Origin of the sequence: Aquincola agrisoli, assembly GCF_036621135.1 — a bacterium.
Taxonomy (GTDB): Bacteria; Pseudomonadota; Gammaproteobacteria; order Burkholderiales; family Burkholderiaceae_C; genus Aquincola; species Aquincola agrisoli.
Window position 1 is genome coordinate 55,977 of sequence record NZ_JAZIBG010000056.1, and the last position, 56,532, is coordinate 112,508.

Sequence of the window (56,532 nt, forward strand, 5' to 3'; positions counted from 1 at the left end):
CGGGCAGCACCGCAGCCAGGCCGAGCACGATGTCCTCGATCTTGCCGAAGCGGGTCGAGTTCTGGCCCGCGCCGCGGCACGCCGCCCAGCCGCCCACGGTCGACATGTACAGCGATTGCGGCAGGTGGCCGCAGGTGTAGCCGCGGTCGTTGAGCCAGGCCTCGAACTGCCCGCCGTTCATGCCGGCCTGCACCGTCACGCTGGCGTCGGTCTCGTTGAGCTCGATCACGCGGTTCAGGCGCTTCAGGTCGACCATCAGCTCATGGTCCAGCGGCACCGTGCCGCCGAGCACGCCCGAGCCTGCGCCGAAGGGGATCAGCGGCACGCCCTGCGCGCGCGCCAGCCGCACCACGGCCTGCAGCTCCTCGATGCCGCCCGGGCAGGCCACCGCGGTGGGCAGGGTGCCGGGCAGGTCGCCATCACGCACGTGGAAGGTGGCGTAGGGCAGGCGGTCGCGGGCGTAGGCCCACAGGTCGGCGGCGGAGGTCAACAGATGGCCCTCGCCGAGCAGGCCGGCCAGCGGCTCCAGCCAGGCCGGCGCCCGCTGCGCGCGCAGCCCTTGGGCCAGCGGCTGGCTCATGCCGCACTCCGTTCCGCGCGGACCGGTGGTGACGTCAAACAAGGCATCTGGACTCCTTGATAAAGCGATGCCCGAGTTGAGCAATCGATTTTCCAATCATCGGATCGCGCCCCCGTGCCGTCAACGGGAACCTCCTCGGGACTTCTAGCTAGGGGCGACTACCTAGCGGGGCGGCACAGGATTGCCGTGCGACGAGCCGCTCGATCGGCAGCGTGCACTCGACCTGCCCGATGCGGCCCTCGAGCAGGTCGATCAATCCGTGGGTCGCCACCGAGCCCATCTCCCGCAGGGGCAGCCGCACGGTGGTCAACGGGGGATGCAGCATGTCGGCGATCGCGGCGTCATGGATGCCCACGATCGACATCTGCGACGGCAGTTGCAACCCGGTGGCATGGAGCACCTTCATCGCGCCGGCCGCCGTCAGCACCGTGGCCGCGACGATGCCGGTGAAGCCGGCGCCACGGCCGAGCAGCTCGCGGATCGCGGCTTCGCCGCCCTCCACGGTGTAGCCGGCGGCCACCACGAGCGACGGATCGAACACGAGGCCGGCGGCTTCCAGCGCCGCCCGGTAGCCGGCCAGCCGGCGCGTGCCGTTGTAGCCCTCGGTGCGGCCGGCGAGGTGCGCGATGCGGCGGTGGCCCAGCGACAGCAGGTGCTCGGTGGCCACGCGCGCGGCGGCGAAGCTGTCGAACACCACATGGTTGGCGATGCCCTCCAGCTTGCGGTTGATCACCACGAAGGGCACGGTGCTGCGTGCCAGGGCCGATGCCAGCACGGCCTCGTCCTCCAGCGTGGCCACCAGCAGGCCGTCGACGCGGCTGACCGCGGCGAGCGCCTCGTACAGGCGGGCATCGCCGTCGGCCTCGCCGGAATGCGAGATCAGCAGCGAATAGCCGCGCTCGCGCGCCGCGGTCTCGGCGCCGAGGATGATCTCGGGGAACACGGGGTTTTCCAACTGCGGCACCGCGATGCCCAGCATGTGCGAGCGCGCGGTGCGCAAGCCGCGCGCCAGCGCATTGGGGCGGTAGCCCAGGGCCTTGGCGGCCGCCAGGATGCGCGCCCGCGTGTCCGGCCCCACCCGCACCGCCGCATCGCCGTTGAGCACCTTCGATGCGGTGGACGCATTGACGCCCGCAGCGGCCGCCACATGGGCCAGGGTGACCACCCGTGCAGTTGGCATCGATCCCGTGCTCCGTATCCCCGATCCTGCAAGATTGTGATCGAGTCGGCCGCGGCGCCTGCAGGGTCGTGGCTACACGCGCACGCTCGCGCTGCCCATGCCGTCAAACACCACCTCCACGAGGTCGCCCGGCCGGGCGAACGGCAGCCCGCACCAGGTGCCCGTCGTGACGACGGTGCCGGCCTTCACCACCGCGCCGTCCCGCGTCGCATGGCGCAGCCAGGCCGGCAGCAGGAAAGCCGGATCGCCGAGCGAATGGGTGCCGGTGAAGCGCTGCTCGGCGCCGGGGCCGATCGTCACACGGCAAACCTGGCGGGCCCAGTCCCTGGCCTCGAAGGGCCGCCACGCGCCGAGCACCAGGGCGCCGTGGGACTGCAGGTCCGCGAGCTTGCACGGCGCCGGGGCCTCGATGCCTTCGGCCCAGCGCGATTCGACGATCTCGATCGACACGCACATCGCATCGACCCAGGCCCGCGCCGACTCGACGTCCAGCCCGGCCGCCTGCCGCGCATCGACATCGCGGCCGAGCCGCAGCGCCACCTCGGCCTCGATGCCCCGCAGCCGCAAGGGCCAGGCGCTGCCCGACGCCGGGCTGGCCCACGCGCCCGGGGGCGGCAGCGGCGCATGCGTCAGCACCGCCTCGCGCGAGGGGCCGCCGCTCTTCCAGTGGCTCGGGGGTGCCGAGGCGAACCAGCCGAGTTCACGCGCGACGCCGGCCTGCACGGCATACGCCGCATCGTCGTCGGCCAGCGGATGCTGGGCGGCGGAGACGGCACCGCCACTGCGGCGGGCCTGGACGAGTGCCTGGACGGCGCTGGAGATGGGATCCATGGGGAGGTATCAGGTGGCGGGTGTCACAGTGTGGGCCATCGGTGGGCCCAGGGCGCACGCTGCTCGTAGGCGGCCGCGAGGTCGAAGAGCATGTCGTCCTGCCCATAGGGACCGATCAGCTGGATGCCGATCGGCAGCCCTTCGCGCGAAGGCGATGCCGGCAGCGCCAGCCCCGGCAGGCCGGCCGCGTTGACCCAGCCGGTGTAGGCCGCGTGCCCGCGCGGGCCGACGGGCTGGCCGTCGATCACCGGCGGATAGGCCTGGTCGGCAGGCCAGGGCAGCGCGGCCGCCGCCGGCATCACGATGACGTCGCAGCGTTCGAACATCGCGGCGCTCTCGCGCCGAAGCGCCCTCACCCGCTCCATGATCTGCCACACGCGCGCACCACCCACACGGCGCCCGGCCTCGGCCGCCTCGCGGTACTTGGCGCTCGCCTGGGCCTCCCAGTCGGGATGGTCGTCGAACATCGCCGCCAGGCCCACCTGGCCGATCTGCTGCCACGCCTGCATCACGAAGCCCACGTCCAGCGGGAGCGCGCCACGCTCCACGCGGTGGCCCAGCGCCGCCAGGTGCGCCACCGCTTCGGCGCAGCTGGCGGCGATCTCGCGGTCGAGCGGGTTGGCATCGAGGTGCTCGACGTAGAGGATGCGCAGCGGCCCGCCGCGGCGGGGCTGCGCCGCCGCCCAGGCCGCCGCCATCGACGAACGGTCGGCCGCCGCCGGCCCGCGCAGCACCTCGAACAGCAGGCGTGCATCGGCCACCGTGCGGGCAACCGGCCCGATGCAGTCGAAATCGAGCAGCAGGCCCGGCAGGGCGTGCTCGCGCGGCCAGGCGCTCAACGACGGCTTGAGGCCGACGAGCCCGGTGTGCGACGACGGCCGGCGGATCGAGCCGCCCCCGTCCTGCGCGATGGCCACCGGCCCGATGCCGGCGGCGACCGCGGCGACCGCGCCGCCGCTGGAGCCGCCCGGCGTGAGCGCGGGCGCCCAGGGGTTGCCGGTCACGCCGTACACCGGGTTGGCCGTGTAACCCTCGTTGGCGAACTCCGGCACGTTGGTCTTGCCGAGCAGCAGGCCGCCCGCCTGCCGCGCGCGTGCCGCCGCCAGCTCGTCGTGGCCGATGCAGTGGTCCCGCAGCGCGGGCGTGCCGCAGGTGGTGGGCATGTCGGCGCTGTAGAGGCTGTCCTTCAGCGTGAGCGGCACGCCGTCGAGCGGCGACAGCGCCTGCCCCTGGGCATGGCGCTGCGTCGAGGCCTCCGCCTCGGCGAGCACCGCCTCGTCGCGCCGTGCCACCACGGCGTTGATGCGCGGGTTCACGGCGTCCAGCCGGTCGAGCACCGCACGCACCACCGCGGTGGGCGTCAGGCTGCGCTCGCGGTAGCGGCGCTGCAGTTCGGTGGCGCCGAGGCGCCAGAGCTCGGCCTCGCTCACTTGATGCCCACCACCGGGCCGAGCACCTGCTTCCAGGTGGCCGAGCACTTGTCGTAACTCTTGTCGCACAGCTCGCTCCAGGTGGGCAGCGAGACGGTGGTGAGCGCATCGCGCACGAGCTGGATGTCGGCCGGCGTCACGGGCACTTCCTTCAGCGCGTACTTCTTCACCGTCTTGCAGGGGTCCTTGCCGACGTTGCAGCGTACCGCGTCTTCGTACAGCTCGCGGGAATAGGACCAGAGCTCGCCCTCGAACTTGCGGAAGGCCTCGGCCAGCTTGCTGCGCTGGTCGGGCGTCATCGCGTTCCACTTGCTCAGGTTGATCGCGTAGGCGTTCAGCGCGATCTGGAAGCCGATGGGCATGAAATGCGTGGTCACCTCCGTCCAGCCCGCGGAGTTGGCGGAGCTGGGACCGGTGATGGCGCAGTCGGTCACGCCGCGCTCGAGCGCCTGCTGCGTCTCGCCGAACGGGATGGTCACCGGGATGCCGCCGAGCTTCTCGATGAACTTGGCGAGCGACTGGTCGTACACCCTCACCTTCTTGCCCTTCAGGTCCGCGAGGCCGCCGACCGGCACCTTGCAGAACAGCACCTGCGGACCGAAGGGGTAGATGCCCAGCAGTTTGCCGCCGTGGCGCTCCTGCAGGCGCTTGTCGAACGCCTCGCGGTAGGCGTCGACCACCTTGCGCGCAGTGTCGTAGTCGGTCGACAGCCCGACCACGTCGGGCCCCAGGAAGAACGGCTCGTCGCGAGAGACCTGCGCGAGCCGCAGCGTCACGATGTCGAACAGCCCCGACTTCAGCACCCGCAGGCCGTCGGCGTCCTTGACGCCGAGCACGTCCATCGGCTTGTAGTCGATGTCGATCGGCAGGCCGGTGTTCTTCGCGAACTGCTCGAAGAAGGGCTGCTCCTTGGTCTGCTGGATGAGGCCGGTGGCCACCAGGTTGCCGGCGGCGCGCAGCTTGAGGTTGTCGGCCTGCGCCGGCAGGGCGAGCGCGAGCGCCGCCGCGACGAATGTGAAGTGGGCTTTCATGAGGGTTCCTCTGTCTTGAACGGTTGACGGATCACTTCAGGCCGATCACCGGCCCCAGCGCCTGCTTCCAGGTGGCCGAGCACTTGTCGAACGACTTGTCGCAGATCTCGGCCCACAGCGGCAGCGACACCGAGGTGAGCGCGTCCCGCACCACCTTCCGGTCCGCGGCGGTGGCGGGCACCTCCTTCAGCGCGTAGCGCTTGCCGTTGCAGGGCTGCTGGCCGACGTTGCAGCGCGAGGCGTCGTTCCACAGCTCGCGCGAGTAGGCCCAGGTATCGGCCTCGTACCGCTTGAAGGCCGCGGCCAGCTTGGCCTGCTGGTCGGCCGGCAGCGCCTGCCACTTCTTCAGGTTCATCGCGTAGGCGACCAGGTGGATCTGGAAGCCGATCGGCATCACGTGCGTGGTCACCTCGGGCCAGCCCGCGGAATTGGCGGAGCTCGGGCCGGTGATGGCGCAGTCGGCCACGCCGCGCTCCAGCGCCTGCTGGGTCTCGCCGAAGGCCAGGGTCACCGGGATGCCGCCGAGCTTCTCGATGAACTTGGCCAGCGACAGGTCGCTCACGCGCACCTTCTTGCCCTTCAGATCGGCCAGCCCGGTGACGGCGCCCTTGCAGAACAGCACCTGCGGCCCGAACGGGTAGGTGCCGAGCAACTTGGCGCCGTGGCGCTCCTGCAGGCGCTTGTCGAAGGCCTCGCTGTAGGCGTCGACCACCTTGCGCGCGGTGTCGTAGTCGGTCGACAGCCCGACGAGGTCGGGGCCGAGGAAAAAGGGCTCGTCGCGCGAGACCTGCGCGAGCCGCAGCGCGACGATGTCGAAGAGGCCCGACTTGATGATGCGCAGGCCGTCGGCGTCCTTCACGCCGAGCACGTCCACGGGCTTGTATTCGGCATCCAGCGGGAGCCCGGTGTTCTTCGCGAAGTTCTCGAAGAAGGGCTGCTCCTTGTGCTGCTGGATCATGCCGCCCGAGACCAGGCTGCCGGCCACGCGCAGCTTCGGGTTGTCGGCATGGGCGTGGGCGGCCGCGAGCGCGAGCGTGGCGGCGGCGAAGGCGAGCTTGAGTTTCATGGGTCAGCGTCCGAACATCAGGTTGGGGAGGTAGGTGGCGATCGCCGGGTAGTGGATGAGGATGGCCGTCATCAGCACCATCGCGGCGAAGAACGGCAAGGTGCCCTGGAACACCTCGTTGATCGAACCCTCGCGCCGCACGCCCTGGATCACGTAGAGCGTCATGCCGATGGGCGGGCTGATCAGCGAGATCTCGCACATCAACACCATGAAGACGCCGAAGAACACCGGGTCGATGCCGGCCGCCTGCACGATCGGAAAGACGACCGGCAGCGTGCCGACGAGCATCGGCATGGTCTCCAGCGCAATGCCGAGCACCAGGTACATGACGGCCAGCATCCACAGCAGCATGATGGGCGACACGTCGACCGACTTGATCAGGCTCGCGAGCGCCTGGGGCACGCCCAGCATCGACAGCACGAAGTTCAGGTACAGCGCCGCCACCAGAATCAGCGCGGTCATCGCGGTGAGCCGCATCGTCGAGCGGAAGCATTCGTGCAGCATCGTGATGCTGAGCTTGCGGTAGCCCGCGGCGATCGGCAGGCTGACGAGCACGCCGAGCGCGGCGCTCTCGGTCACGGTGGCCCAGCCGGTGTAGATGCCGCCCATCACCACGCCGAACACCGCCAGCGGCCCCAGCAGGTGCACCGAGTTGCGCAGCTTCTCGCTCCACGGCACGCCCGCCTCGCGGGCCCCGGCCATCGACGGCCGCCACACGCAGATCGCGAGGATCGTCAGCAGGAACAGCACCGTCATGATGGCGCCGGGCACGATGCCCGCCATGTACAGCCGCGCCGCCGACGTGTTGGTCATCGAGCCGTAGATGATGAAGGCCACGCCCGGCGGGATCAGGTTGCCCAGGCTCGCCCCGGCGGCGATGGTGCCGAGCACCATGCGCTGGTCGTAGCGCCGGTTCTTGAAGGCCGGCAGGGCGACGGTGGAGATGGTGGCGGCGGTGGCGACCGACGAGCCGGACACCGCCGAGAACAGCGCGGACGCGCCGATGTTGGTGTGCAGCAGGCCACCCGGCAGCCGGTTGAGCCAGTCGGCGAGCGAGCGGTACATCTTGTCGGTGGCCCCGCCGCGCATCAGGATCTCGCCGAGCAGGATGTACAGCGGGATCGACAGCAGCAGGTAGTCCTCCCCCGCCGCCCAGAGCTGCTCGCCCACCGCGTTGATGGCCGGCATGCCGAAGTGCAGCGTGGCGCCCACCAGGGCCACGACCAGCATGGTGGTGGCGACATGGAAGCCGATGAACATCAGGCCGAGCATCAGCGCCAGGCCGATCAGGATTTCGAGCGAAGAGATCACGATGCGGCTCCCACGGCGGAGGACGGGGCGGCGGCGGAAACGGACGGGCCCGCGGGCCGGGCGAGCTGGATCTCGGTCTCGGCCTCGATCTCCTCCTCCAGCGTCTGCGGTCCGAAGCGGGCGTTGAGCTCATCGGTCCTGCCGCGCACGAAAAGGCGTGCCGCATCGAACGCGGCCCAGGCGGACACCAGCGCGAACATCAGGTAGCCGCCGAGCCAGATGAGCTGGGGGATCCACATCGGCGTGGCCAGCGGCGTGGCCGCGGTGGCGCCGAGGTCGACGCTCTCCATCACCACGTGCCAGCCGCGCCACAGGCACAGCAGCGCGAGGGCGGCCAGGCTCAGCATCGCGAGCAGGTTGAGCAGCGAGCGCACGCGCAGCGGGAAGCGCGAGAGCAGGAAGTCCACCCGCGTGTGGCTTCGGGTGATCAGCGCATAGGCGAAGCCGAAGGCGCCGACGATGCCGTAGGTGTAGGAGCCGATCTCGTCGACCCCCTGCAGGCTGAAGCCGAGCAGCTTGCGCCCGACCATCTCGATGCAGGTCAGGCCGCTGAGCGCGATGAGCCACCAGCCGCAGGCGATGACCGTGAAGTCGGCCACGCGGGCGAGATGCCGGCTGGTGGCGCCGGGTGGAAGGATGGTTTTCAACGCGCTTGCTCCTGGAGGCTCGGGAAGTTGGAGGGGATGCTGCGGGGTCGCGGCCGCTGGGATGCCGCCGCGTCAACCGTCGATGCTGACCTTGGCGTCGCGGGCCACCTGGGCCCACTTGGCGATCTCGGCCTGCGTGAACTTCGCGTACTGCTCGGGCGTGCCGCCGCCGTCCTCGACGCCGAAGCCCTCGAACCGCTCCTGCACGTCGGCCATCGCAAGCACGGTGTTGACGTCCTGGTTGATCCGGCGCACGAGCGCTGGCGGCAGCTTGGCCGGCCCGGAGATGCCGTACCAGTTCATGGTCTCGAACGCCGGGAAGCCCTGCTCCTGCATCGTCGGCACCTGGGGGTAGGCCTTGGAGCGCTGGGCACGTGTCTGCGCGAGCGCCACCACGCGGCCGTTCTTCAGGTGCGGCGTGGCGGCCGTCATCGTCTCGAACGTGAACTGGATCTGCCCGCCGATCAGGTCGGTGAGCAGCGGACCGCTGCCCTTGTAGGGCACGTGCAGCGCATCGACGCCGGCCTGCAGCTTGAACTTCTCGATCGCGAAGTGCTGGATCGTGCCGGGCCCGGCCGAGCCGAAGCTCACGGTGCCGGGCTTGGCCTTGCACAGGGCCACCACGTCCTTCACCGAGCGGGCGCCCTGCGACGGGCTGGCGATCAGCAGGTTGGGCGTGACGCCCAGCAGCACGATGGGGGTGAAGTCGCGCGCGGCGTCATAGCGCAGCTTGCGCTGCACGGCCGGCGCGAGCGCATGGCTGTTGATCGTGCTCAGGAACAGGGTGCTGCCGTCGGCCGGCTGCTGGGCCGCGTACTCCGCGCCGATGACGCTCGAGGCGCCGGCCTTGTTGTCGACGATGACCTGCTGGCCCCAGACATCGCCGAGCTTCTGCGCGACCACGCGCGCGAGGGCATCGGCGCCTCCGCCGGGCGGAAAGCCGACGATCAGCCGGATGGGACCGCCGGGCAGGCTGGCGGATGCGGCTTGGGCGTGCACGGCGGGCGCGCCGATCGAGGCCAGCGAGAAGGCGCCGGCGGCCTGGAGGAAACGACGTCGTTGCATGGGGATGTCTCCGCTATCGGTGGGATGTGTCGCCGCGGTGGTCAGGCGTTGCGGCCCGCGAGCAGGGCCTCGATGGATGCAGGCAGGCCCCGGTGGGGCTTGAGGGGGGGCGGGGCGAAGCTGCCGCGCCGCGCCGCGCCGGGGTCGAGCGCGACGAGGGTCTCGGCGTGGCGCACCGCGCTCGAGACGCCGTCGACCACCGGCACCGGCAGCTGCCCCTTCAAGGTGCGCGCCAGGCCCGCCAACGGTGCGCCGGCCAGCACGATGACCTCGGCACCGTCTTCGTCGACGGCCCGTTCGGCGAGCGCCTTCAGCGCCTGCGCATGCTCGTCCTGCACCGCGCCGATGCCGGACAGCGGCCGGTCGAGCGCGCGGATGCTGGCCAGCCGCCCGCCGAAGCCGCAGGCCTCGACCACCTCGCGGTACCAGGCCTGGATGCGCTGCGAGATCGCGATGATCGAGATGCGGTGGCCGAGCAGGTGCGCGCTGGCGAGCGCCGCCTCGGTGAGCCCCGTCACCGGGATGTCCATCGCCTCGCGCAGGCCGCCCAGGCCCGGGTCGCCGAAGGCCGCGACGACGATCGCATCGAAGCGCTGGTGATGCTCCGCGGCCAGCTGGGCAGCGGCATAGGCCCCGATCAGCGCCTCGAAGCGCGTCTCGATGTAGGCCACGCCGAAGGGCGCGGTCAGCACCTCGACCTGCGTGCCGGCGCTCGCGCTGCGCTCGGCTTCGGCGCGGATCAGCGCCGAGACGCTGTCGGAGATGTTGGGGTTGATCAGCAGCAGCTTCATGCGCGGCTCCGCGGCAGCAGCGACGGCGTGCCGCATTCGAGGAAGCGTCCTCGCCCGGTGCGGCCGAGGAAGGCCTGGCCGTCCCACACCACCTCGCCCCGCGAAAGCGTGAGGCCGGGCCAGGCCTTCAGGCGCATGCCCTCGTAGGGCGTGTGGTCCACCGCGTGGTGCAGCCGCTCGTTGCGCACGGTGCACTCGCGCTCGTCCCAGATCACGAGGTCGGCGTCGGAGCCGATCGCGATCGCGCCCTTGCGCGGGTGCAGGCCGTAGACCTTGGCCGGGTTGGTCGCGGTGAGTTCGACGAACTTCTCGAGCGTGATGCGCCCCTCGAGCACGCCCTCGGAGTACAGCAGCGCCATGCGGGTCTCGATGCCCGCCAGGCCGTTGGGGATGTGCCGGAAGGGCACCTCTTCGCCGCCGGGCTTCTTGCCCTCGGTGCCGTCGTAGCTGAACGGGGCATGGTCCGACGAGAACACGGTGAACAGGCCGTCGTTCAGGCCGTCCCAGATCACCTCCTGGTTGGCCTTGTCGCGCGGCGGCGGGCTGCAGATGCAGCGCGCGCCCTGGTAGCTGTCGTCGACGCCGAGGTCCTCGGCGGTGAGGAAGAGGTACTGCGGACAGGTCTCGGCCAGCACGCGCAGGCCCTGCCCCCGTGCCCACCGGATCTGCTCGACCGCCTCGCGGCCGGAGACGTGCACGATGAGGATGGGCACGTCGACGAGCTGCGACAGCGAGATCGCCCGGTGCGTCGCCTCGCGCTCGACGAGCATCGGCCGTGCATGCGCGTGGAAGCGCGGCGCGGTGCGGCCAGCCGCCTCGAGCCGCTTGGTGAGCCACTCGATGCAGTCGGCGTTCTCCGCATGCACCATTGCCATCGCACCATGGCGGCGCGCGATCTCCAGCACGTCCAGGATCTGGCCGTCGTCGAGCTTCATGTCGTCGTAAGTCATGTAGATCTTGAACGAGGTGTAGCCCTCGGCGATCAGGGCCGGCAGTTCCTCGTTCAGCACCTGGGGCGTCGGGTCGCTCACGATCAGGTGGAAGGCGTAGTCGATGTGCGCCCGGCCCTCGGCACGCCGGTGGTAATCGAAGACGGCCTCACGCAGCGACTGGCCCTTCTCCTGCGCGGCGAACGGGATCACCGTCGTCGTGCCGCCGCAGGCCGCGGCACGCGTGCCGGTGTCGAAGTCGTCGGCCATGCGCAGGGGCGGCGCCATCGGCTGGTCGAGGTGGCAGTGCGCATCGACACCGCCGGGCGTGACGACACGGCCCGCGGCGTCGATCTCGCGCGCGCCGGACGGCAGCTCGTGGCCGAGCTGCGCAATGCGGCCGCCGCGGATGCCGATGTCCGCCATGAAGACGTCGCTGGCGGTGGCAATCCGCGCACGGCGGACCACGAGATCGAAGGGTGCCGCTGGGGCGGGCGACTCTGACGACATATGTGTTGACAATGTGAGGGTGTGATCCGTGATGGTGCACACCTGCTGGCGGCCACCATCCATCGCAAGTCGCATGCCAGTTTGTCGACTGGTTGCCCAACTCACTTGTCAACATAATCGTTGACAGAAAGTTTGTTTGTACTAGTGTTAGCACCACTGTCGACAATGATGCGCTCGATCGCGAGCCCACCACAGGAGCCCTGATGAACCGGCCTTTCCGTCTCGGCGTGCTGACGCCTTCGTCCAACACCGCGCTGGAGCCGCTGACGAGCGCACTCGTGGCCACCGTGCCCGGCGGCAGTGCGCACTTCTCGCGCTTCACGGTCACCGAGATCTCGCTGTCGGCCCAGGCCCTCGGCCAGTTCGACGACAGCAAGATCCTCGCGGCAGCGGAGTTGCTGGCCGACGCCCGCGTCGACGCCATCGGCTGGAGCGGCACCTCGTCGGGCTGGCTCGGATTCGATGCCGACCGGCGCCTGTGTGATCGCATCACCCAGCGCACGGGCATCCGCGCGACGACGGCCGTGCTGTCGCTCAACGAGTTGATGGCACTGCGCGGCATCAAGCGGCTGGGGCTCGTGACGCCTTACACCGCGGATGTGCAGCAGCGGATCGTCGAGAACTACCGCACGATCGGCATCGAGGTCGTGGCCGAACGCCACCTCGGCATCCAGGTGAACCACGATTTCGCCCTCGTCGAGCCACCACGCCTGCAAGCCTTGATGCGCGAGGTGGCGCAGGAGGCATCGCCCGAGGCGCTGACCACCTTCTGCACGAACCTGCGTGCCGCGCCGCTGGCCGACGCGGTGGAGGCCGAGCTGGGCATCCCCCTGCTCGACACCGTGAGCACGACGGTGTGGGGCCTGCTGCGCACGGTGGACGTGGACCCGTCCGTGGTGAAGGGCTGGGGACAGCTCTTCGGCTGGAAATGAGCCCCCCGCAACCGCTCGACACGGGGTGCGCTCCGGCAGAAGTGTCGGCAGGCGTGCCTACAATCGGCCCGCCGCATGCCGGCTGCGGGCACGACCACCGGCCCGGGCCGGCCCCGGACCCGCTCGCCCAGCTGAACCCGTCCGACATGCCGACCAAACGCACGCGCTCCTCCGCCACCGGCGCCCGACTGGAGCGCGAGAACACCAATGACGACGTCTACGAGAAGATCTACGTCGCGATCCTGGAACACCGGCTGCATCCGGGCACCAAGCTGGTCGAGGAACGGCTGGCCGACATCTTCGGCGTGAGCCGCGCGCGGGTCCGGGAGGTGCTGGCCCGCATGGCGCACGAGCAGATCGTCGAGCTGTATCCGCAGCGCGGCGCCTATGTCGCCAAGCCCTCGGCCGAGCAGGCGCTCGACGTGTTCGAGGCGCGCCGCCTGATCGAGCCCGCGCTGCTGCGCCGGCTGATCGACACGCTGACGCCCGACAAGGTGGCGCGCCTGCGCAGCCACCAGCAGCTCGAGGTCGATGCACGCCGCCGCGAGGACAAGCGCGCGATCGTGCGGCTCTCCGGCGAGTTCCACACGCTGCTCGCGGAGCTGGCCGGCAACTCGGCGCTGTCGCGCAGCATGCGCGAGCTGTCGTCGCTGACCTGCCTGATCATCTTCCTCTACGACTCGCCGACCGCGACCAGCTGCCGCGCAGACGAGCATTCGCAGATCGTCGAGGCCATCGCCAAGCGCGATCTCGCCCGCGCGGAGAAGCTCATGCTGCAGCACCTGGACCACATCGAGAGCAGCCTCAAGCTCGACGCCGCCGCCGACGAGGTGGACCTGGAGGCGATCTTCAGGGAATGAGGCCACTCGCGTGCCAGGGCACCGCACGCCGGCGCACGCGCAAAAGGAAACGGGTCAGCTCCTTGTGAGAACTGACCCGTTGATTTCAATGGTCGGGGCGGCGGGATTCGAACTCGCGACCCCTTGCACCCCATGCAAGTGCGCTACCAGGCTGCGCTACGCCCCGACTGAGCCAAAGAGTATAGCCTGATTTCTTCTCAAATCACCAGCAAGCCGCGAATCGACAGCAGTTCACGACGAAGCTGGTCGAGGGACCACTCCTGGACATCGGGCAACGGCAACGCGGCATCGCTGGGCGGCGAGCCGTCACCGCGGGGGGCTTCGAGCACGTCGGCCGTGTGCTGCAACAACGACGCGTCGCTGCGGCCCATGCCCTGCAGTTCGGACAGCCGGTTGCGTGCCCCGCTGATGGTGAAGCCCTGGTCGTACAGCAGCTCGCGGATGCGCCGGATGAGCAGCACCTCGTGGTGCTGGTAGTAGCGCCGGTTGCCCCGGCGCTTCATTGGCTTGAGCTGGGTGAACTCCTGCTCCCAGTAGCGCAGCACGTAAGGCTTGACGCCGCAGAGGTCGCTGACTTCACCGATGGTGAAGTAGCGTTTGGCTGGGATGGCTGGGAGCGCTTTTTCCATGAAAATCAACGCTCCTCGGCGCTAACGCTCAAACTTTACTCGAACTCGTCAGGGCTCGGTATGTCGCCCTGCACCAAGCCTTTGAGTTTGTGGCTCGCGTGGAAGGTCACGACGTTGCGCGCGGCGATCGGGATCGCCTCGCCGGTACGGGGGTTCCTCCCCGGCCGAGGCGCCTTGCGGCGGATGTTGAAGTTGCCGAAGCCCGACAGCTTGACGTCGTCACCCTTCACCAGGGCGGCGTGGATGATGTCGAAGAACGCCTCGACCATGTCCTTCGACTCGCGCTTGTTCAGCCCGAGGCGCTCGAAGAGCAGATCAGCCAGTTCCGCCTTGGTCAGCGTGGGCGTTTCCAGCGTCGGCAGGATCACGCGGTCCATAACAGCCTCCCCTCCTCGTTCAACCCCGCAGCCGCGCTTGCAGGCGGCCACGCAGGCGTTCGACGATGCCGGCCACGGCCGCATCGATGCGGTCGTCGGTCAAGGTCGCCGTGTCGTCGAGCAGTTCGATGCGAACCGCCATGCTGCGCTCCTCGGCGCCGATCTCCGCGGTCGGCGCCTTGGGCTTGTAGATGTCGAAGAGCTGCGCCGAGCGCACGAGGCCCGACGCGTCATCCTCGATCGTCGCGATCAGTGTGTCGTGGGCCACGCCGTCGTGCACCACGAGTGCCAGGTCGCGCCAGACCGACTGCTGTCGTGCGATCGGCCGGAAGACCGGCACCGTCTGCACCTTCAACGCCTCGACGTCCAGTTCGAACAGCACCGGCGGCTGAGGCAGGTCGTAACCCTGGCGCCATTTGGGATGCAGTTCGCCGATCCAGCCGATGGCCTGGCCATCGACCTCGACCCGCGCGCTGCGGCCGGGATGCAGCGCCGGGTGCTCGGCCGCAACGAAGGCGGCGCGGCGCGGCGCGAGCAGCGCCTCGACGTCGCCCTTCACATCGAAGAAGTCCACGGCGCGCTCCGGCACACCCCACTGCGCGGGCTGGGCCGGGCCGTAGGCCAGCCCGGCGATGCGCAGAGGCTGCGCGATGCCTGCCACCGTGGTGTCGGTGTCCACGACGGCATCGTCGCGCATGAAGACACGCCCCAGCTCGAACAGCCGCACGCGCTGCGCCTTGCGGGCCAGGTTGTACTGCAGCACCGAGACCAGGCTGCCGATCAGGCTGGAACGCATCACCGCCAGCGGCGCGGCGATGGGGTTCAGCACGCCGACGGGATCGGGATTGCCCGCCAGCTCGTGCTCCCAGCGCGCCTCGACGAAGCTGAAGTTGATGGTCTCCTGGTAGCCCAGCGCCGCGACCGACCTGCGCAGTGCATGGCTGCCGCGCTGCGCCTCGGGCCGCACGCGCGCCGTCACGGGCGCGAGCGGCGGCGTGTCGGGCAGCTGCTGGTAGCCGATGACGCGGATCACCTCCTCGATCAGGTCCTCCTCGATCTGCAGATCGAAGCGGAAGCTCGGGGGCGTGACGGTGAGCACGCCGTCGGCTTCGGTGAAGGGCAGGCCGAGGCGGCGGAACACGTCGGCGCATTGCGCCTGCGTCACCGGCATGCCGATGACCTTGGCAGCGCGTGCGACGCGCAGCGCCACCGGTGCGCGCTGCGGCAGGGACGGCTGCTGGTCGTCGATCGGGCCGGCTTCGCCGCCGCAGATGTCGATGATGAGCTGGGTTATGCGCTCGATGTGCTCGACCGTCAGCGCCGGATCCACGCCGCGCTCGAAGCGGTGGCCGGCGTCGGTGGAGAAGTTGAACCGGCGCGACCGGCCCGCCACGGCCTTGGGCCACCAGAAGGCGGCCTCCACGTAGACGTTGCGGGTGTCGTCGGACACCGCGGTGGCGTCGCCGCCCATGATGCCGGCCAGCGACTCGACGGCCTGCGCATCGGCGATCACGCCGACCTGTTCGTCGAGCTCGATGGTGTTGCCGTTCAGCAGCTTGAGCGTCTCACCCCGGCGGCCCCAGCGCACCACGAGGCCCTGGTGGATCTTGTCGAGATCGAAGATGTGCGAGGGACGGCCGTACTCGAACATCACGTAGTTCGAGATGTCGACCAACGCCGTGACCGACCGCTGGCCGCAGCGCGCCAGGCGCTCGACCATCCACGCCGGCGTGGGGGCGCGCGTGTCGACGTTGCGCACGATGCGGCCGGAGAAGCGGCCGCACAGGTCGGCCGCCTCCACGCGGACGGGCAGCTTGTCGTCATGCGCGGGCTTCACCGGCGCGATGGCGGGCGTGAGCAACGGCGCGCCGGTCAGGGCCGACACCTCGCGGGCGATGCCGTACACGCTCAGGCAATGCGCCAGGTTCGGCGTGAGCTTGAGCGTGAAGAGCGTGTCGTCGAGCTGCAGCACCTCGCGCACGTCGGCACCCACCGGCGCGTCGGCGGCCAGCTCCAGCAGGCCGCCATGATCCTCGGACAGCTTCAGCTCACGCGCCGAGCACAGCATGCCGAAGCTCTCGACGCCGCGCAGCTTGCCGACCTTGATCTCGAACGGCTTGCCGTCCTCGCCCGGAGGCAGTTGCGCGCCGACCAGCGCCAGCGGCACGCGGATGCCGGCCCGTGCATTGGGCGCGCCGCAGACGATCTGCAGCGGGCCGTCCTTCGAGTGTTCGCCGGCGTCGACGGTGCACACGCGCAGCCGGTCGGCGTTGGGATGCTGGGCCGCTTCGAGGATGTGCCCGACGACGATGCGCGAGAACGGCGGCGCCACCGGGCGCATCTCCTCGACCTCCAGGCCGGCCATCGTCAGCGTGTCGGCCAGTTGCTCGGTGGTGATCGGCGGATTGCAGAACGAGCGCAACCAGGATTCAGGGAATTGCATGACTCTCTCTTACTGGAACTGGCTCAGGAAGCGCAGGTCGCCGTCGAAGAACAGGCGCAGGTCGTTGACGCCGTAGCGCAGCATCGTCAGCCGGTCGGGGCCCATGCCGAAGGCAAAGCCGATGTAGCGCTCCGGATCGAGCCCGAAGTTGCGCACGACGTTCGGATGCACCTGCCCGGAGCCGGCCACCTCGAGCCAGCGCCCCTTCAGCGGGCCCGACGCGAACGCGATGTCGACCTCGGCCGACGGTTCGGTGAACGGGAAGAAGCTCGGGCGGAAACGGATCGTCAGGTCGTCCGTCTCGAAGAAGGTCCGGAAGAAGTCGGCGAACACCGCCTTCAGGTCCTTGAAGCTGACGTTCTCGCCGATCCACAGGCCTTCGCACTGGTGGAACATCGGCGAGTGCGTCGCATCGCTGTCGACGCGGTAGGTGCGGCCCGGCGCGATCACGCGGATCTCGGGCATCGACGCCTTGCCGGCGTGCTGCTTGACATGCTGCACCGCATAGCGCACCTGCATCGGGCTGGTGTGCGTGCGCAGGACATAGCCGCCGCTCGGGCCCTTGGCATCGACATAAAAGGTGTCGTGCATCGAGCGCGCGGGGTGGTCCGCGGGCGTGTTGAGCGCGGTGAAGTTGAACCAGTCGTTCTCGATCTCGGGGCCGTCGGCGACGTCGAAGCCCATCGAACCGAAGATGGCCTCGATGCGCTCCAGCGTCCTGGACACCGGGTGCAGCCCGCCCTGCCCGCGACTGCGGCCGGGCAGCGTCACGTCGAGCGCCTCGGCACGCAGCTGCGCCTGCAGTTCCGCGTCGGCCAGCGCCTGGCGGCGATCGTTGAGCGCGGCCTCGATGCGCTGCTTGGTGGCGTTGATCTCCGCGCCACGAGCCTTCTTCTCGTCGGCCGCCAGCGTGGCCAGCGATTTCAGCAGCTCCGTCACCCGGCCCGCCTTGCCCAGGAACCGGGCCTTGGCGTTCTCCAGGTCGGCTGGCGTCGCGGCCTGGGCAAACTGCTCTTGCGCCGCGAGCACCAGGGAATCGAGATCGTTCATCGTGAGTCGAAAATGAAAAAGGCCGCCACCAAGGTGACGGCCTTGAAGCTTGCGGACACGCCGGGCGAACGGCGCGCCGGGATCAAGCGAGCTGGGCCTTCACCTTGTCGACGATGCTGCCGAAGGCAGCGGGGTCGTTGACGGCGAGGTCGGCCAGGACCTTGCGGTCGATGCCGATGTTCGCCTTCTTCAGGCCGGCCATGAACTTGCTGTACGTCACGCCCAGCTCACGGCTGGCGGCGTTGATACGGGCAATCCAGAGCTTGCGGAAAACGCGCTTGCGGGTACGACGGTCGCGGTAGGCATATTGCCCGGCCTTCATCACCGCCTGCTTGGCGATGCGGAAGACATTCTTGCGACGGCCGCGGAAACCCTTGGCCAGGGCCAGGATCTTCTTGTGACGAGCGCGTGCGGTGACACCACGTTTGACGCGAGGCATGGTCTTTCTCCTTTACCTTGAAATCACAGACCCGCGAACGGCAACATCTGAGCCATGTGGCCCATGTTGGTCTCGTGCACGTTGACGGCACCACGCAGGTGGCGCTTGTTCTTGGTCGACTTCTTGGTGAGGATGTGGCGCTTGAATGCCTGACCGCGCTTGACGGTGCCACCCGGGCGAACGCGGAAACGCTTGGCCGCGCTCTTCTTGGTCTTCATCTTGGGCATGACTGCTCCTTCTTTGTGACCCCTGCAGGCGACCGCAAATAGCTTGCGATGCTTGTTGGCCTGACAGCGGCTTCTCATCGAGCCCCGCGGCGACCAGACCGCAGGGCCGAATCCCTTTGACTTGCTTACTTCCTCTTCGGGGCCAGGACCATGATCATCTGGCGCCCTTCGAGCTTGGGCATGTTCTCGACGACGGCCACGTCGGCCAGTTCGTCGCGGATGCGCTCCAAGAGGCGCATGCCGATGTCCTGGTGGGTGATCTCGCGGCCGCGATAGCGCAGCGTGACCTTGCCCTTGTCGCCGTCTTCCGCGATGAAGCGGCGTAGGTTGCGCATCTTGATCGCGTAGTCGCCTTCATCGGTACCGGGACGGAACTTGACTTCCTTGATCTCGATGACCTTCTGCTTGCTCTTGGCCTCGGCAGCTTTTTTCTGTTCCTGGTACTTGAACTTGCCATAGTCCATCAGCCGGCACACCGGGGGATCGGCCGTGGCGGCGATCTCGACCAGATCGACGTCCAGCTCGCCCGACATTCGCAAAGCCTCCTGGATGCTGACGATGCCGAGCGGCTCGTTGTTCACGCCATTCAGGCGCACTTCGGGCGCCATGATCTCGCGGTTCAGCCGGTGCTTGCGCTCCGCGTTCGGAGTGCGGCGGTCAAGGAAAGTAGCGATGGTTCAGACCTTCAAACGAGCCCAAGGCAAGCAACGGCTCGACAGTGATGACGGGTGTGCGACGAGGATCCCTCAGACCTTGCCGTCGATGTCCGCCACGAGCTTCTGGATGAAGTCTTCGAGCGGCACCGCGCCAAGATCCTGGTTGCCACGTGCGCGCACGGCAACGGCCCCGCTTGCCTTTTCCTTGTCGCCGACGACGAGGATGAACGGAACCTTTTGCATGGAATGCTCGCGGATTTTATAGTTAATCTTCTCGTTGCGCAAATCGACTGCAACCCTAACTCCTTGTTTTTGCAGCGTTTTCGCAATATCGGCGGCGTAGTCGGCCTGCGCGCCGGTGATATTCGTAACAAGAACCTGCACCGGCGCCAGCCAGACGGGCATCGCGCCGGCATGCTGCTCGATCAGGATGCCGATGAAGCGCTCGAGGCTGCCGACGATCGCGCGGTGCAGCATCACCGGCGTCTTGCGCTCGCCCGACTCGGCCACGTACTCGGCGCCGAGCCGCTCGGCCATCGAGAAATCGACCTGCATCGTGCCGCATTGCCACTGGCGGCCGAGGGCGTCCTTGAGCGTGTATTCGATCTTCGGGCCGTAGAACGCACCGTCGCCGGGCGCGATCTTGAACTCCACACCCGAGCGGCGCAGGCTCTCCATCAGCGCGAACTCGGCCTTGTCCCAGATCTCGTCGGAGCCGATGCGTGCGTCGGGGCGCGTCGCCACCTTGTAGATGATGTCGGTGAAGCCGAAGTCCCGGTAGACCTTCTGCAGCAGCGTCGTGTAGGCCACGCATTCGTCGAGGATCATGTCCTCGGTGCAGAAGATGTGGCCGTCGTCCTGGGTGAAGCCGCGCACGCGCATGATGCCGTGCAGCCCGCCCGTCGGCTCGTTGCGGTGGCACTGGCCGAACTCGCCGTAGCGCAGCGGCAGGTCGCGGTAGCTCTTGATGCCCTGCTTGAAGATCAGGATGTGGCCGGGGCAGTTCATCGGCTTGAGCGCGTAGTCCCGCTTCTCGCTCTCCGTGGTGAACATGTTGTCGCGGTACTTGTCCCAGTGCCCCGTCTTCTCCCAGAGCGTCTTGTCGAGGATCTGCGGGCCCTTGACCTCCTGGTAGCCGTTGTCGCGGTACACCGCGCGCATGTACTGCTCGACCTGCTGCCACACCGTCCAGCCCTTGGGATGCCAGAACACCAGGCCCGGCGCGTGCTCGTCGAGGTGGAACAGGTCGAGCTCGCGGCCCAACTTGCGGTGGTCGCGCTTCTCGGCCTCCTCGATGCGCTTGATGTAGTCGTCGAGCTGCTTCTTGTCCGCCCAGGCCGTGCCGTAGATGCGCTGCAACTGTTCGTTCTTGGCATCGCCGCGCCAATAGGCGCCCGACAGCCGCGTGAGCTTGAAGCTCTTGAGGAAGCGCGTGTTCGGCACGTGCGGCCCGCGGCACATGTCGACGTACTCCTCGTGGTAGTACAGGCCCATGGCCGTCTCGTTCGGCATGTCATCGATCAGGCGCAGCTTGTAGTCTTCGCCGCGCGACTTGAACACTTCGATCACTTCGGCGCGCGGCGTCATGCGCTTGATGACGTCGTAGTCCTTCGCGATCAGCTCGCGCATGCGCGTCTCGATGGCCGCCATGTCCTCGGGCGTGAACGGGCGCTCGTAGGAGATGTCGTAGTAGAAGCCCTCCTCGATCACCGGGCCGATCACCATCTTGGCCGTCGGGTACAGCTGCTTGACCGCATGCCCCACCAGGTGGGCGCAGGAGTGGCGGATGATCTCCAGCCCCTCGTCGTCCTTGGGCGTGATGATCTGCAGCTTGGCGTCATGGTCGATGCGGTCGCTGGCATCCACCAGCCTGCCGTCCACCTTGCCGGCGACGGTGTTCTTCGCCAGGCCGGGGCCGATGGACGCCGCCACCTCGGCCACCGACACCGGGCCGGGAAACTCCCGCTTCGAGCCGTCGGGCAGTTGAATCGAGACCATGAATGAAACTCCGAAATGAAAAAAGCGCGGGTTCGAGCCGCGCTTTTGTTCGTGCACCAGCGGTGCAGGCAGGGAATGGACGTGACGACGCGGCAGCGGCTAGCCAGGAGGGGCCCAGCGACGAGTTCGCGGTGTCATAACCGTCATGCCTTTCTCGCCCTTGTTGGTAGTGAACTGGATGGGAAGCCTGCGATTCTAGTCCACCTGCCCGCGGGAGCGCACGCGGCGGCGGCCTGCGCGGATGGCGTGTGCCGTTCAGGGTTCCTACGCATATCGTTTGTTGCACCGCGTCATTGTTGGATACGCTATGCCTACACGCCCAACCGCGTTTTCGGGCGACAGTCGCGTTATCCATGGACGACCCTTCGCACGCCCTTGCAGACCACGCCCACGCCCGCCATCGCATCACGGGCCTGCACGGCCTTTTCCCCACTGCCGCCGCCTCGCGCGGGCGATCTCCCACTTCAGGCATCCGTCTAGACGTTGCATATTTGCAACAGATTTTGGCTGTTTTGCCAATCGACGCGGCCGCCGTGCCCGACACGGGCCGGGGCCTGTCATCCAAAACCTCGGCCGCAACATTCGCATCCGGGTGCAACAACGTGACCTCCGCGCCGCGAGCCGGAACGTTGCAGCTCCCACGGCCATTGACGGTGCGGTCCTACAGGCGGTCCGACGGCCTGCCGCCAGACTCGCTGCGCACCCCCCGCTTTCATTGAAAGACTCACACATCACCACCATGGCTGATTCCGATCTACCCCAGCGCGCCTCCACCGCGCCCCCGCTGCGCCGCGGCTCGATGTCGCCGCGCCCCTGGTTCGGCGTGCTGCGCGGCCTGGCCTGGGCGCTGTGGCCGGGCGTGCAGCGCTTCCCGGCCGATCGCAGCAGCCCGTGGCGCGCTGCGGCCGACCGCCGCCGCACGGTGTTCCTGTGGTCCGTGCTGAGCGTCAGCGGGCTCGCCACCTGGCTGCTGCCGTCGAGCGACGCGCCGCTCGACGCCTTGCACGTCGTGCAGACGGGCCTCTTCGCGCTGCTGTTCGCGTGGCTGTCCGCCGGCTTCATCACGGCGCTGATGGGCTTCAAGGTCACCTTGTTCGGCGACAAGCACGCGCTGTCGCTGCCCGATCCGCGCATGCCGCTGGACCGCAGCGCCCGCACCGCGCTGATCATGCCGATCTGCAACGAGGACATCGACACGGTGTTCAGCGGGCTGCGCAAGACCTGCGAGTCGCTCGCGCGCACCGGCGCGCTCGACCTGTTCGACGTCTACGTGCTGTCCGACAGCTCCGACCCCGCGATCCGCGATGCCGAGGTGCAGGCCTGGCGCGAGCTGCGCCGCACGCTGGGCGACGACGGCGAGCCGCTGGCGGGCGAAGGGCGCATCTTCTACCGCTGGCGCAAGCGCCGCACCAAGCGCAAGGCCGGCAACGTCGCCGACTTCTGCCGCCGCTGGGGCCGCAACTACCGGTACATGGTCGTCCTCGACGCCGACAGCACGATGACCGGCGAGACGCTGGTGCAGATGGTGCGCATGATGGAGGCGCATCCCAAGACCGGCATCCTGCAGACGCTGCCGCGCACCGAAGGCCACAGCACGCTGCACGCCCGCACCCAGCAATTCGCGTCCGCGGTCACCGGCCGCCTGTTCGCCCTCGGCCTGGCCTACTGGCAGCTCGGCGAGTCCCACTACTGGGGCCACAACGCGATCCTGCGCATCGAACCCTTCATGAAGCACTGCGCGCTGGCACCCATCCAGGGCAGTGGCGGCCTGTCGGGCGAGATCCTCTCGCACGACTTCGTCGAGGCCGCCTTGATGCGCCGCGCGGGCTACGAGGTGTGGCTGGCACCGTCGCTCGAAGGCAGCTTCGAGCAGCAGCCGACCAACCTGCTCGACGAGCTTCAACGCGATCGCCGCTGGTGCCAGGGCAACCTGCAGAACTTCCGCCTGATTGCCGAGCCGGGCTGGCAGCCCGTCCATCGCGCGATGTTCCTCACCGGCGCCGTGTCGTACGTCGTCGCCCCGGTCTGGCTGGCCTTCGTCGGCGTCGGCGTGTGGCGCGCGGCGACCAACCCCGCCGGCACGATGGACATGCCCGGCCTGCTGGGCGCCGCCGCAGGCCCGGCCGCAGCGGTGTGGGCCCTGACGCTGACGCTGCTGCTGCTGCCGCGGGCCCTCGGGGTCTTCTCGGTGCTGCTGCGCGGCGACCAAGGCCGCTTCGGCGGCACCGCCCAGCTGCTGAAGAGCTCCGTGGCCGAACTGTTTCTTTCCGCGCTGCAGGCACCGGTGCGCATGTTGGCCCACACCAGCTTCGTGATCGGCGGCCTCACCGGCCTGAAGCTGCAATGGAAGTCGCCACCGCGGGATGCTGAGAGCCTGGGCTGGCGCGATGCGTTCACGCGCCTGGCGCCGATGCTGCTGCCTGCGCTGGCGCTGGCCTGCGCGGCCCTGCTGGCCGATGCCAACATCGTGTGGATGCTGGTGCCGCTGCTGCTGGCGACGCCCCTGGTCGTCTTCGGCAGCCGGGATCAGGCCGGCCAGGGCGGCCGCCTGCCGGGGATGCTGCTGACGCCGGTGGAACACGAGGTGCAGGTCCGCCGCGGCCTGATGCCGCCGGCCGGGGTGTCACGCGCCAGGGCGGCCCGCCGGCCTGCAGCGGCCGTGCGCACGGCCCCGCGGGTGCAACGGCCCGCCTCTGCCGCGGCCACGTTGAGCCGCTGGCCGGCGCGGGTGGGGCTGGCATTCGTGCCGGCGGTGCTGGCATTGACGGTGCTGACCCCCCAGCCGCTGGCCACCAGCCCGGAGCCGCCGCGCGTCGTGGCCGAGATGGACACGCGCTATGCGGAGCGGGTCGCGCCCAAGCGCGTGGTGCGCACGGCTTCCGCCGGCACGCCGCGCGCCGACGACCGCGCCAACAAGGACACCGCTCCACTGGCAGCGCCCACGGTGCCGCTGCCGGCGGCGATGGTCGACAGCTGACCGGCCTCCTGAAAAAACCAAAGGCGCTCCTCGGAGCGCCTTTTTTCATGGCCGGCCAGCGGCCGGTGCATGGGACTGCCTCAGCGCGCCGCGATGACGCCGCATGCCAGGCGCGGACCGGCGTTGCCGGCGGGCTGCGAGCGATAGTCATCCGGGTTGGCGTGGACGATCACGGCCTTGCCGACGATGTCGGCCGCTCCGCTGCCGATCGTCACGCCCATCAGGTGCAGGCGCACATCGGCCTGCCCGGCCGCGTCCGCCTTCAGGTTGGGCATGTCGCCGGCATGCCGCGCGCCGCCTTCGCCGCCGTGTGGTTGCCCCGAGGGATTGAAATGGCCGCCCGCGCTCATGCCGTCCGGACTGCTGCAGTCGCCCTTTTCGTGCACATGGAAACCGTGTTCGCTGCCCGGCTTGAGGCCGGTGATGCGCGCCTGCACCACGACGTGCTCGCCGTCCTTGTAGAAGTCGACCGTGCCGGCCGTGGTGTTGCCCTGGGTCGGTGCCAGTTTGGCCGTGGCGGCGGGCTTCGAGCCACCGGGCATCGCACACGCCGACATCAGCACCGCCGCACAGACCGCCGCGGCGGACAGGCCGCCCAGGCGGGCGGGAACATTCGACAGGGACATTTTTGAGCCTCCTACAAACGGGCGCCGCGACCATCGCGGGCACCCTTGTCCGTTCACGCCCGGCAATCCGCATGCCCCGGGCGGGCGAGCGCCTCGCCCTTGGGCGCATCCTTCAGGTAGAGCTTCCACAGGAAGCCGACCACATCGTCGCCGTAAGAGATCGCCTTGCGCGGCAGGGCCAGCGGGTCGAACGCCGGCGTGGCAGCGCCGCGCTGGCAGGTCACGCCGCTGGTGTAGCCGGCCTCCGCCGCGGCCATCAGCGTGTCGATGCTGTGCGAACCGTAGGGGTAGCAGACATGCGCCACCTCCCTGCCCAGCTCGTGCTGCAGGCGTTCGCGGCTATCGCGCAGCTCGCTGCGCTGCACGTCGACGGGCTGTTCGGCCAGGCGCACATGGTTCAGGGCGTGGCTGCCGATCTCCACGCCCAGCGCGGCGATCTCGCGCAGCCGGGCGGCCGTCATCAGGGGCGGGGTCGGATGGCCCTCGGCGGCCAGCCAGGCGGCGCTGCCGCCGAGTTGTCCGGCAATGGGGTAGACGATGGACGGATAACCATGGTCCTGCAGGATCGGCAGCGCGTGCTCATAGAAATTCTCACAGCCGTCGTCGAAGGTCAGCACGGCGGCGCGCTCCGGCATCGGCGCCTCGCCGCGCAGCGCCGCCACGGCCTGGCCCATCGAGAGCACCTTGACGCCGAAGCGCCGCAGCGCGCGCATCTGGCTGCGGAAGCGATCGACATCGCAATAGGACGCACGGTGCGTCTTCATCGGCGCGAAACGGCCGACCTGGTGGTACATGAAGATCGAAATGCCGCTCACGCCGACTTCCCTGGGCTGCCGCCCGCATGGATCGCCGCATCGTAGACGGCTTCGACGCCTTCGCGCATCGCGGCCAGCGTGAACCGCTGTTCGTAGCGCCGCCGTGCGGCCGCGCCCAGGGCCAACCGCAGCGCCGGTTGCGCTGCGAGGCGACGGATGGCACCAGCCAGCGCATGGGGATCCTCCGGCGGCACCAGCAGCCCGCCTTCGTCCTCGCCCAGCACCTCCGGGATGCCGCCCACACGTGCGGCGATGCCGGGGCGGCCGGCGGCCCCGGCCTCGACCAGGCTCAGGCACAGGGACTCGCGGCGCGACGGCGCCAGCACGACATCCAGGCGCGCGAGCACGTCGGGCACGTCGCTGCGCTGACCCAGGAACTCCACCACCTCGCCCAACCCGAGGGCCTGCACCTGCGCATGCACTTCACGGCCCCAGGCCGTGGTGTCGGCGCCGGCCAGGCGCAGGCGCACCGGCAGCCCGGGCCCCAGCTCCGCCAGCGCCCGCAGGGCCAGGTCATGCCCCTTCACCGCCTCGAAGCGCGCGATCATGCCGAGCACCAGCGGACGCTGCGGCGACAGGGCCGCGCCGTCCGGCGCGGGCATCGGGCCGACATCGGGCACGCCCGAGTACACGACGCGCACAAGCTCGGCTGGCAGGCCCTTGTCCAGCAGGAAGCCGCGCACCGCCTCCGACACCGCGATCAGCCGCCGCCTGGGCGAAAACCACTTCCAGGCATTGGTGGAGTGCGCCGTCGCCACGGCCGGAACGCCGCTCCAGCGGCCTGCCCAGTCGGCATAGCGGCCGCCGCGCAGCGCATGGCCGTGCAGCACGTCGGCCCCCCAGCGCCGCGCGAACCGGGCGAGCCGCCAGGCCGACACCGGGTCGTACATCCCGTTCATCGGCAGGTCGATGCAGGTGTGCCCGGCCGCGCGCATCTGCGCACCCAGCCAGCCGTCGGACGGCCCGGCGTAGGCCACGGCGTGGCCCTGCCGGGCCAGCTCCGCAGACAGGGTCACCACGTGCTGCTCGATGCCGCCAAGCACATGGCTGTGCGCCACCATGGCGACCCGCCGCCGCACGCCGGCGCGCTGCACCTCCGCGGAACCCATCTGCAGCGACCCGGCGTGCGCCCTAGCGCCGCCCCTGCAGCTTGGCGAAGGCCGCGGCCATCGCGCTGCCCTGCGCCGGCTCGGGCGCGCGGCCGCGCGGGGCGCGCTGGTCGCGCGACGCCGGCCGGTAGCCGCCGCCGTCGGCGCCCTTGGCCGGCACCGCGGTGTCGAGCTTCATCGTCAGCGAGATGCGGCCGCGCGCCAGGTCGACCTCCAGCACCTTCACCTTCACGATGTCGCCGGTCTTCACCACCTCGCGCGCGTCGTTGACGAACTTGTTCGACAGCTGGCTCACGTGCACCAGGCCGTCCTGGTGCACGCCCAGGTCGACGAAGGCGCCGAACTGCGCGACGTTGCTGACCGTGCCCTCGAGCTGCATGCCCGGCTGCAGGTCCTTGATGTCTTCCACGCCGTCGTTGAAGCGCGCCACCTTGAAGTCGGGGCGCGGGTCGCGGCCGGGCTTCTCCAGCTCGGCCAGGATGTCCTTCACCGTGATGGCCCCGAACCTCTCGTCGGCGAAGGCCTCGGGCTTGAGCTTGCGGATGACATCGGCGTTGCCCACCAGCTCGCCGATCGGCCGCCCCGCGGCGGCGATGATCTTCTCCACCACCGGGTAGGTTTCCGGGTGCACGCCCGACTGGTCCAGCGGGTTGTCGCCGTCGCGGATGCGCAGGAAGCCTGCGGCCTGCTCGAAGGTCTTGGCGCCCAGGCCCGCCACGTCGAGCAGCTGCTTGCGGTTGCGGAAGGCGCCATTCGCGTCGCGCCAGCGCACGATGCTGGCGGCCACCGCGGACGACAGGCCCGACACCTGCGCCAACAGCGGCGCCGAGGCGGTGTTCAGGTCGACGCCGACCGAGTTCACGCAGTCCTCGACCACCGCGTCCAGCGTGCGCGCCAGCTCGCTCTGGTTCACGTCGTGCTGGTACTGGCCGACGCCGATGCTCTTCGGGTCGATCTTCACCAGCTCGGCGAGCGGGTCCTGCAGGCGGCGGGCGATGCTCACCGCGCCGCGCAGGCTCACGTCCAGGTCGGGCAGCTCCTTGCTCGCGAACTCGCTGGCCGAGTACACCGAGGCGCCGGCCTCGCTGACGACGACCTTCGTGATCTCGGGCGCGTCGGGCGCCAGCTTCTGGATGCGCTTGATCAGGTCGCCGGCCAGCTTGTCGGTCTCGCGGCTGGCAGTGCCGTTGCCGATGGCGATCAGGTTCACGCCGTGCGTGGCCACCAGGCGGCCCAGCGTGTGCAGCGCGCCTTCCCAATCGCGCCTGGGTTCGTGCGGGTAGACGGTGGCCGTGTCGAGCACCTTGCCGGTGTCGCTCACCACCGCCACCTTCACGCCGGTGCGGATGCCGGGGTCGAGCCCCATCACCACGCGCTTGCCGGCCGGTGCGGCCAGCAGCAGGTCGCGCAGGTTCTCGGCAAAGACCTTGATGGCCGTGCCCTCGGCCGCCTCGCGCAGGCGGGCGAACAGGTCGCGCTCGATGCTGAGGCTCAACTTGACCTTCCAGGTCCACGACACCGACTTGCGGATCAGGTCGTCGGCCGCGCGCTTGGCGTGGCTCCAGCCCAGGTGGCGCGCGATGCGGCCTTCGGCGATCGACGGCTGGCCGGGCACCACCTCCTCGTCGATCTTCAGCTTGGCGTCGAGCAGCTCCAGCGTGCGGCCGCGGAACACCGCCAGCGCGCGGTGCGAAGGCACCCTGCCGATCGGCTCGCTGTAGTCGAAGTAGTCTCGGAACTTGGCGACGTCCGCGTTCTGCTCGTCCTTGCCGTCCATCAGCTTCGAGGTGAAGAGACCTTCTTCCCACAGCCATTCGCGCAGCTTGCCCACCAGCGCGGCGTCTTCGGCCCAGCGCTCGGAGAGGATGTCGCGCACGCCGTCGAGCACCGCGAACGCATCGGCGAAGCCGGCGTCGGCGTTGATGAACGCGGCGGCCTCGGCCTGCGGGTCGAGCGACGGATCGGCGAACAGCTTGTCCGCCAGCGGCTCGATGCCCGCTTCGCGGGCGATCATGCCCTTGGTGCGGCGCTTGGGCTTGTAGGGCAGGTAGAGGTCTTCCAGCTCCTGCTTGGTAGGCACGGCCTCGATCGCGGCGCGCAGCTCGGGCGTGAGCTTGCCCTGCTCCTCGATGCTCTTCAGCACCGCGGCGCGGCGGTCTTCCAGCTCGCGCAGGTACGACAGCCGCGCTTCCAGCTCGCGCAGCTGGATGTCGTCGAGCCCGTCGGTGGCTTCCTTGCGGTAGCGCGCGATGAAGGGCACCGTGGACCCGCTGTCGAGCAGTTCGACGGCGGCTTTGACTTGGGCCGGCCGAACCTTCAGTTCGGCGGCGATTTGCAACAGGATCTTGTCCAAGGCAGACGGGAAACCAGCGGAAAGGGCCCGCAGTTTGCCACTGTGGCCCGGCGGGCCGGCCAACGCGGTCGGGTTTGTGTTTTGTCAGGAAACCGCAGCCCCGGCCCTCCTAGACTGGCCCCATCCACCCGGCCGCAGTGCCGGGGGCCGGTCGAGGAGCCAACACAGTGACAGCCGCCTTCATCACGCATGCCGACTGCGCCCGCCACGAGATGGGCCCCCAGCACCCCGAATGCCCCGAGCGGCTGGCCGCGATCCACGACCACCTGCTGATCAAGGGCCTGCTCGACTACATGACGCCCTACGACGCCCCGCTGGCCACCGAGGCGCAGCTCGCCCGCGCCCATTCGGCGATGTACGTGCGCGAGCTGATCGCCTCGTCGCCCGCCGAGGGCCACCGCCAGGTCGACCCCGACACCTGCATGTGTCCGCACACCGTGCAGGCCGCGCTGCGAGCCGCCGGCGCCGCGGTGCAGGCCACCGACCTGGTGCTGGGCGGCGAGGCGTCGGCCGCCTTCTGCTGCGTGCGGCCGCCCGGCCACCACGCCGGGCAGGCCTCGGCGATGGGCTTCTGCTTCTTCAACAACGTGGCGGTGGGCGTGCGCCACGCGCTCGACGTGCACGGCCTGCGGCGCGTGGCGGTGATCGACTTCGACGTGCACCACGGCAACGGCAGCGAAGACATCTTCCGCGGCGACGAGCGCGTGCTGATGTGCTCCATCTTCGAGCAGGGGCTCTACCCCTTCACCGGCGAAGGCGCCACCGGGCCCAACATGGTCAACGTGGGGCTGCCCACGCGGTCGGGCGGAGAGCGCTTCCGCGAGGCGGTCACGCAGCGCTGGCTGCCGGCGCTGGACGCCTTCGCACCCGAGCTGATCTACGTCTCGGCCGGCTTCGACGCCCACCGGGAAGACGACATGGGCAACCTCGGGCTGGTGGAAGCAGACTACGAATGGGTGACGCAGCAGCTGATGGGCGTCGCCCGGCGGCACTGCGAAGGCCGCATGATCTCGTGCCTGGAGGGCGGCTACGTGCTCAGCCCGCTCGCCCGCAGCGTTGCGGCCCATGTCAAGGTGCTGATCGGCGCCGACTGAACCCACGATGGAAAAGCACTACCTCTCGTCGCTCTTCTCGCCCGAATCGATCCTCGTCTTCGCCGGCGACGCCGACGAGCCCGGATCGCTGACGCCCCAGGCGCGCACGCTGCACGAGGCGCTGCGCGCCCAGCGCTACGCGGGCACCCTCGCCTTCCTCGACACCCGCACCAGCGGCACGCTGGCCGACCTGGCGCAGACACGCGCCGACCTGGCCATCATCGCGCTGCCTCCGGCCGAGGTGGCCGCCGCGCTGGAGGTGGCCTGCCGCATCGGCTGCCGCTCGGCGCTGGTGATGTGCAACAGCCTCGGCGCGGCGCAGGCGGCCGAGCTGCGCCGCATCGCCCGGCGCGAGGGCGTGCACCTGCTCGGCCCCAACGGCCTGGGCATGCAGTGCCCGCGCCTGCAGCTCAATGCCAGCGCCATCGGGCCGCTGGCGCGCAGCGGGCCCCTGGCGCTGGTGTGCCAGTCGGGCGCGCTCACCGCCTCGATGCTCGACTGGGCGCGCAGCAACGCGGTCGGCTTCTCGTCGGTCGTGTCGCTCGGGCCGAACACCGCGGTCGACATCGCGCAGGTGCTCGACTACCTGGCCAACGACGCGCACACCCACAGCATCCTCGTCTACCTGGAAGGCATCTCCAGCGCGCGCCGCTTCATGAGCGCGCTGCGCTCGGCGGCCAACGCCAAGCCGGTGGTGGTGCTCAAGGCCGGCCGCCGCCCGGCGGGCAACGAGGCGGCGCAGACGCACAGCGGCGCCATCGTCGGCAGCGACGACGTGTTCGACTCGGCCCTGCGCCGCGCGGGCGCGGTGCGCGTGCGCTCCTTCGTCGAGCTGTTCTCGGCCGCCAAGTGCCTGGCCTCGCGCTACCGGCCGGTGGGCAAGCGCCTGGCCATCGTCACCAACGGCGGCGGCCCGGGCGTCCTGGCGGCCGACTGGGTCAACGAGATCTTCCTGCTGCTCGGGCGCCTGTCGCCCGAGGCCGCCGACGCACTGAAGCCCCAGCTTCCGGAGCTGGCCTCGCTGACCGACCTGATCGACCTGTCGGAAGACGCCACCCCGGCGCACTACCAGTTGGCGCTCGAGGCCACCGCGCACGACCGAGAGGTCGACGGCGTGCTGGTGATCTTCTCGGCCAAGGCCGGCAGCGACGCCGAGGCGGTGGCGCGCGCGGTGGCCGACACCAAGAAGTCCATAGGCAAGCCCGTGCTGGCCTGCTGGATGGGCGACGCGACGATGGGCACCGCCCGCAGCGTGCTGAACGACGCGGCGATCCCGAGCTTCCGCACGCCCGAGGCGGCGGTGGGCGCCTTCGGCAACATCGCCTCGTTCTACCAGAACCAGCTTCTGCTGCAGCAGACGCCGCCGCCGCTGTCGACGCTGGCCAAGCCCGACATCGAAGGGGCGCGCCTGGTCATCGAGAGCGTGCTGGCCGAGCGCCGCAAGGTGCTGACGGAGATGGAATCGAAGACGCTGCTCTCGGCCTTCCACATCCCCGTCACCCAGACCACGCTCGCACGCAACGCCAACGAGGCGATGATGATCGCCACGCAGCTCGGCTTCCCGGTCGCGCTGAAGATCGATTCGCCCGACATCACGCACAAGAGCGACGTGCAGGGCGTGGCGCTCAACATCATGAACGGCGCCGGCGTGCGCGACACGTACCACGACATGGTGGAGCGCGTGGCGCGGCTGCAGCCCGGCGCACGCATCAACGGCGTGACCGTGCAGAAGATGGCGCGCGCCCAGCGCGGCCGCGAGATCTGCGTGGGCATGGTGACGGACGACCCGTTCGGCCCCGTCATCGTGTTCGGCGCCGGCGGCACGATGATCGAGCTGATCCGCGACCGCGCGATGGAGCTGCCGCCGCTCAACCAGTTCCTGGCGCGGCGGCTGATCGAGCGTTCACGCGTGGCCGAGACGCTGGCCGAATGGCGCGGCGCGAGCCCGGTCGACATGGACGCGCTGGAGCGCGTGCTGCTGCGCGTGTCGGAGATGGTGTGCGAGCTGCCGCAGCTGCGCGAGATGGACATCAACCCCATCATCGTGGACGAGTCGGGCGCGGTGGCGGTGGACGCGCGCATCGTGATCGACAGCGCCCCGCAGGGCGCAGGCCTGGGCGCTGGCCCCAGCGCCTACGCGCACCTGGCGATCCTGCCCTACCCGGCCCGCTACGAGCAGGTGTGGCCGATGCGCGGCGGCGGCGAGTACACCGTGCGCCCCATCCACCCCAACGACGCGCAGATGCTGCAGGCGCTCGTGCAGAGCCTGTCGCCCGAGAGCCGGTACTTCCGCTTCGTCTCGTCGATGACGAAGCTGCCGCCGCCGATGCTGGCGCGCTTCACGCTGATCGACTACGACCGAGAGATGGCGCTGGTGGCCGTCTGCAAGCAGCGCACCGCCGCGACCGACGGCTCCATCGTCGAGACCGAACGCATCATCGGCGTGTCGCGCTACGTGACGAATCCCGACCAGTCGACCTGCGAGTTCTCGCTGGTGGTGGCCGACGACTTCGCCGGCAAGGGCATCGGCTCGCGCCTGATGGAGAACATTATGGACGTGGCCCGCGAGAAGGGCCTGTCGGAGATCGTCGGCCTGGTCCTCACCAACAACCCGGGCATGCTGAAGCTGATGCGCAGCCTGGGCTTCGAGGTCAAGCCCTTCCCGGAGGATCCGGACTTCAAGCTGGTGACGCACGCGTTGTGACGGGGGCGCCTCAGCGGTCGCGGTAGCCCGCGCCGAACGCATGGACGCCGCACAGGTCGATGGTGTCCATCATCCGGATCGACTCCGAGAACCACACCGCGATGGCCGCCTTGCGTTCGCCGACGTAGACGGGCCGGCCGTGCTCGTCCAGCGTCATCGACAGGTCGTGCCCGGGGATCAGCACCGTGCCGGGCACGCGCCGCCAGCAGGCCCAGATGTCGTCGATGCTGCGGCGGCTGGCCTCGGCGTCGCCGGTGGCGTCCACCTCGCGTGACAGCAGCTCGGCCCGGTTCTTCGCTGCGTCGCCGGTGAAGAGCACCGGGGTCGGGTTGGCGTCCAGGTACAGCAGCAGGTGCCCCGGCGTGTGGCCGGGCGCGGCCAGCACGTGCAGCCCCGGCAGGATGCTGTCGCCCGCCCGCACGCGATGCACACGCGGGCTGCGGGCCAGCTCCGCCACATAGAGCTCCGGCAAGGGGTTGAAGCCGGGCGGTTGCGCGGCGGCCCACCCCAGTTCCTCGGCGCCGATCCACACGGTCGCGTTCGGAAACAGCACGAAATTGACGGCATGGTCGTAGTGCGCGTGCGTGAGGAAGACGTCGGTCACGTCCTGCGGCGCGACACCGCGGGATTCGAGCTGCTTGTGCAGTTCGCGCCGCACGCCGAAGGCACCCACGTCCACCAGCACCGTGCGGCCGCCGCCACGCAGCAGCGTGACGGTGCTCCATCCCAGGCCGCCATGGCACACCGCCTTGCCGGGAAACCCCTGCACGAGCACATCCACCTGGTACATGGGCCTCACTCCGGCTGAATCTTCGCGTCGGTCACGAGTTTGCGGTACATCGCCAGCTCGCGGGTGATGGTGGCCGCGAAGGCCTCGGGCGTGCTGCCCACGAGGTCGTTGCCGCCTTCCACCTGCAGGCGCTCGATGACGTCGGGAGACTTCAACGCCTTCACCACCTCCTGGTGCAGGCGGCGCACGATGGCGGGGTCGGTCTTCGCCGGCGCCATGAGGCCGACGAACTGCGTGATGTCGAAGCCCTTGTAGCCCAGCTCCTGCATGGTCGGCACCTGCGGCAATGCGCTCGCGCGCCGGGGACCACTGACGGCCAGCGCGCGCAGGCCGCCGCCGCGCACGTGCGGCGCCGCGGTCGTCACGGTGTCGAAGGTGAACGACAGCTGTCCGCCCAGCAGGTCGTTCAGCGCCGGCGCGTTGCCCTTGTAGGGCACATGGATCATCTTCGTCGACGTCGTCCAGGCGAGCATCTCGCCGGCGAGGTGGCCGCCCGCGCCGGTGCCCGCCGAGCCGTAGGTCATCGTGCCCGGCTTCGCGCGGGCCGCCTCGACCAGCTCGCCCACGCTCTTCACCGGCGAGGCGCCCGGCACCACCAGCGCGTACTGGTAGGTCAGGATCTGGCTGATCGGCGCCAGGTCCTTCACCGGGTCGTACGGCACCTTGGCGTAGAAGACCGGGTTCACGACGATCGGGCCGCTGGCCACCATCAGCAGGGTGTAGCCGTCGGGTGCCGACTTGGCCACGGCGTCGGTGCCGATGCCGCCGTTGGCGCCGCCTCGGTTGTCGACCACGATGGGCTGGCCCAGCCCTTCGGACAGCTTGCGCGCCACCACGCGCGCGGCGATGTCGGCGTTGCCGCCCGCGGCGTAGGGAACCACCAGCCGGATGGGCTTGCTGGGGTAGGGGTCGGCCCAGGCGGGCGCGATGAGGGCCATGCCGAGGGCGGCGGCCAGGGTGAGCTTGCAGAACACGGTCGTCTCCTTCAGGGGTTCTTGTTCGCTTCGATCAATCCGATGACGGCGGCGCGACCACCGCGCCCTGGATGCCATGGCGGCGCATCGACTCGGCCACGACGCCGGTGCGCTTCATGTCCTCGACGAACTGCCGCAGGTAGGCTGCGGCCGCTTCGCTGCGGCCGCGGGGCATGCCCATCGCCTGCTCGATCACCATGAAGCGGCCGGGCAGCAGGCGCAGGCCCGGGTGCTGCGCCGCATCGGCCTCGAGCTGCTGGCGCACGCCGGCGGCCACGTCCGCCTGCTGCGCCAGGAACGCCTCGACCACCTTCGGCGAGGTCGGCGCCCGCAGGATGGTGGCGTGCTTCAGCTCGCGCGTCAGGTAGAGGTCGTACGCGCTGCCCTTGCCGACCATCACGCTGGTGCCGGCGGCGTCCACCTCGCCGTTGTGCTGCAGCGCCGAATCCTGCCGCACCAGGTAGCTGCCCTCGATCAGCACGTAGGGCCGCGTGAAGTGAAGGCCGCCGGCCCGCAGCGGATCGACGGCGAAGAAGCCGATGTCGGCCTCCTCGGCCGTGACGGCAGCGACCGACTTGCCGGCCGCGTCGAACACGACGAGTTCCAGCGGCGCGTCGAGCCGGTCGGCGAGGTGGCGGGCCAGGTCCACCGAGATGCCCGCCGGCGCACCGCCCGCGTCGCGGCCGGCCAGGATCGGGTTGCCGAGGTTGATGGAAGCACGGAGCACGCCCGTGGGCAGGAAGGCGGCGCGGACCTCCGCGGTGGGCGGCATGGACGAGGCTCCCATCACGGCGCCACCGCGATGCCTTCGGCATGGCGTTGCAGCAGTTCGTAGGTCGCCGGGTCCAGCACGATGCCTTCGCTGCGCTGGCGCCGCAGCTTGCCGAGCTCGATCTCGCCGGGCACGATGACCGGCCGGTCCGCATCGGCCGGCGGGCTCGCGTGCAGGATGGCCGCGAAGTCCCGCATGCGCTGCGCGAGCCATTGCGCGGAGCCGAGCCGGCGGGTGTCGATCAGGATGAAGAAGTGCCCCAGGTTCTGCGGCTCGTCGGGTGCGTCCGACCACGACTTCACGTGCGTCAGGTAGGCCGCATCGGAGAGCAGGCCGGCAAACAGGTCCACCATCAGCGCGAGGCCGTAGCCCTTGTGGCCGCCGATGGGCAGCAGGAAGCCGTCCAGCGCCGCGGCGGGGTCGGTGGTCGGCCGGCCGCCGGCGTCGGTCGCCCATGTGTCGGGGATCGGCTCGCCGCGCTTCAGCGCATTGCGGATCTTGGCCCGCGCGGCCACGCTCATCGCCATGTCGAGCAGGAACGGATCGCCGCCCGGATGAGGCACGCCGAAGCCGATGGGGCTGTTGCCGAGCCTTGCATCGCTGCCGCCCCAGGGCGCGATGGTGGTGGTGGCATTGCTGCCGATGATGCTGGCGAAGCCGGCCTCGGCGGCGATCAGCGAGTAGGGCGAGATCGGCCCGAAGTGGTTGCTGCCGCGCGCCAGCGCGACGCCGACGCCGCACTCCTTCGCCGCGTCCATCGCGGCCTGCAGCGCGCGCATGCCGACCAGCGGGCCCACGCCGTTGTCGCCGTCGACCTGCCGCAGCGCCGGGGCCGGCTGGTGCACCGTGATGTCGGGCCGGGCCTTGATGCCGCCGACCTTCAGCCGCTCGCCATACGACTCGATGCGGCTGAGGCCGTGGGTGGACAGGCCGAACTGGTCGGCGGTCACGAGCACGCGGGCCACGAGTACGGCGTCAGCGGGCCGCAGGCCCAGGCCCGTGAAGGCACGGGCGCCCAGCGCCAGGAGTTCGGCTTCGGACTGCCGGGGAACGGTGGTCAGGGTCGTGGTCATGTCTATTCAACTTTCAGCTTGGCCTGGCGGACGACGATGCCCCAGCGCTCACGTTCGGACTGGATGAAGGCAGCGAACTGCGGGCCCTTCATCGGGGCGGGGACGGTCGCTTCGCCCTTGAGGCGTTCCTGCACCGAAGGCACCTGCAGGGCCTTCTCGGCGGCGTCCTGGATGCGGGCGACCACGTGCTCGGGCGTACGGGCCGGCGCCAGGAAGCCGAACCACTGCGAGCTGTCGAAGCCGGGGTAGCCGTGCTCGGCGACGCTCGGCACCTCCGGGAGCGCGGGCAGGCGCTGCGGCGAGCCGGTGGCGATGACGCGCAGCCGCCCGCCTTCGGCATGCTGGATGAAGGCCGGCGGGCCGGCCGAGGCAGCGTCGATGTTGCCGGCGAGCAGGTCGTTGAGCTGCGCGCCCGTGCCCTTGTAGGGCACGTGGATGACGTCGATGCCCGCAGCGAGCTTCAGCATCTCGAACGCGAGGTGCCCCGCGCTGCCGTTGCCCGCCGACCCGTAGCTGAACTTGCCCGGGTTGGCCTTGGCGAGCGCGATGAACTCCTTGAGGTTCTTCGCCGGCACGTGGGCGCCGACCGCGAACACCATCGGCACCTTCGCCAGCAGGCCGACGGGCTCGAAGTCCTTGTCCGCATACGGGAGCTTCTCGAACATCGCCGGGTTCACGGCCAGCGTGCCCACATGCCCGAGGACGATGGTGTAGCCGTCGGGCGCCGCGCGCGCCACCTCCTGCATCGCGACCTGGCCGGAAGCGCCGCCCTTGTTCTCGACGAAGACCGTCTGGCCGAGGATCTTCGTCATCTCGGCCGTGAGCAGCCGGGCGACGACGTCCGAGCTGCCGCCCGGCCCGTAGGGCACCACGACCCGGATGGGCCGCTGCGGCTGCCACGGTTTGGGCTGCGCCGAAGCCGGCGCCGCAGGCAGGGCCGAGAGCCCGCCGACGGCGAGCCATGCCGCCAGCAGCAGGCCGCGGCGCCGGGCCGGTGCGGAAGGAAGAAGCGAGGTGGCGGGCATGTCCGTTCGAGAGGTCCGGTTCAACAGGATGAACAAGATGGTGCCCAGCCCCCATTCACCAGTAAAGTGCAAATATCTGAAGCATTCTTGCGTCCGACACATGAAATTCGACCTGGCCGATCTCCGGGCGTTCCTGGCCGTCGCGGACCTCGGTTCGTTCCGCGCCGCATCGCAGGCGCTGCACCTGTCCCAATCGGCGGCCTCGCGGCGGATCGACAAGCTGGAGGAGGCGCTGGGCGTGGAGCTCTTCCTGCGCACCACGCGGCGCGTCGAGCTGACGACCATCGGCAGGACGTTCATCCACAGGGCGCGCGCCGTCATCAACGACCTTGAAAGCGCGCTCGTCGGCATCGCGGACTTCGCCGACCGCATCTCCGGCGAGGTGTCGGTGGCCTGCGTGCCTTCGGCGGTGGGCTACTTCCTGCCGGGCGTGATCGAACGCTTCCACCGGCTGCATCCGCGCATCCGGGTCCGGCTCATCGACGAGTCGTCGTCCGAGCTGCTGCTGGCCGTGGCCAACGGCGAGGCCGACCTCGGGCTGACCTACATCGGCACGCAGGAGCCCGACATCGAGTTCGAGCCGCTGCTGGAGGACCTGTTCGTCGTCGCCTGTCCGAAGGAGCACCCGCTGGCCCGGCGCCAGCGCGTGAGCTGGGCCGAGCTGGCGCCCTACGACCAGGTCTCGCTGGCGCACGGCAGCGGCAACCGTTTCCTGATCGACCAGGCGCTGGCGCAGGTCGAACACAAGCCGGAATGGTTCTGCGAAGTGCGGCACGTGCCGGCGCTGGTCAGCCTGGTCGAGGCGGGGCTGGGCATCGGCGTGGTGCCGCAACTGGCCCTGCCGCCGCGCGGCCGGCTGGTGAGCGTCGAGCTCGAAGCGCCCACCGTGAGCCGCACCATCGGCATCATCCGCCGCCGGGGGCGCGCCCTGCGCCCGCCGGCCGAACTGTTCCAACGGCTGCTGATGGAACTCACGGCGCAGCAGCGCGCGCCGCGCCCTGCAGCAGGCAGGCCGCGCACCGGATCGCCGCCGGCGGCCGGACGCAGCGGCGTCCCGAGACGCCGCGCGCCGTGACTGGAGGGCAGGCCGCCGCGCCCCGACCGCGAGCAGCCGCGAGCCTCAGCGCCCTGCCAGCCAGGCCGCCGCGCCCTGCCCCGCCAGCCGCCCGCTCGCGAAGCTGGCCTGCAGCAGGTAGCCGCCGGTGGGCGCCTCCCAGTCGAGCATCTCGCCCGCGCAGAACACGCCGGGCCGGGCCGCCAGCATCAGCTGGTCGTCCATCGCCTCCAGGCGCACGCCGCCGGCGGTGCTGATGGCCTCGGCGATCGGACGCGGGGCCACCACGCGCACCGGCAGCGCCTTGAGCGCCGCGGCCAGGCGGGCGGGGTCGTCGATCACCTCGCGCGGCAGCAGTTCGTACACCAGCGACATGCGCGCGCCCGCCAGGCCCAGCCGGCTCTTCAGGTGGGTGGCCAGGCTGCGCGGGCCGCGCGGGCGGGCCACCTCCGCCGCCACACGCGCCGCATCGAAGGTGGGCAGCAGGTCGAGCATGAGCGTGGCCTCGCCCTGCGCCGCAATGGTGTCGCGCAACAGCGCCGAGACGGCGTAGACCAGGCTGCCCTCGATGCCGTACCGGCTCAGCACGAACTCGCCGGCGCGCTCGAAGCGGCGGCCGTCGGGCGCGGTGAAGGCGATCGCCGCGGGCTTGATCGGTGCGCCCGCGAAGCGCTCGAGCAAGTGGGCGCTCCAGCCCCGCGTGCCGTCGGGCCGCTGCACCTCGAAGCCGCAATTGGACGGCTGCAGCGGCGCCACGTCCACGCCCTGTGCCGCCAGCAGCGGCATCCACGCGCCGTCGGAGCCCAGGCGCGGCCAGCTCGCGCCGCCGAGCGCGAGCACGGTGGCCCCGGCCTGCACCTTCAGCTCACCGTTCGGGCCCGAGAACATCAGGGCGCCGTCGTCCGACCAGCCCTGCCAGCGGTGGCGCTGGTGGAAGCGCACGCCCGCCGCCCGCAGCCGATGCAGCCATGCACGCAGCAGCGGCGCGGCCTTCAGGTCGGCCGGGAACACGCGGCCCGAGGTGCCGACGAAGGTCTCGATGCCCAGGGCTGCGGCCCAATCGCGCAGCGCCTGGGGACCGAACTCCGCCAGCCAGCGCGCCGCGGCCGGCGCGCGTTCGGCGTAGCGCGCCACGAACGGTTCGAGCGGCTCGCTGTGGGTCAGGTTGAGGCCGCCCTTGCCGGCGAGCAGGAACTTGCGGCCGACCGACGGCATCGCATCGAACACGTCGACCGCATGGCCGGCGGCCGACAGGGCTTCCGCGGCCATCAGGCCGGCGGGGCCGCCGCCGACGACGACGGCCCGGCACGGCAAGGGAGAAAGGAGGTTGCGCATGCGGCATTGTTGCAGCGCACCCGCCGCGCGCCGTGCCGCCGCAGGCGTCAGCCCCGGCGCAGCGCGTCGCGCAGCTCGGCGCCGATCGCCGGGCGGTCGGCAAACGGATCGCCGGGGTTGCGCTGCTGGAGCAGGTCGTCCATGCGCTGCTGCACCGTCTTCAGGGCATGCGGATGGCTGTAGATGTAAAACCGGCGTTCGCGCACCGCGTCGAGCACCTTCTGCGCGATGTGCGCGGCCGTCACCTTGCCGCTGCCCACGGCCTTGCTCATCATCGCGCGCGAGAGGGCCTGGCTGGCCGTGGGCGCCGTGTCGTCCGCCAGGTCGGCCGGGCGGTTCCGGGCGCTGTCGTGGATGCCGGTAGGCACGAAGAACGGGCACAGCACCGAGGCGCCGATCTGGTCGGTGACGAGCGACAGGTCCTGGTGGAGCGTTTCGCTCAGCGACACCACCGCGTGCTTGCTGACGTTGTAGACGCCCATGTTGGGCATGTTCACCAGGCCCGCCATCGATGCGGTGTTGACGATGTGGCCCTCGTAGCCGGCATCGGCGCGGGCGGCGGCCAGCATCATCGGGGTGAACACGCGCACGCCGTGCACCACGCCCATCAGGTTGACGCCCAGCACCCATTCCCAGTCCTCGGCACTGTGCTCCCAGATCAGCCCGCCGCTGCCCACGCCGGCGTTGTTGAACACCAGGTGCGGCGCGCCGAAACGCTGCTGCACCGCGGCGCCCAGCGCCTCGACCTCGGCCGCCTTCGAGACGTCGAGCCGGAACGGCAGCACCTGCGCGCCCAGGCCGCGGATCTCCTCGGCCGCACGCTCCAGCGCCTCGGCCTGCACGTCGGCCATCGCCACGTTCATGCCGGCCTGCGCCGCGAGGCGCGAGGTCTCGAGGCCGAAGCCCGACGCGGCGCCGGTGATCACGGCCGTGCGGCCCTGCAGGGTCTTCATCGCGGGGGGTCTCCGGCCGGGCACAGCATCTCGACGTGCGGGATGCCGTCTTCGAGGTAGGCCTCGCCGACGGGCTGGAAGCCCAGGGTGCCGTAGAAGCGCTGCAGGTGCGCCTGCGCGCTGATGCGCACCGCGCGCCCCGGCCACACGCTGCGGCAACGCGCCAGGCCTTCGCGCATCAGCACGAGGCCGAGGCCGGTGCCGCGCGCCTCGGGCGCGGTGACCACGCGGCCGATCGAGGGCTCGTCGTACTTCACGCCCGGGTCCACCACGCGCAGCACGGCCCGCATCGGCCCCGGCCCGGCGCCCTGGGGCGCGCCGCGGCCCAGCAGGTGCCAGGCCTGGCGGTCGACGCCGTCGGCGTCGAGGTACACGCAGTGCTGCTCCACGACGAACACCCACGAGCGCAGCATCAGCGCGTCGTACAGGTCCTCGGCCTGCAGCTCGCCCAGGCGCGCCCAGCGCCATTGCAGGTCCGCCATCGGCTAGACCAGCTTGACGAGCTGCTTGCCGAAGTTGCGGCCCTTCAGCAACCCGAGGAAGGCCTCGGGCGCCGCCGCCAGCCCTTCGGCCACCGTCTCGCGGTACTTCAGCTTGCCGGTACCCACCAGCGTGGCCAGCTCGGTCAGCGCCTGCGGCCACAGTTCCATGTGCTCGCTGACGATGAAGCCCTCGAGCCGCAGCCGGTGGGTCAGGAGCAGTTGCGGCTGCTGCAGCGGGATGGGCTGGCCGTCGTAGCCGGCGATCATGCCGCACAGCGCGATGCGGCCGAACGCGTTCATGCGCTGCAGCGCGGCATCGAGGCCCAGGCCGCCGACGTTCTCGAACACGCCGTCGATGCCGTCGGGGCAGGCCTGCTTCAGCGCCTGCGAGAACGATTTCAGGTCGGCGTGCTGGCGGTAGTCGATGCAGGCGTCGAAGCCCAGCTCGTCCACCACGTAGGCGCACTTCTGCGGCCCGCCGGCGATGCCCACCGCACGCGCGCCGCGCACCTTGGCGAGCTGGCCCACGGCGCTGCCCACCGCGCCGCTGGCGGCGCTGACGAGCACCGTCTGCCCTTCCTTGGGCGCGATGATCTGCGTGAGGCCGTACCACGCCGTCACGCCCGGCATGCCCACGGCGCCGAGGTAGGCCGACAGCGGCACGTGCTCGGTGCTCACCTTGCGCAGCATCCCGGGCTTGCCGGCATCCACCACCTGGTACTCCTGCCAGCCGCCCATGCCGACGACCTTGTCGCCGACCGCGAAGGCCGGGCTCTTCGAGTCGACCACCTCGCCGACGGTGCCGCCCTGCATCACCTCGTTCAACGGCTGCGGCGCGGCATAGCTCTTGGCGTCGTTCATGCGGCCGCGCATGTACGGGTCGAGGCTCATGTAGTGGTGGCGCACCAGCACCTGGCCGTCGGCCAGCGTGGTCGGCAGCCGCGTGCGCACCATGTGGAAGTTGTCGGCGACGGCTTCGCCGGCGGGACGCGACACGAGATGGATCTGGTGGTTGATCGTCATGGTGGTCTCCTGCTCCTGGTGGGTGTCAGTCCGATGCGCCGTCGCGCTGCACCTTCCGGCCGCCGACGGTGAGTGCCTTGAGGTGCTTGAAGGTGCCGGTGGCATGCGCGACGAGGGCCCCCTGCTCGTCGAACGCGCTGGCCTCGCAGAACGACAGGGTCAGCGTGCGGTCCATCACCCGGCCGCGCACCGTGAGGCGGCCGACCCCGGGGCGCATGAAGCTGGTCTTCATCTCGATCGTGACGACCCCGGTGCGCGGCGTGCCGCCAGGCTCGTCGGGGCTGCGGGCCGCGTGGCCCATCGCGGCGTCGAGCAGCGTCATCGTGACGCCGCCGTGGGCCGTGCCCCAGTTGTTGGTGAGTTCCTCGTGCACGTTCAGCGACAGCTCGGATTCGCCGCCGTGGAAGCGCGACACCTCGCAGCCGAGGTGGGCCAGGAAGGGGACGTGGGCAAGGGACTGCATGCGGTCTCGTCGGGGGGTGTTCAGTTCGGCCGGCGCGAGCGCACCCAGATGAGGAGCACGCCCGCCGCCACGGCCACCGCGCCGCCGAGCTGCATCAACCCGCCGAGCACCGCGTCGGCGACGAAGAAGCCCAGGCTGGCCGCGATGATGCCGCCGTAGATCAACACCCACACCAGGGTCTCCAGCGTCTGCGCACGCATCGGCAGCCCGCTCAGAACCACTCGTCGCGCATGTCGCGCGCGAGCGTGTTGCGGGCGGCGACCGGCCGGAGCCAGGCGTCGATCTTGGGCAGCTCGTGGTCGAAGAAGTAACGCATGGCCGAGAGTGTGCCTTGCCGCCGGGGCTCCGGGAGCGGCACCGCGGCGCAGGCCGCCAGCGCCACATCGAGCCACAGCCAGGCCAGCACCAGGTGGCCGAAGGCCTGCAGGTACGGCGTGGCGTTGGCCAGCGCATCTTCCGGCACGCCGGTGGCCCAGGCCGACTTGGTGGCCGCGCCCACGCGCTGCAGCGCAGCGGCCAGCGTGTTGCCGTATTCCGCCAGACCCTCGACATGGCCGGCACGCTGCGCGGTCTCGCTCACCTTGGCGGCGAGCAGCTTCAGGCCCGCACCGCCGTCCATCACGACCTTGCGGCCCAGCAGGTCGAGCGCCTGGATGCCGTGCGTGCCCTCGTGGATCATGTTCAGGCGGTTGTCGCGCCAGTGCTGCTCCACCGGGAAGTCGCGTGTGTAGCCGTAGCCGCCGTGCACCTGTATGGCGAGGCTGTTGGCCTCGAGGCACCATTCGCTGGGCCAGCTCTTGGCGATGGGCGTCAGCACCTCCAGCAGCAACCGCGCTTCCTCCGCCGCCTCGGGCGTGCCGGTGTGCTGCTCGTCGACCAGCCGCGCGCAGTACACCGCCAGCGCCACGCCGCCTTCGGCATACGCCTTCTGCGCGAGCAGCATGCGCTTGATGTCGGCATGCGCGATCAGCGGCACCGGCGGCGTGGCGGGATCCTTGCCCGCCGGGCCCACCGGGCGGCCCTGCGTGCGGTGGCGGGCATAGTCCAGGCTGGCCTCGAACCCCGCGCAGCCCAGCATCACCGCACCCCAGCCCACGCCGATGCGCGCCTCGTTCATCATGTGGAACATGCAGCGCAGGCCCTGCCCCGGCGCGCCGACGCGGTAGCCGATGGCGCCCGCGGCGCCCTGCGGCAGGTGCCAGCCCTCGCCGAAGTTGAGCAGCGTGTTGGTGGTGCCGCGGTAACCGAGCTTGTGGTTGAGGCCGGCCAGCGCCACGTCGTTGCGCTCGCCGGTCAGGCGGCCTTCTGCATCGACCAGCCGCTTCGGCACGATGAACAGCGAGATGCCGCGTGTGCCCGGCGGCAGCCTGCCGTCGGGCCCCGGGATCTTGGCCAGCACCAGGTGCACGATGTTCTCGGTGATCTCGTGCTCGCCGGCCGAGATCCACATCTTGTTGCCGGTGAGCCGGTAGCGCGGGCCGAGCGGGTCAGCCTCGAAGGCATCGCCGTCGGGCACGGCACGCGTGGTGATGTCGCTCAGGCTGGAGCCGGCCTGCGGCTCCGACAGGCACATGGTGCCGAACCAGCGCCCGGCGAACTCGTTCTTCGCGAACACCTCGCGCTGCCGCGGCGTGCCGTGGGCCATCAGCAGGTTGGCGTTCGCCGAGGTGAGCATGCCGTAGGCACTGATCGCGATGCTGGCCTGCTTGAAGAAGCCGTTGGCCGCGAGTTGCACGGTGAACGGCAGCTGCATGCCGCCCACCTCGTACGGCTGCGCCGCGGCGAGCAGGCCGCTGGCCGCGTAGGCCCGCGCGGCCTCGTGCGTGGCCTGCGGCAGGTGGACGCGCTCGCCGTCGAAATGCGGCTCTTCGGTGTCGGCCAGGCGGTTGAAGGGCGCGAACTTGTCGCGCGCCAGGCGCTCGCAGGTGTCGAGCACCGAGGTGACGGTGTCCTGCGAATGGTCGGCGAAGCGCTCGCGGCTGAAGAGCTCATCGAGCCGCAGCCAGTGCTGCAGCAGGAAGTCGAGCGTGGCGCGGTACTGCTTCATCGTTGTCCTTGGTCGTCGGCCGGGCCGGCAGCCGTGCCCCTGGGGCGGTCACAGCACTTCGAACACGCCGGCGGCGCCCATGCCGCCGCCGATGCACATCGTGACGACGACACGCTTCGCGCCGCGGCGCTTGCCCTCGATCAACGCATGGCCGGTGAGCCGCTGGCCGCTGACGCCGTAGGGGTGGCCGAGCGCGATCGCGCCGCCGTTCACGTTGAGCCGGTCCATCGGGATGCCCAGGGTGTCGGCGCAGTACAGCACCTGCACAGCGAAGGCTTCGTTCAACTCCCACAGGTCGATGTCGGCCACCGTGAGGCCCAGGCGCTTCAGCACCTTGGGCACGGCGTACACCGGGCCGATGCCCATCTCGTCGGGCTCGCAGCCGGCCACCGCGAAGCCGAGGAAGCGGCCCAGCGGCTTCAGGCCCTTGCGCTCGGCGTAGCGCTCGTCCACCACCACGCAGGCGCCCGCGCCGTCGCTGAACTGGCTGGCGTTGCCGGCGGTGACGACGCCGCCCGGCAGCGCGGGGCGGATGCCCTTCACCGCCTCGTACGTGGTGCCGGGGCGGATGCCCTCGTCGGCGCTCACCGTCACCTGCTTCGTGCGCAGGCCCAGCGCCGGATCGGCGATGCCGGCGGTCACGGTGATGGGGGCGATCTCGTCGGTGAACCTGCCGGCCTCCTGGGCCGCGGCGGCCTTCTGCTGGCTGGCCGCGCCGTACTCGTCCATGCGCTGCCGGGCGATGCCGTAGCGCTTGGCCACCGTCTCGGCGGTCTCCAGCATGCTCATGTAGATGGCGGGCTTGTGCTCCACCAGCCAGCTTTCGCGCAGCATGTGCCTGTTCATCTCCTGCTGCACGCAGGAGATGCTCTCGACGCCGCCAGCGACGAACACGTCGCCCTCGCCCGCAACGACGCGCTGCGACGCCATCGCGATGGTCTGCAGCCCGCTGGAGCAGAAGCGGTTGACGGTGGCGCCCGCCACCGTGAGCGGCAGCCCGGCGCGCAGCGCGATCTGCCGCGCGATGTTGGCGCCGGTGGCGCCCTCGGGGTTGGCACAGCCCATCAGCACGTCTTCGATGGCGCCGGGGTCGATGCCCGCGCGCTGCACGGCGGCGGCCACCGCATGGCCGCCGAGCGTGGCGCCGTGGGTCATGTTGAAAGCGCCCTTCCAGCTCTTGGCGAGCGGGGTGCGGGCGGTGGAGACGATCAGTGCGGAAGTCATGTTCGAGGTCTCCCTGGCTTTAGTTGAAGCGCTTGCCTTCGTCAGCGAGCTTGGCCAGCAGCGGCGCGGGCTGCCAGAACGCGGCATCGTCGTGCGGGTTCTTCGCGAAGCGCTTCATCGCCTGCACCACGTTGTACAGGCCCTGCTCGTCGGCGTAGTTCATCGGCCCGCCGCGCCACAGCGGGAAGCCGTAGCCGGTGAGGTAGACCATGTCGATGTCGCTCGCCTTGCTGGCGATGCCTTCCTCCAGGATCTTCGCCGCCTCGTTGACGAGCGAGTAGACGAGCCGGTGCACGATCTCGTCGTCGCTGATCTTGCGCGGCGTGATGCCGAGTTCGGCGCGGTGCTTCTCGATCATCTCGACCACGGCCGCCGACGGGATCGCGTCGCGCTTGCCCGGCAGGTAGTCGTACCAGCCCGCGCCGGTCTTCTGGCCGTAGCGGCCCATCTCGCACAGCAGGTCGGCCGTCTTGCTGTAGCGCATGTTCGGCTTCTCGACGTAGCGGCGCTTGCGGATGGCCCAGCCGATGTCGTTGCCCGCCAGGTCGCCCATGCGGAACGGGCCCATGGCAAAGCCGAACTTCTCGATCGCCTTGTCCACCTGCTGCGGCGTGGCGCCCTCTTCCAGCAGGAAGCCGGCCTGGCGGCTGTACTGCTCGATCATGCGGTTGCCGATGAAGCCGTCGCACACGCCCGAGACCACGGCGGTCTTCCTGATCTTCTTGGCCACGGCCATCACGGTGGCCAGCACGTCCTTGCCGGTCTTCGCGCCGCGCACCACCTCGAGCAGCTTCATCACGTTGGCCGGGCTGAAGAAGTGCATGCCGACCACGTCCTGCGGGCGCTTCGTGAAGGCCGCGATCCTGTCGACGTCGAGCGTGGAGGTGTTGCTGGCGAGGATCGCGCCGGGCTTCATCACCTCGTCGAGCGCCTTGAACACACCTTCCTTGACGCCAAGGTCCTCGAACACCGCCTCGATCACCAGGTCGGCGTTCTTGATGTCGTCGTAGCTCAGCGTGGTGCTCAGCAGCGCCATGCGCTGGTCGAGCTTGTCCTGCTGCAGCTTGCCCTTCTTGACCTGCGCCTCGTAGTTCTTGCGGACGGTGGCGATGCCGCGGTCGAGCGCTTCCTGCTTCGTCTCGAGGATCGTGACCGGGATGCCCGCGTTCAGGAAGTTCATCGCGATGCCGCCGCCCATGGTGCCGGCGCCGATGACCGCCACGCGCTCGATCTTGCGCTGCGGCGTGTCCTCAGGCACGTCGGGGATCTTGCTGGCCGCGCGCTCGGCGAAGAAGGCATGGCGCAGCGCCCGGCTCTCGGGCGTGAACATCAGCGCGGTGAACGCCCCGCGCTCGTAGGCCAGGCCGGCGTCGAAGCTCGGCGCCTTCACGGCCTGCTCCACACAATCGACGCAGCGCGCCGGCGCGGGGAAGTGCTTCGCCATCGCCTTGACGGTGTTGCGCGCGAACTGGAAGTAGGCGTCGGCCTCCGGGTGCACAGCCTTCAGCTGCCGCACCGAAGGCAGCGGGCGCCGCGCCGCCACCTCGTTGGCGAACGCGATGGCGCCTTCGAGCAGATCGCCGTCGATCAGCCGGTCGAACAGCTTCTGGCCCGGCAGCGCGGCCAGCACCTCGCTCTTCACCGGATCGCCCTTGACGATCATGTTCAGCGCCATTTCCACGCCCAGCACGCGCGGCAGCCGCTGCGTGCCGCCGGCGCCCGGCAGCAGGCCGAGCTTCACCTCGGGCAGCGCGATCGAAGCACCCGGCGCGGCCACGCGGTAGTGGCAGCCCAGCGCCAGCTCGAGCCCGCCGCCCATGCACACGGTGTGGATGGCCGCCACCACGGGCTTGCCGCTGGCTTCCACCGTCTTGATGAGGCTCAGCAGGTTGGGCTCGGCCAGCGCCTTGGGCGTGCCGAACTCGCGGATGTCCGCGCCGCCCGAGAAGGCCTTGCCGGCGCCGGCGAGCACGATGGCCTGCACCGCCGCGTCATCGTTGGCGCGCGCCACGCCCTCGGCCACGGCCTTGCGCGTCGCGTAGCCCAGGCCGTTGACCGGCGGGTTGTTCAGCGTGATCACGGCGACCGCGCCGCGCACCTCGTAGCTGGCTGTCATTCGATGTCTCCTCGGAGCCCAGAAAGGAAAAGAACGATCGTTCGATTCTAGGGAGGGAGGCGGGCAGTTCCTTGTCGCTGTCGGGACAAACGGCGGGGCGGGACAAACCCGCGTAGACAAACCAGGCGTTGCGCGGCCGGCGTCTTCTAAGCGGCAGGCTCCGCGCAGCCCGCAGGCTTCAGCACGAGCTCGGTCGACGCCGGGAATCTCTCTAGCTTGCCCGCCGGCCGCCGCGGCCGAGCCACCAGTTCGCCGCCGCAGTTCGGGCACGCGCCTTTCAGCACCCGTTCGGCACAGTGGCTGCAGAACGTGCACTCGAAAGAGCAGATGCGGGCGTCGGTGGACGCGGCCGGCAGATCCTTGCCGCAGCATTCGCAGTTGGGGCGGAGTTGGAGCATTCGGGTCCCTTGGTTGATTGGAGCGGCGCATCTATCAAGGTGCATGCACCGCGTCGGCAAATGCTACCCCTCCGTCGGCATCGAGAGCCGAAAACACTTCCAGCCAATTCATGCGGAATAACACCGAAACCGAAGCTCGTTTCGACATGAAACAAATTTAGAGCATATTCGTCGGTTAAAACGGTTCGCCGCATTGAACGCGGCAGTTTCCTGGCTCAGTATTCGTCAGATTCAGTACTGCGTAGATCACAAATAAATTCCATGATGAATAAATCTGCAGTAATTTTTCTCGCGCTTGGATGCAGCTTATCTCACAGCCAAACTCCACCAGTAAGCAAATACATCAAGGTGGACAACTTCGGCTACATGCCGTCGCACAAAAAATTTGCGATTCTCGCCGACCCAATTGCTGGGTTCAATTCGACTGAATGGTATGCAGCAGCAACTGGATTTCAAGAATACCAACTTCGAAGAAAATCAGATAATGCGGGCGTCTGGTGGGGTACTGTCGCTCAATGGAAAGGAGGAATGACCCACGCTGCATCAGGTGACGCAGGCTGGCAACTTGATTTCTCTTCGTTTGTTACACCGGGCACCTATTATATTTACGATGCCGTACATAACGTTCGATCAGAATATTTTGACATCAAGGCAGACGTCTATCAAGCAGCATTGACGCAAGCAACCAGAGCTCTGTACTACCAACGGTTAGGCATCGCCCATGCAGCACCGTATGCGACAGCCCCATGGACAGATCTTCCCGCATACCTGGGCTCAAACCAAGATGTAGGCGCACGAAACATTCTCACGCCGACTCTGGCGTCCAGCGCACGGGACTTGAGGGGAGGCTGGATGGATGCTGGAGACACCAACAAATACACCACCTTTGTAGCAGACGTGATAGTCCAATTGCTAAGCGCCTACACCAAAAATCCTGCTGCGTTCACAGATTCGACCGGCATTCCGGAATCAGGCAACGGCGTCCCAGACATCCTTGACGAAATCAAATGGGAGCTTGATTTCTTGATCCGCATGCAGGATCCCTCTACCGGAGGAATGCTATTGAAAGTAGGGCATAACAGTTACGTTGGCGATGTCACGCCGCTGAGCACGGACGCCAGGCCAAGATACTATGTAGGCGAATGCACCTCTTCCACAATCGCAGGCGCACTTATATTCTCTGCTGCAGCAAGGGTTTTCAGCAAAATTCCATTCTATGGCACCTATCATCAGGATCTCGCCGACCGTGCAAAATGGGCATGGGCGCGCGTCAATTGGCAAACAAGCGGTTTTAGTGCAGGCTTCCAGGAAAACTGTGACAACACAACGGTGAAAGCGGGCGACGCGGATTTATCAGCCGATGAACAGCGAGGGCTCGCCGTGGCCGCATCAGTATATTTATATGACAATGCGTACCGGCTGGGCGACTTTACCAACGCAAGTGCATACAAATCATTCTTCGAAACGAACTATACCAATGCCTTGCCGCTGAAAAATGACTGGTGGGGTGCAATGTGGATCGAACAGCAAATCGCCCTGCTGGACTATACCAAACTTCCTTCAACCACCAGTGGAGTGCCCGTCAATTCCGCTGTTGTTGCATCAATACTTGCAAGCAAGCAAAACATGGATTGGGTCATGTCGATTCAGGACTACGTCGACGCCACCGATCTTTACAAGGCACACATCATAGATGATCTTTATATATGGTCGCACAATAAATGGCGCGCCAATATGGCGATAGCAAACATGAAGCCTTAATTTTTGATACCTTGGGAGGTCCACACCTCCCAGGCCGCATAGCGGCGATAAATGGCCATGCAGGACAAAAATCGCTCATTGAGCGCAAGAGAGGAACTATATGGGGCCTTCCGACGTCGCGCCACCGAAGAATAAGATGCTTATAAGCCTGCAAGGCCTGCGAGGAGCCGCAGCACTTCTTGTAGTTATTGACCATTCCCTCGCCACGTTGGCGGAGAAGGCCGGGCAACGCGTAGACTTAAGTGTGGCCTTCTTTATTGGAGGACTAGGCGTATGCGTCTTTTTTACGATCAGTGGCTTTGTCATGGTGGTCAACCACCATCAAGACTTCCAACGCCAGAAGGTCGTTAGTTTTGTTTTAAAGCGAGTCGGCCGGGTCATACCCCTGTATTACATAACGACTTGCATATATGCACTCAAACTTACGCTGCAAGGCAGCCCCCCCGATCTGCAATCGCTCTTCTTATCTGTGCTTTTCATACCGCACCCATCATCTGGCAGCGAATATGGGCAACCAGTTTACGGCTTGGGATGGACGCTGCAATACGAGATGTTTTTTTACGCCATCTTTGCGCTATCATTATTCCTTAGCCTTGGCAAAGGAATAACAATAACAATATTGACTTTCACCTCTCTGGTAGTCGCAAATCATCTAGGCATTCTTAACAACTTTGCGGAGATAAATTATCTTTCCCAGCCGATAGTCTTGTATTTCGTAGCGGGCGTGGTGCTTGGTTTTCTTAAAGTAGGAAATTGGAGACTTCTGAGAGCAAGACATCTGTCACCGACTTCGCTTTTTACCTTCGCAACGGGGCTTGCAGTTTGTGCGATCTGGCTTTTCTCAACGACAAAATCGAACGCTTACGCACCAATTTTTTGTATCAGCGCTTGCGCTATATGCATGCTGACATCGGAAAGACCAAGCACCGGACTCACAGCATCTCTGATGATGCTCATCGGCAACGCGACTTACTCGATCTATCTCACCCACAGCTTCGTGGTAGGGCCCGCCGGACGACTCGCTGCGAAATTTCCCGGCAAGATGTCGGCAGTTCTCTTCTGCGCCCTGACGGTCCTCATTTGCAGCGCACTGGGTGTTTTTGTACACCGATTTGTAGAGAAACCGTTACTGCACGCTTGGAGTCGGGCTACCGCGCCCCTACTGAAACGGATTTATGGCCGTCGAGCGGAAATCCCAGCTTAGACAGGACGAGGTAGCACCAAACGCCGAAGCGCGCTGCGTCAAACCTCCAGCCACTCCCGGCGCACGTACGGGTCCGCCCGCAGAGCCACCGGCGTGCCCTCGAACACCACCTGGCCATGCCCCATCACGAGGCAGCGCTGCGACACCTCCAGCGCGATGGTGAGCTTCTGCTCCACCAGCAGCACCGACACACCGCGCCGCTCCAGCGCGCGCAGGTAGTCGGCCACCTGGTCGACGATCTTGGGCGCCAGGCCCTCGGTGGGCTCGTCGATCATGATCAGGTCGGGGTCGCCCATCAGCGTGCGGCAGAGGGTGAGCATCTGCTGCTCGCCGCCCGACAGCACGCCGGCCTCGGTGTGCTGGCGCTCCTTCAGCCGAGGGAACAGCGCATACATGTCGTCGAAGCCCCAGCGCGGCGGGCGCGCACCGCCGCCGCCACGCTTCTGGCCGAGCATCAGGTTCTGGTGCACGGTCAGCCGGGGGAAGATGTCGCGGTTCTCCGGCACGTAGCCGATGCCGCGGTGCGCGATCTCGAAGGCCTTGCGGCCCAGCAGCTCCTCGTCGTGCCAGCGCACGGAGCCGGTGGCCTCCACCAGCCCCATCACGGCCTTGACCGTGGTGGACCGGCCCGAGCCGTTGCGCCCCAGCAGGCTCACGATCTCGCCACGCCCGATCTCGAAGTCCACGCCATGCAGCACATGGCTCTTGCCGTAGAACGCATGCAGCCCCGACACCTTCAGCATGGCCCGGCCTCCGTGGCCTGCGGCTGCGGGTCGGCCAGCATCGAGCCGAGGTAGGCCTCCTGGACGCGCCGGTCGGCGCGCACGGCCTCCGGCGTGTCGAAGGCGATGATCTCGCCGTACACCAGCACCGCGATCTTGTCGGCCAGGCCGAACACCACGCCCATGTCGTGCTCCACCATCAGCAGCGTCTTGCCCACGGTCACCTCGCGGATCAGCTCGACGAAGCGCCGCGTCTCGCTCTTGCTCATGCCGGCGGTGGGTTCGTCGAGCAGCACCACGTCGGCGCCGCCGGCCAGCGTGATGCCGATCTCCAGCGCGCGCTGCTCGGCGTAGGTCAGGTTCATCGCCAGCGCGTCGCGCTTCCTGTGCAGGTGCAGCATCGCCATCACCTGCTCGGCACGTTCGTTGGCATCGCGCAGGCGCGACAGGCGCTTCCAGAACGCATAGCGGTGGCCCTGCTGCCACAGCACCGCGCAGCGCAGGTTCTCGAAAACCGAGAGCCGGTTGAACAGGTTGCTCACCTGGAAGCTGCGCGCCAGCCCCCTGCGGTTGATCTCGTAGGGCTGCAGGCCGTGGATGCGCCGGCCGTTCAGCAGGATCTCGCCGCCGCTCGGCGCGAAGCGGCCGCTGATGAGGTTGAACAGCGTCGACTTGCCCGCGCCGTTGGGGCCGATGATCGCCACGCGCTCGCCGGGCCGCACCGCCAAGCTGGCGCCGCGGATGATCTCGGTCTTGCCGAAGGACTTGCGCAGGCCGGCGAGTTGCAGCACCGGCGGGATGTCGGGGATCATGCCGAATCCTCCCGGCGGCTCAGTTCGCGCTCGATCGCCGCCTGCGCCTCGCCCCACTGCTGGACGAACTGCCGTCGCACCAGCTCGAACAGCGCCATGCCCACCGCCATGACCAGCACGGCGCCGAACCAGCTGTCGACGTGCCGGATGTCCAGCGTCGCGCCCAGGTAGCGCACCGTGGGGCCGAGCGCCGCGTCGAGCTGCAGGTGGTAGACCATCTCCACCAGCGCGCCCGCGCCGGCCAGCGCCGCCATCGCCGCCGCGCCGAGCGCGAGGTAGGCCGTCCACAGCGCCCGCAGGCGGCCGAAGGCGGCCAGGCGCAGGTTCATCAGCAGCAGGCTGGCGATGCCGCCGGGCGCATACATCACCATGAAGAGGAACAGCAGGCCGAGGTACAGCAGCCAGGCCTTGGTGAACTCCGACAGCAGCACGGTGGCCAGCACCATCAGCACTGCGCCAACGATGGGGCCGAAGAAGATCGTCGCACCGCCCACGAAGGTGAACAGCAGGTATGCGCCCGACCGCGCAGCACCCACCACCTCGGCCGTCGCGATCTCGAAGTTGAGCGCGTACATGCCGCCCGACACGCCGGCGAAGAAGCCCGCGATGACGAAGGCGATGTAGCGCACGCGCTGCGGGTCGTAGCCGACGAAGGCCACACGCTCCGCGTTGTCGCGCACGGCGTTGAGCATGCGCCCCAGCGGCGTGCGCGTGAAGGCGAACATCGCCGCGGTGCACACGAAGGTGTAGGCCGCCAGCAGGTAGTACACCTGCAGCTGCGGCCCGAAGCTGATGCCCCACACCGGCTTGCCCACGACGCGGTTGCCGGAGACGCCGGCCTCGCCGCCGAAGAACTCGGGCACCATCAGCGACATCGCGAACACCAGCTCCGCCAGGCCGAGCGTGATCATCGCGAACGGCGTGCCGGATTTGCGGGTGGTCACGTAGCCCAGCAGCACCGCGAACCCCATGCCGGCCACGCCGCCCACCAGCGGCAGCAGGCTCACAGGAATGGGCAGCGCGCCGGCGCTCATCGCGTTGAGCGCGTGGATGGCGACGTAGGCGCCCAGCCCGGTGTAGACCGCGTGGCCGAAGCTCAGCATGCCGCCCTGGCCCAGCAGCATGTTGTACGACAGGCAGGCCACGATCGCGATGCCGATCTGCGAGAGCATCGTCACTGCCAGGCTGCTTGAGAACAGCAGCGGCGCGGCCAGCAGCACGAGGGCGAAGCCGCCCCACACCGCCCAGCGGCCGACGTTCATCGGCCGGAAATGAAACTGCCGCCGCACCCCTCACCCCTCCCGCGTGCCGAGCAGGCCCTTGGGCCTGAAGATCAGGATCAGCACCAGGAAGAGGTACGGCAGGATCGGCGCCACCTGGGAGATGGTCAGCCGCAGCAGCGAATGCGACGCCGCCTGCGCCCCCGGCTGCAAGCCGAGCAGGCGCAGGAGGTCGAGCACCGAGTAGTCGAGAGCCACCGCGAAGGTCTGCACCACGCCGATCAGCAGCGACGCCACGAACGCGCCGGCCAGCGAGCCCAGCCCGCCGACCACCACGACGACGAAGATCACCGATCCCACCGTGGCGGCCATCGCCGGCTCGGTGATGAAGGTGCTGCCGCCGATCACCCCCGCCAGCCCCGCCAGTGCCGAGCCGGCGCCGAACACCAGCATGAAGACCCGCGGCACGTTGTGGCCCAGCGCCTCGACCATCTCCGGATGGGTGAGCGCGCTCTGGATCACCAGGCCGACCCGCGTGCGCGTGAGCAGCAGCCACAGCGCGAGCAGCATCGCCAGCGCGACCACCATCATGAAGCCCCGCGTGGCCGGGAACGGCGAGCACGCCGCGGCACGGCACACCGCCTCGGACGCCGCGCCCCACACCACGTGCAGTCCGTCGGCCGGCGAATCGACCAGCGTGAACGCGGGGCCCTGCAGTACCGCCGGCGGGCTCAGCTCCACCGCCGTGCGGCCCCAGACGAGCTGCACCAGCTCCAGGATCACGTACGAGAGGCCGAAGGTCGTCAGCAGCTCGGGCACATGGCCGAACTTGTGCACCTTGCGCAGGCAGGTCCGCTCGAAGAGGGCCCCCAGCGCGCCGACGGCCAGCGGGGCGATCACCAGCCCGGGCCAGAAGCCCACCCACCGCGCGATCGAGTAGGCGACGTAGGCCCCCAGCATGTAGAAGCTCGCGTGGGCGAAGTTCAGCACGCCCATCATGCTGAAGATCAGCGTGAGCCCGGAGCTGAGCATGAACAGCAGCAGCCCGTAGCTCAGCCCGTTGAGCATCGAGATCGTGAACAGTTCCATAGGCGGCAAGTGTCGGCGCAGTTCGGCATCGCCCGGCACGCCGCCCGGGCCTCGGCGGCCTCAGGGCCGCGCCATCTGGCAGCTGGTGGGCGTGCTCGACACGAAGGGCGCGAACTCAGCCACCGGCGCCAGCGTCATGCCGGTCTTCTCGGGGCTGTAGGCGTACTTCGCATCGGCCTTCTGCCACACGGCGATGTAGAGCGACTGCTGCAGCTGGTGGTCGGCCTTGCGCATCTCGACCTCGCCGCCGAAGGCGCTCTGCAGCTTGAGCCCCTCCATCGCCGCGGCCACCTTCACCGGGTCGGTGCTGCGCGCCTTGGCCATCGCGGCACCCAGCATCTCGTAGATGCGGATGACCGAGCCGGTGTAGAAGTCGTCGTTGAACCGGGCCTGGAACTCCTTCATCCAGGCATCCATCTGGCCGCCCATGTTGTAGTGCATGTAGCCGACCTGGTAGACCCGCCCCGCGCCGCTGCCGCCCAGCGCGGTGGGCGTGCCGGTGACGCCCGCGTAGTAGGTGTAGAACTTGCCGTTGTAGCCCGCCTCGCCGGCGGCCTTGACGAGCAGCGACAGGTCGGAGCCCCAGTTGCCGGTGATCACGCTGTCGGCGCCGGAGGCCTTGATCTTGGCCACGTAGGGCGCGAAGTCGCGCACCTGCGCCAGCGGGTGCAGGTCTTCGCCGACGATCTGGATGTCGGGCCGCTTGCGCTGCAGGTTCTCCTTCGCGTACTTGGCGACCTGGTGGCCGTGCGAGTAGTTCTGGTTCAGCAGGTACACCTTCTTGATGTCGGCCTGGCCCTTCATGAAGGTGGTCAGCGCCTCGATCTTCATCGAGGTGTCGGCATCGAAGCGGAAGTGCCAGTAGCTGCACTTGCTGTTGGTCAGGTCGGGGTCGACGGCGGCATCGTTGAGGTAGACGATCTCCTTGCCCGGGTTGCGCTCGTTGTGCTTGTTGATCGCGTCGATCAAGGGAATGGCCACCGACGAGCCGTTGCCCTGCACCACGTAGCGGATGCCCTGGTCGATCGCGGCCTTGAGGTGGTTGAGGCTCTCGGTGGGGCTCAGCTTGTTGTCCATGCCGATCACCTCGAACTTCACGCCCGCCGGGTTCGTGGCGCTGAACTTCTCCGCGAAGAACTGCAGGCTCTTGAGCTGGTTGTTGCCCACGGGCCCCATCAGGCCGGACAGCGGGTCGATCCACATCAGCCGGACGGTCTGCCCGGCCAGCGGCTTGGCCTGGGCCCAGGCGGCGCCTGCGCAGGCCGACGCGAGCGCCGCGCCGAAGCAGAGGGAAAAGGCACGACGCGACGTGCCGTTCGATCCGAGCTTCATCCC

Annotated in this window: 51 protein-coding genes and 1 tRNA gene (1 of these 52 cut by a window edge); 8 read left to right on the forward strand and 44 right to left on the reverse strand. The window is 68.9% G+C overall.

Features of this window, described 5'->3' with window-relative positions:
- From V4F39_RS25400 to hydA, 11 genes are all read right to left on the reverse strand, one after another.
- Positions 1–580, reverse strand: the beginning of a protein-coding gene (locus tag V4F39_RS25400; protein WP_332293036.1) for an FAD-binding oxidoreductase. The gene continues 923 nt to the left of window position 1, outside the view; only the first 580 of its 1,503 coding nucleotides appear in the window; its start codon is at positions 578–580; the stop codon falls past the left edge of the window.
- Positions 581–728: 148 nt separating this feature from the next.
- Positions 729–1,760 (reverse strand): LacI family DNA-binding transcriptional regulator, encoded by a 1,032-nt coding sequence (locus V4F39_RS25405; RefSeq protein WP_332293037.1) that lies wholly within the window; start codon positions 1,758–1,760, stop codon positions 729–731.
- A 72-nt stretch (positions 1,761–1,832) separates the two neighbouring features.
- On the reverse strand, positions 1,833–2,591 hold the full coding sequence (locus V4F39_RS25410; RefSeq protein WP_332293038.1) for a fumarylacetoacetate hydrolase family protein: 759 nt from the start codon (positions 2,589–2,591) through the stop codon (positions 1,833–1,835).
- A gap of 23 nt (positions 2,592–2,614) precedes the next feature.
- Positions 2,615–4,021, reverse strand: a complete 1,407-nt coding sequence (locus V4F39_RS25415; protein ID WP_332293039.1) for an amidase — start codon at positions 4,019–4,021, stop codon at positions 2,615–2,617.
- A complete protein-coding gene (locus V4F39_RS25420) occupies positions 4,018–5,052 on the reverse strand; it encodes a TRAP transporter substrate-binding protein (protein WP_332293040.1) in 1,035 nt (344 codons plus the stop codon). Before V4F39_RS25420 ends, V4F39_RS25415 begins: the two co-directional genes overlap by 4 nt.
- Before the next feature lie 31 nt (positions 5,053–5,083).
- Positions 5,084–6,118, reverse strand: coding sequence for a TRAP transporter substrate-binding protein (locus tag V4F39_RS25425; protein ID WP_332293041.1), 1,035 nt, complete (start codon positions 6,116–6,118; stop codon positions 5,084–5,086).
- 3 nt (positions 6,119–6,121) lie between these two features.
- A complete protein-coding gene (locus tag V4F39_RS25430; RefSeq protein ID WP_332293042.1) occupies positions 6,122–7,429 on the reverse strand; it encodes a TRAP transporter large permease in 1,308 nt (435 codons plus the stop codon).
- The gene (locus V4F39_RS25435) at positions 7,426–8,076 is read right to left on the reverse strand and encodes a TRAP transporter small permease subunit (RefSeq protein WP_332293043.1); all 651 of its coding nucleotides are present in this window, start codon (positions 8,074–8,076) and stop codon (positions 7,426–7,428) included. The genes V4F39_RS25430 and V4F39_RS25435 overlap by 4 nt, the downstream gene beginning before the upstream one ends.
- Positions 8,077–8,148: 72 nt before the next feature.
- Positions 8,149–9,141: a Bug family tripartite tricarboxylate transporter substrate binding protein gene (locus tag V4F39_RS25440; protein WP_332293044.1), complete on the reverse strand. Its 993-nt coding sequence runs from the start codon at positions 9,139–9,141 to the stop codon at positions 8,149–8,151.
- 41 nt (positions 9,142–9,182) lie between these two features.
- Entirely contained in the window at positions 9,183–9,932 is a 750-nt protein-coding gene (locus V4F39_RS25445) for an aspartate/glutamate racemase family protein (RefSeq protein WP_332293045.1), read from the reverse strand.
- A complete protein-coding gene (gene hydA, locus V4F39_RS25450) occupies positions 9,929–11,371 on the reverse strand; it encodes a dihydropyrimidinase (RefSeq protein ID WP_332293046.1) in 1,443 nt (480 codons plus the stop codon). Before hydA ends, V4F39_RS25445 begins: the two co-directional genes overlap by 4 nt.
- A 203-nt stretch (positions 11,372–11,574) precedes the next feature.
- Here hydA and V4F39_RS25455 point away from each other — a divergent pair, with 203 nt between their 5' ends.
- Together V4F39_RS25455 and V4F39_RS25460 are read left to right on the forward strand one after the other, a co-directional pair.
- Positions 11,575–12,303, forward strand: coding sequence for a maleate cis-trans isomerase family protein (locus tag V4F39_RS25455; RefSeq protein ID WP_332293047.1), 729 nt, complete (start codon positions 11,575–11,577; stop codon positions 12,301–12,303).
- A gap of 146 nt (positions 12,304–12,449) precedes the next feature.
- Complete coding sequence (locus V4F39_RS25460) at positions 12,450–13,163, forward strand: GntR family transcriptional regulator (RefSeq protein WP_332293048.1); 714 nt, start codon at positions 12,450–12,452, stop codon at positions 13,161–13,163.
- A gap of 89 nt (positions 13,164–13,252) precedes the next feature.
- On the opposite strand, the gene V4F39_RS25465 is transcribed toward V4F39_RS25460, so the two are convergent.
- The 9 genes from V4F39_RS25465 to thrS form a co-directional block, all read right to left on the reverse strand.
- Positions 13,253–13,329, reverse strand: a tRNA-Pro gene (locus tag V4F39_RS25465).
- 31 nt (positions 13,330–13,360) lie between these two features.
- Entirely contained in the window at positions 13,361–13,792 is a 432-nt protein-coding gene (locus V4F39_RS25470) for a MerR family transcriptional regulator (RefSeq protein WP_332293049.1), read from the reverse strand.
- A gap of 35 nt (positions 13,793–13,827) precedes the next feature.
- Positions 13,828–14,169 (reverse strand): integration host factor subunit alpha, encoded by a 342-nt coding sequence (locus tag V4F39_RS25475; RefSeq protein WP_332293050.1) that lies wholly within the window; start codon positions 14,167–14,169, stop codon positions 13,828–13,830.
- A gap of 19 nt (positions 14,170–14,188) precedes the next feature.
- Positions 14,189–16,612 (reverse strand): phenylalanine--tRNA ligase subunit beta, encoded by a 2,424-nt coding sequence (gene pheT, locus V4F39_RS25480; protein WP_332293051.1) that lies wholly within the window; start codon positions 16,610–16,612, stop codon positions 14,189–14,191.
- Between the two features lie 9 nt (positions 16,613–16,621).
- Positions 16,622–17,662 (reverse strand): phenylalanine--tRNA ligase subunit alpha, encoded by a 1,041-nt coding sequence (pheS, locus tag V4F39_RS25485; RefSeq protein ID WP_332293052.1) that lies wholly within the window; start codon positions 17,660–17,662, stop codon positions 16,622–16,624.
- An 82-nt stretch (positions 17,663–17,744) separates the two neighbouring features.
- Positions 17,745–18,101: a 50S ribosomal protein L20 gene (rplT, locus tag V4F39_RS25490; RefSeq protein ID WP_332293053.1), complete on the reverse strand. Its 357-nt coding sequence runs from the start codon at positions 18,099–18,101 to the stop codon at positions 17,745–17,747.
- A gap of 23 nt (positions 18,102–18,124) precedes the next feature.
- Positions 18,125–18,328, reverse strand: a complete 204-nt coding sequence (gene rpmI / locus V4F39_RS25495) for a 50S ribosomal protein L35 (RefSeq protein WP_046112289.1) — start codon at positions 18,326–18,328, stop codon at positions 18,125–18,127.
- A 125-nt stretch (positions 18,329–18,453) separates the two neighbouring features.
- Entirely contained in the window at positions 18,454–19,002 is a 549-nt protein-coding gene (gene infC / locus V4F39_RS25500; protein WP_083440438.1) for a translation initiation factor IF-3, read from the reverse strand.
- A 72-nt stretch (positions 19,003–19,074) separates the two neighbouring features.
- Positions 19,075–20,982, reverse strand: coding sequence for a threonine--tRNA ligase (gene thrS, locus V4F39_RS25505; protein WP_332293054.1), 1,908 nt, complete (start codon positions 20,980–20,982; stop codon positions 19,075–19,077).
- A gap of 739 nt (positions 20,983–21,721) precedes the next feature.
- On the opposite strand from thrS, the gene mdoH reads away from it, so the two are divergent.
- Entirely contained in the window at positions 21,722–23,959 is a 2,238-nt protein-coding gene (mdoH, locus tag V4F39_RS25510; protein WP_332293055.1) for a glucans biosynthesis glucosyltransferase MdoH, read from the forward strand.
- Between the two features lie 80 nt (positions 23,960–24,039).
- Here the strand turns inward: mdoH and V4F39_RS25515 are convergent, their stop codons facing one another.
- Genes V4F39_RS25515 through V4F39_RS25530 form a run of 4 tightly spaced genes read right to left on the reverse strand, consistent with a single transcriptional unit; the run spans position 24,040 to position 28,862 of the window.
- Positions 24,040–24,585, reverse strand: coding sequence for a superoxide dismutase family protein (locus V4F39_RS25515; protein WP_332293056.1), 546 nt, complete (start codon positions 24,583–24,585; stop codon positions 24,040–24,042).
- Between the two features lie 53 nt (positions 24,586–24,638).
- Positions 24,639–25,400 (reverse strand): polysaccharide deacetylase family protein, encoded by a 762-nt coding sequence (locus V4F39_RS25520; protein ID WP_332293057.1) that lies wholly within the window; start codon positions 25,398–25,400, stop codon positions 24,639–24,641.
- On the reverse strand, positions 25,397–26,509 hold the full coding sequence (locus tag V4F39_RS25525; RefSeq protein WP_332293058.1) for a glycosyltransferase family 4 protein: 1,113 nt from the start codon (positions 26,507–26,509) through the stop codon (positions 25,397–25,399). Before V4F39_RS25525 ends, V4F39_RS25520 begins: the two co-directional genes overlap by 4 nt.
- A 22-nt stretch (positions 26,510–26,531) precedes the next feature.
- A complete protein-coding gene (locus V4F39_RS25530) occupies positions 26,532–28,862 on the reverse strand; it encodes a Tex family protein (protein WP_332293059.1) in 2,331 nt (776 codons plus the stop codon).
- Between the two features lie 167 nt (positions 28,863–29,029).
- On the opposite strand from V4F39_RS25530, the gene V4F39_RS25535 reads away from it, so the two are divergent.
- Positions 29,030–29,956: a histone deacetylase family protein gene (locus V4F39_RS25535; protein ID WP_332293060.1), complete on the forward strand. Its 927-nt coding sequence runs from the start codon at positions 29,030–29,032 to the stop codon at positions 29,954–29,956.
- Between the two features lie 7 nt (positions 29,957–29,963).
- Positions 29,964–32,660: a bifunctional acetate--CoA ligase family protein/GNAT family N-acetyltransferase gene (locus V4F39_RS25540; RefSeq protein WP_332293061.1), complete on the forward strand. Its 2,697-nt coding sequence runs from the start codon at positions 29,964–29,966 to the stop codon at positions 32,658–32,660.
- Positions 32,661–32,670: 10 nt separating this feature from the next.
- Here V4F39_RS25540 and V4F39_RS25545 read toward each other — a convergent pair whose 3' ends face one another.
- From V4F39_RS25545 to V4F39_RS25565, 5 genes are read right to left on the reverse strand one after another with little or no spacing between them, the layout of a single operon-like run.
- Positions 32,671–33,450: an MBL fold metallo-hydrolase gene (locus V4F39_RS25545; protein WP_332293062.1), complete on the reverse strand. Its 780-nt coding sequence runs from the start codon at positions 33,448–33,450 to the stop codon at positions 32,671–32,673.
- A 5-nt stretch (positions 33,451–33,455) separates the two neighbouring features.
- Positions 33,456–34,424, reverse strand: coding sequence for a Bug family tripartite tricarboxylate transporter substrate binding protein (locus tag V4F39_RS25550; RefSeq protein WP_332293063.1), 969 nt, complete (start codon positions 34,422–34,424; stop codon positions 33,456–33,458).
- Positions 34,425–34,458: 34 nt separating this feature from the next.
- A complete protein-coding gene (locus V4F39_RS25555) occupies positions 34,459–35,196 on the reverse strand; it encodes an ABC transporter substrate-binding protein (RefSeq protein ID WP_332293064.1) in 738 nt (245 codons plus the stop codon).
- A gap of 14 nt (positions 35,197–35,210) precedes the next feature.
- On the reverse strand, positions 35,211–36,269 hold the full coding sequence (locus V4F39_RS25560) for an Ldh family oxidoreductase (protein ID WP_332293065.1): 1,059 nt from the start codon (positions 36,267–36,269) through the stop codon (positions 35,211–35,213).
- 2 nt (positions 36,270–36,271) lie between these two features.
- Positions 36,272–37,294, reverse strand: coding sequence for a Bug family tripartite tricarboxylate transporter substrate binding protein (locus tag V4F39_RS25565; RefSeq protein ID WP_332293066.1), 1,023 nt, complete (start codon positions 37,292–37,294; stop codon positions 36,272–36,274).
- 100 nt (positions 37,295–37,394) lie between these two features.
- Between V4F39_RS25565 and V4F39_RS25570 the strand changes: the two genes are divergently transcribed.
- Positions 37,395–38,369 carry a LysR family transcriptional regulator gene (locus tag V4F39_RS25570; protein WP_332293067.1) on the forward strand — a complete coding sequence of 325 codons (975 nt, stop codon included), beginning with the start codon at positions 37,395–37,397 and terminating at the stop codon, positions 38,367–38,369.
- Between the two features lie 45 nt (positions 38,370–38,414).
- On the opposite strand, the gene V4F39_RS25575 is transcribed toward V4F39_RS25570, so the two are convergent.
- The 10 genes from V4F39_RS25575 to V4F39_RS25620 all read right to left on the reverse strand — a co-directional run bounded on the left by V4F39_RS25575 (position 38,415) and on the right by V4F39_RS25620 (position 48,389).
- Positions 38,415–39,683: a TIGR03862 family flavoprotein gene (locus V4F39_RS25575; RefSeq protein ID WP_332293068.1), complete on the reverse strand. Its 1,269-nt coding sequence runs from the start codon at positions 39,681–39,683 to the stop codon at positions 38,415–38,417.
- 47 nt (positions 39,684–39,730) lie between these two features.
- Positions 39,731–40,636, reverse strand: coding sequence for an SDR family oxidoreductase (locus tag V4F39_RS25580; protein ID WP_332293069.1), 906 nt, complete (start codon positions 40,634–40,636; stop codon positions 39,731–39,733).
- Positions 40,633–41,118, reverse strand: coding sequence for a GNAT family N-acetyltransferase (locus V4F39_RS25585; RefSeq protein WP_332293070.1), 486 nt, complete (start codon positions 41,116–41,118; stop codon positions 40,633–40,635). The genes V4F39_RS25580 and V4F39_RS25585 overlap by 4 nt, the downstream gene beginning before the upstream one ends.
- Positions 41,119–41,121: 3 nt before the next feature.
- Positions 41,122–42,141, reverse strand: a complete 1,020-nt coding sequence (locus tag V4F39_RS25590; RefSeq protein WP_332293071.1) for an NADP-dependent oxidoreductase — start codon at positions 42,139–42,141, stop codon at positions 41,122–41,124.
- A 25-nt stretch (positions 42,142–42,166) separates the two neighbouring features.
- Positions 42,167–42,604 carry a PaaI family thioesterase gene (locus tag V4F39_RS25595; RefSeq protein ID WP_332293072.1) on the reverse strand — a complete coding sequence of 146 codons (438 nt, stop codon included), beginning with the start codon at positions 42,602–42,604 and terminating at the stop codon, positions 42,167–42,169.
- Positions 42,605–42,624: 20 nt separating this feature from the next.
- Complete coding sequence (locus tag V4F39_RS25600) at positions 42,625–42,804, reverse strand: hypothetical protein (protein WP_332293073.1); 180 nt, start codon at positions 42,802–42,804, stop codon at positions 42,625–42,627.
- Positions 42,805–42,815: 11 nt separating this feature from the next.
- A complete protein-coding gene (locus V4F39_RS25605) occupies positions 42,816–44,651 on the reverse strand; it encodes an acyl-CoA dehydrogenase (protein ID WP_332293074.1) in 1,836 nt (611 codons plus the stop codon).
- Between the two features lie 48 nt (positions 44,652–44,699).
- Positions 44,700–45,875, reverse strand: coding sequence for an acetyl-CoA C-acyltransferase (locus V4F39_RS25610; protein ID WP_332293075.1), 1,176 nt, complete (start codon positions 45,873–45,875; stop codon positions 44,700–44,702).
- A gap of 19 nt (positions 45,876–45,894) precedes the next feature.
- Positions 45,895–47,991 (reverse strand): 3-hydroxyacyl-CoA dehydrogenase NAD-binding domain-containing protein, encoded by a 2,097-nt coding sequence (locus V4F39_RS25615; protein WP_332293076.1) that lies wholly within the window; start codon positions 47,989–47,991, stop codon positions 45,895–45,897.
- A 146-nt stretch (positions 47,992–48,137) separates the two neighbouring features.
- Positions 48,138–48,389 carry a DUF1272 domain-containing protein gene (locus V4F39_RS25620; RefSeq protein WP_332293077.1) on the reverse strand — a complete coding sequence of 84 codons (252 nt, stop codon included), beginning with the start codon at positions 48,387–48,389 and terminating at the stop codon, positions 48,138–48,140.
- Between the two features lie 264 nt (positions 48,390–48,653).
- On the opposite strand from V4F39_RS25620, the gene V4F39_RS25625 reads away from it, so the two are divergent.
- On the forward strand, positions 48,654–50,150 hold the full coding sequence (locus V4F39_RS25625) for a glycoside hydrolase family 9 protein (protein ID WP_332293078.1): 1,497 nt from the start codon (positions 48,654–48,656) through the stop codon (positions 50,148–50,150).
- 100 nt (positions 50,151–50,250) lie between these two features.
- Complete coding sequence (locus tag V4F39_RS25630) at positions 50,251–51,354, forward strand: acyltransferase family protein (RefSeq protein ID WP_332293079.1); 1,104 nt, start codon at positions 50,251–50,253, stop codon at positions 51,352–51,354.
- Positions 51,355–51,392: 38 nt separating this feature from the next.
- Here V4F39_RS25630 and V4F39_RS25635 read toward each other — a convergent pair whose 3' ends face one another.
- From V4F39_RS25635 to V4F39_RS25655, 5 genes are read right to left on the reverse strand one after another with little or no spacing between them, the layout of a single operon-like run.
- Positions 51,393–52,097 carry an ABC transporter ATP-binding protein gene (locus V4F39_RS25635; protein WP_332293080.1) on the reverse strand — a complete coding sequence of 235 codons (705 nt, stop codon included), beginning with the start codon at positions 52,095–52,097 and terminating at the stop codon, positions 51,393–51,395.
- On the reverse strand, positions 52,091–52,888 hold the full coding sequence (locus tag V4F39_RS25640; protein WP_332293081.1) for an ABC transporter ATP-binding protein: 798 nt from the start codon (positions 52,886–52,888) through the stop codon (positions 52,091–52,093). Before V4F39_RS25640 ends, V4F39_RS25635 begins: the two co-directional genes overlap by 7 nt.
- Complete coding sequence (locus V4F39_RS25645) at positions 52,885–54,150, reverse strand: branched-chain amino acid ABC transporter permease (RefSeq protein WP_332293082.1); 1,266 nt, start codon at positions 54,148–54,150, stop codon at positions 52,885–52,887. Before V4F39_RS25645 ends, V4F39_RS25640 begins: the two co-directional genes overlap by 4 nt.
- Before the next feature lie 30 nt (positions 54,151–54,180).
- Entirely contained in the window at positions 54,181–55,197 is a 1,017-nt protein-coding gene (locus V4F39_RS25650) for a branched-chain amino acid ABC transporter permease (protein WP_332293083.1), read from the reverse strand.
- 60 nt (positions 55,198–55,257) lie between these two features.
- Positions 55,258–56,529 (reverse strand): branched-chain amino acid ABC transporter substrate-binding protein, encoded by a 1,272-nt coding sequence (locus V4F39_RS25655; protein ID WP_332293084.1) that lies wholly within the window; start codon positions 56,527–56,529, stop codon positions 55,258–55,260.
- Positions 56,530–56,532 lie beyond the last annotated feature (3 nt).

Excerpts from the sequence above, each read along its gene's own strand:
- V4F39_RS25405 (WP_332293037.1), bottom strand. The coding sequence starts at position 1,760 with ATGCCAACTGCACGGGTGGTCACCCTGGCCCATGTGGCGGCCGCTGCG.
- V4F39_RS25410 (WP_332293038.1), bottom strand. The coding sequence starts at position 2,591 with ATGGATCCCATCTCCAGCGCCGTCCAGGCACTCGTCCAGGCCCGCCGC.
- V4F39_RS25420 (WP_332293040.1), bottom strand. The coding sequence starts at position 5,052 with ATGAAAGCCCACTTCACATTCGTCGCGGCGGCGCTCGCGCTCGCCCTG.
- V4F39_RS25425 (WP_332293041.1), bottom strand. The coding sequence starts at position 6,118 with ATGAAACTCAAGCTCGCCTTCGCCGCCGCCACGCTCGCGCTCGCGGCC.
- V4F39_RS25440 (WP_332293044.1), bottom strand. The coding sequence starts at position 9,141 with ATGCAACGACGTCGTTTCCTCCAGGCCGCCGGCGCCTTCTCGCTGGCC.
- V4F39_RS25445 (WP_332293045.1), bottom strand. The coding sequence starts at position 9,932 with ATGAAGCTGCTGCTGATCAACCCCAACATCTCCGACAGCGTCTCGGCG.
- hydA (WP_332293046.1), bottom strand. The coding sequence starts at position 11,371 with ATGTCGTCAGAGTCGCCCGCCCCAGCGGCACCCTTCGATCTCGTGGTC.
- V4F39_RS25455 (WP_332293047.1), top strand. The coding sequence starts at position 11,575 with ATGAACCGGCCTTTCCGTCTCGGCGTGCTGACGCCTTCGTCCAACACC.
- V4F39_RS25460 (WP_332293048.1), top strand. The coding sequence starts at position 12,450 with ATGCCGACCAAACGCACGCGCTCCTCCGCCACCGGCGCCCGACTGGAG.
- V4F39_RS25470 (WP_332293049.1), bottom strand. The coding sequence starts at position 13,792 with ATGGAAAAAGCGCTCCCAGCCATCCCAGCCAAACGCTACTTCACCATC.
- V4F39_RS25475 (WP_332293050.1), bottom strand. The coding sequence starts at position 14,169 with ATGGACCGCGTGATCCTGCCGACGCTGGAAACGCCCACGCTGACCAAG.
- pheT (WP_332293051.1), bottom strand. The coding sequence starts at position 16,612 with ATGCAATTCCCTGAATCCTGGTTGCGCTCGTTCTGCAATCCGCCGATC.
- pheS (WP_332293052.1), bottom strand. The coding sequence starts at position 17,662 with ATGAACGATCTCGATTCCCTGGTGCTCGCGGCGCAAGAGCAGTTTGCC.
- rplT (WP_332293053.1), bottom strand. The coding sequence starts at position 18,101 with ATGCCTCGCGTCAAACGTGGTGTCACCGCACGCGCTCGTCACAAGAAG.
- rpmI (WP_046112289.1), bottom strand. The coding sequence starts at position 18,328 with ATGCCCAAGATGAAGACCAAGAAGAGCGCGGCCAAGCGTTTCCGCGTT.
- thrS (WP_332293054.1), bottom strand. The coding sequence starts at position 20,982 with ATGGTCTCGATTCAACTGCCCGACGGCTCGAAGCGGGAGTTTCCCGGC.
- mdoH (WP_332293055.1), top strand. The coding sequence starts at position 21,722 with ATGGCTGATTCCGATCTACCCCAGCGCGCCTCCACCGCGCCCCCGCTG.
- V4F39_RS25515 (WP_332293056.1), bottom strand. The coding sequence starts at position 24,585 with ATGTCCCTGTCGAATGTTCCCGCCCGCCTGGGCGGCCTGTCCGCCGCG.
- V4F39_RS25525 (WP_332293058.1), bottom strand. The coding sequence starts at position 26,509 with ATGGGTTCCGCGGAGGTGCAGCGCGCCGGCGTGCGGCGGCGGGTCGCC.
- V4F39_RS25540 (WP_332293061.1), top strand. The coding sequence starts at position 29,964 with ATGGAAAAGCACTACCTCTCGTCGCTCTTCTCGCCCGAATCGATCCTC.
- V4F39_RS25545 (WP_332293062.1), bottom strand. The coding sequence starts at position 33,450 with ATGTACCAGGTGGATGTGCTCGTGCAGGGGTTTCCCGGCAAGGCGGTG.
- V4F39_RS25555 (WP_332293064.1), bottom strand. The coding sequence starts at position 35,196 with ATGCCGCCCACCGCGGAGGTCCGCGCCGCCTTCCTGCCCACGGGCGTG.
- V4F39_RS25560 (WP_332293065.1), bottom strand. The coding sequence starts at position 36,269 with ATGACCACGACCCTGACCACCGTTCCCCGGCAGTCCGAAGCCGAACTC.
- V4F39_RS25565 (WP_332293066.1), bottom strand. The coding sequence starts at position 37,294 with ATGCCCGCCACCTCGCTTCTTCCTTCCGCACCGGCCCGGCGCCGCGGC.
- V4F39_RS25570 (WP_332293067.1), top strand. The coding sequence starts at position 37,395 with ATGAAATTCGACCTGGCCGATCTCCGGGCGTTCCTGGCCGTCGCGGAC.
- V4F39_RS25575 (WP_332293068.1), bottom strand. The coding sequence starts at position 39,683 with ATGCGCAACCTCCTTTCTCCCTTGCCGTGCCGGGCCGTCGTCGTCGGC.
- V4F39_RS25580 (WP_332293069.1), bottom strand. The coding sequence starts at position 40,636 with ATGAAGACCCTGCAGGGCCGCACGGCCGTGATCACCGGCGCCGCGTCG.
- V4F39_RS25585 (WP_332293070.1), bottom strand. The coding sequence starts at position 41,118 with ATGGCGGACCTGCAATGGCGCTGGGCGCGCCTGGGCGAGCTGCAGGCC.
- V4F39_RS25590 (WP_332293071.1), bottom strand. The coding sequence starts at position 42,141 with ATGACGATCAACCACCAGATCCATCTCGTGTCGCGTCCCGCCGGCGAA.
- V4F39_RS25595 (WP_332293072.1), bottom strand. The coding sequence starts at position 42,604 with ATGCAGTCCCTTGCCCACGTCCCCTTCCTGGCCCACCTCGGCTGCGAG.
- V4F39_RS25600 (WP_332293073.1), bottom strand. The coding sequence starts at position 42,804 with ATGCGTGCGCAGACGCTGGAGACCCTGGTGTGGGTGTTGATCTACGGC.
- V4F39_RS25605 (WP_332293074.1), bottom strand. The coding sequence starts at position 44,651 with ATGAAGCAGTACCGCGCCACGCTCGACTTCCTGCTGCAGCACTGGCTG.
- V4F39_RS25610 (WP_332293075.1), bottom strand. The coding sequence starts at position 45,875 with ATGACTTCCGCACTGATCGTCTCCACCGCCCGCACCCCGCTCGCCAAG.
- V4F39_RS25615 (WP_332293076.1), bottom strand. The coding sequence starts at position 47,991 with ATGACAGCCAGCTACGAGGTGCGCGGCGCGGTCGCCGTGATCACGCTG.
- V4F39_RS25620 (WP_332293077.1), bottom strand. The coding sequence starts at position 48,389 with ATGCTCCAACTCCGCCCCAACTGCGAATGCTGCGGCAAGGATCTGCCG.
- V4F39_RS25625 (WP_332293078.1), top strand. The coding sequence starts at position 48,654 with ATGAATAAATCTGCAGTAATTTTTCTCGCGCTTGGATGCAGCTTATCT.
- V4F39_RS25630 (WP_332293079.1), top strand. The coding sequence starts at position 50,251 with ATGGGGCCTTCCGACGTCGCGCCACCGAAGAATAAGATGCTTATAAGC.
- V4F39_RS25635 (WP_332293080.1), bottom strand. The coding sequence starts at position 52,097 with ATGCTGAAGGTGTCGGGGCTGCATGCGTTCTACGGCAAGAGCCATGTG.
- V4F39_RS25640 (WP_332293081.1), bottom strand. The coding sequence starts at position 52,888 with ATGATCCCCGACATCCCGCCGGTGCTGCAACTCGCCGGCCTGCGCAAG.
- V4F39_RS25645 (WP_332293082.1), bottom strand. The coding sequence starts at position 54,150 with ATGAACGTCGGCCGCTGGGCGGTGTGGGGCGGCTTCGCCCTCGTGCTG.
- V4F39_RS25650 (WP_332293083.1), bottom strand. The coding sequence starts at position 55,197 with ATGGAACTGTTCACGATCTCGATGCTCAACGGGCTGAGCTACGGGCTG.
- V4F39_RS25655 (WP_332293084.1), bottom strand. The coding sequence starts at position 56,529 with ATGAAGCTCGGATCGAACGGCACGTCGCGTCGTGCCTTTTCCCTCTGC.